Source organism: Actinotignum sp. usb-actsch-rep-73 (genome assembly GCF_059082735.1).
Map to the genome: position 1 here is coordinate 57,672 of NZ_JBHNPV010000064.1, position 57,671 is coordinate 115,342.

General features: G+C 57.5%; 52 protein-coding genes, 5 tRNA genes, 2 pseudogenes and 1 riboswitch (1 of these 60 only partly in view). Of the genes and pseudogenes, 38 read left to right on the plus strand and 21 right to left on the minus strand.

All coding sequences use genetic code 11. From position 1 onward, the window contains the following. Positions 1-103 precede the first annotated feature (103 nt). Complete coding sequence (locus AC5RE1_RS04735; RefSeq protein ID WP_006680815.1) at positions 104-607, minus strand: YajQ family cyclic di-GMP-binding protein; 504 nt, start codon at positions 605-607, stop codon at positions 104-106. A 122-nt stretch (positions 608-729) separates the two neighbouring features. Here AC5RE1_RS04735 and AC5RE1_RS04740 point away from each other — a divergent pair. The 4 genes from AC5RE1_RS04740 (at position 730) to rpmG (ending at position 1,302) form a co-directional block, all read left to right on the plus strand. Continuing rightward, positions 730-813: transfer RNA gene (locus tag AC5RE1_RS04740), tRNA-Tyr, on the plus strand. Positions 814-904: 91 nt separating this feature from the next. Next, a tRNA-Thr gene (locus tag AC5RE1_RS04745) sits at positions 905-977 on the plus strand. Between the two features lie 28 nt (positions 978-1,005). Then, positions 1,006-1,082: transfer RNA gene (locus AC5RE1_RS04750), tRNA-Met, on the plus strand. A 49-nt stretch (positions 1,083-1,131) separates the two neighbouring features. Then, positions 1,132-1,302, plus strand: coding sequence for a 50S ribosomal protein L33 (rpmG, locus tag AC5RE1_RS04755; RefSeq protein WP_006680816.1), 171 nt, complete (start codon positions 1,132-1,134; stop codon positions 1,300-1,302). Between the two features lie 112 nt (positions 1,303-1,414). Here rpmG and AC5RE1_RS04760 read toward each other — a convergent pair whose 3' ends face one another. The 8 genes from AC5RE1_RS04760 to AC5RE1_RS04795 form a co-directional block, all read right to left on the minus strand. Then, positions 1,415-3,094 carry a sensor histidine kinase gene (locus tag AC5RE1_RS04760; RefSeq protein ID WP_006680817.1) on the minus strand — a complete coding sequence of 560 codons (1,680 nt, stop codon included), beginning with the start codon at positions 3,092-3,094 and terminating at the stop codon, positions 1,415-1,417. Next, positions 3,076-3,750, minus strand: coding sequence for a response regulator transcription factor (locus AC5RE1_RS04765; RefSeq protein ID WP_006680818.1), 675 nt, complete (start codon positions 3,748-3,750; stop codon positions 3,076-3,078). Before AC5RE1_RS04765 ends, AC5RE1_RS04760 begins: the two co-directional genes overlap by 19 nt. Next, positions 3,751-4,398, minus strand: coding sequence for a phosphate signaling complex protein PhoU (phoU, locus tag AC5RE1_RS04770; protein WP_006680819.1), 648 nt, complete (start codon positions 4,396-4,398; stop codon positions 3,751-3,753). 9 nt (positions 4,399-4,407) lie between these two features. Beyond that, positions 4,408-5,163 carry a phosphate ABC transporter ATP-binding protein PstB gene (pstB, locus tag AC5RE1_RS04775; protein WP_006680820.1) on the minus strand — a complete coding sequence of 252 codons (756 nt, stop codon included), beginning with the start codon at positions 5,161-5,163 and terminating at the stop codon, positions 4,408-4,410. Then, entirely contained in the window at positions 5,160-6,017 is an 858-nt protein-coding gene (gene pstA / locus AC5RE1_RS04780; protein ID WP_006680821.1) for a phosphate ABC transporter permease PstA, read from the minus strand. The genes pstB and pstA overlap by 4 nt, the downstream gene beginning before the upstream one ends. 4 nt (positions 6,018-6,021) lie before the next feature. After that, entirely contained in the window at positions 6,022-6,888 is an 867-nt protein-coding gene (pstC, locus tag AC5RE1_RS04785; protein ID WP_006680822.1) for a phosphate ABC transporter permease subunit PstC, read from the minus strand. Further along, positions 6,885-7,691 carry a phosphate ABC transporter substrate-binding protein gene (locus AC5RE1_RS04790; protein WP_006680823.1) on the minus strand — a complete coding sequence of 269 codons (807 nt, stop codon included), beginning with the start codon at positions 7,689-7,691 and terminating at the stop codon, positions 6,885-6,887. The genes pstC and AC5RE1_RS04790 overlap by 4 nt, the downstream gene beginning before the upstream one ends. Positions 7,692-7,806: 115 nt before the next feature. Further along, a complete protein-coding gene (locus tag AC5RE1_RS04795; RefSeq protein ID WP_006680824.1) occupies positions 7,807-8,508 on the minus strand; it encodes a uracil-DNA glycosylase in 702 nt (233 codons plus the stop codon). Positions 8,509-8,625: 117 nt separating this feature from the next. On the opposite strand from AC5RE1_RS04795, the gene AC5RE1_RS04800 reads away from it, so the two are divergent. Further along, positions 8,626-9,228, plus strand: coding sequence for a LytR C-terminal domain-containing protein (locus AC5RE1_RS04800; RefSeq protein ID WP_006680825.1), 603 nt, complete (start codon positions 8,626-8,628; stop codon positions 9,226-9,228). A 278-nt stretch (positions 9,229-9,506) separates the two neighbouring features. After that, on the plus strand, positions 9,507-11,132 hold the full coding sequence (gene groL / locus AC5RE1_RS04805) for a chaperonin GroEL (protein WP_040318364.1): 1,626 nt from the start codon (positions 9,507-9,509) through the stop codon (positions 11,130-11,132). Between the two features lie 216 nt (positions 11,133-11,348). Here the strand turns inward: groL and AC5RE1_RS04810 are convergent, their stop codons facing one another. From AC5RE1_RS04810 to AC5RE1_RS04825, 4 genes are all read right to left on the minus strand, one after another. Next, a complete protein-coding gene (locus AC5RE1_RS04810) occupies positions 11,349-11,642 on the minus strand; it encodes a WXG100 family type VII secretion target (RefSeq protein WP_006680827.1) in 294 nt (97 codons plus the stop codon). A gap of 141 nt (positions 11,643-11,783) precedes the next feature. Beyond that, positions 11,784-12,740, minus strand: coding sequence for an HD domain-containing protein (locus tag AC5RE1_RS04815; protein WP_219585637.1), 957 nt, complete (start codon positions 12,738-12,740; stop codon positions 11,784-11,786). A gap of 167 nt (positions 12,741-12,907) precedes the next feature. Then, positions 12,908-14,440 carry a sensor histidine kinase gene (locus AC5RE1_RS04820; protein WP_285067999.1) on the minus strand — a complete coding sequence of 511 codons (1,533 nt, stop codon included), beginning with the start codon at positions 14,438-14,440 and terminating at the stop codon, positions 12,908-12,910. 7 nt (positions 14,441-14,447) lie between these two features. Continuing rightward, positions 14,448-15,158: a response regulator transcription factor gene (locus AC5RE1_RS04825; protein ID WP_040318511.1), complete on the minus strand. Its 711-nt coding sequence runs from the start codon at positions 15,156-15,158 to the stop codon at positions 14,448-14,450. A 176-nt stretch (positions 15,159-15,334) separates the two neighbouring features. Here AC5RE1_RS04825 and AC5RE1_RS04830 point away from each other — a divergent pair, with 176 nt between their 5' ends. The 6 genes from AC5RE1_RS04830 to AC5RE1_RS04855 all read left to right on the plus strand — a co-directional run bounded on the left by AC5RE1_RS04830 (position 15,335) and on the right by AC5RE1_RS04855 (position 21,804). Further along, positions 15,335-15,817: a PH domain-containing protein gene (locus AC5RE1_RS04830; RefSeq protein ID WP_006680831.1), complete on the plus strand. Its 483-nt coding sequence runs from the start codon at positions 15,335-15,337 to the stop codon at positions 15,815-15,817. After that, positions 15,814-17,565 carry a PH domain-containing protein gene (locus AC5RE1_RS04835; protein WP_257878473.1) on the plus strand — a complete coding sequence of 584 codons (1,752 nt, stop codon included), beginning with the start codon at positions 15,814-15,816 and terminating at the stop codon, positions 17,563-17,565. Before AC5RE1_RS04830 ends, AC5RE1_RS04835 begins: the two co-directional genes overlap by 4 nt. A gap of 69 nt (positions 17,566-17,634) precedes the next feature. Continuing rightward, positions 17,635-18,546: a Rossmann-like and DUF2520 domain-containing protein gene (locus tag AC5RE1_RS04840; RefSeq protein ID WP_103632694.1), complete on the plus strand. Its 912-nt coding sequence runs from the start codon at positions 17,635-17,637 to the stop codon at positions 18,544-18,546. 114 nt (positions 18,547-18,660) lie between these two features. Beyond that, a complete protein-coding gene (panC, locus tag AC5RE1_RS04845; protein ID WP_219585639.1) occupies positions 18,661-19,593 on the plus strand; it encodes a pantoate--beta-alanine ligase in 933 nt (310 codons plus the stop codon). Positions 19,594-19,597: 4 nt separating this feature from the next. Beyond that, on the plus strand, positions 19,598-20,020 hold the full coding sequence (panD, locus tag AC5RE1_RS04850) for an aspartate 1-decarboxylase (RefSeq protein WP_006680835.1): 423 nt from the start codon (positions 19,598-19,600) through the stop codon (positions 20,018-20,020). A gap of 191 nt (positions 20,021-20,211) precedes the next feature. Further along, the gene (locus tag AC5RE1_RS04855) at positions 20,212-21,804 is read left to right on the plus strand and encodes a lysine--tRNA ligase (RefSeq protein WP_219585640.1); all 1,593 of its coding nucleotides are present in this window, start codon (positions 20,212-20,214) and stop codon (positions 21,802-21,804) included. Positions 21,805-21,975: 171 nt separating this feature from the next. Here AC5RE1_RS04855 and AC5RE1_RS04860 read toward each other — a convergent pair whose 3' ends face one another. Further along, a complete protein-coding gene (locus tag AC5RE1_RS04860; protein WP_040318513.1) occupies positions 21,976-22,926 on the minus strand; it encodes a sugar-binding transcriptional regulator in 951 nt (316 codons plus the stop codon). A 433-nt stretch (positions 22,927-23,359) separates the two neighbouring features. Here AC5RE1_RS04860 and AC5RE1_RS04865 point away from each other — a divergent pair, with 433 nt between their 5' ends. From AC5RE1_RS04865 to AC5RE1_RS04875, 3 genes are all read left to right on the plus strand, one after another. Then, positions 23,360-24,142, plus strand: coding sequence for an MIP/aquaporin family protein (locus AC5RE1_RS04865; protein ID WP_006680838.1), 783 nt, complete (start codon positions 23,360-23,362; stop codon positions 24,140-24,142). A 107-nt stretch (positions 24,143-24,249) separates the two neighbouring features. After that, positions 24,250-25,776, plus strand: a complete 1,527-nt coding sequence (gene glpK / locus AC5RE1_RS04870; RefSeq protein WP_006680839.1) for a glycerol kinase GlpK — start codon at positions 24,250-24,252, stop codon at positions 25,774-25,776. A 107-nt stretch (positions 25,777-25,883) separates the two neighbouring features. Beyond that, positions 25,884-26,462, plus strand: coding sequence for an NYN domain-containing protein (locus tag AC5RE1_RS04875; protein WP_006680840.1), 579 nt, complete (start codon positions 25,884-25,886; stop codon positions 26,460-26,462). Positions 26,463-26,633: 171 nt separating this feature from the next. Here AC5RE1_RS04875 and AC5RE1_RS04880 read toward each other — a convergent pair whose 3' ends face one another. Together AC5RE1_RS04880 and AC5RE1_RS04885 are read right to left on the minus strand one after the other, a co-directional pair. Next, a complete protein-coding gene (locus tag AC5RE1_RS04880) occupies positions 26,634-27,350 on the minus strand; it encodes a PspA/IM30 family protein (protein ID WP_006680841.1) in 717 nt (238 codons plus the stop codon). A gap of 172 nt (positions 27,351-27,522) precedes the next feature. After that, the gene (locus AC5RE1_RS04885) at positions 27,523-29,580 is read right to left on the minus strand and encodes a TPM domain-containing protein (protein ID WP_006680842.1); all 2,058 of its coding nucleotides are present in this window, start codon (positions 29,578-29,580) and stop codon (positions 27,523-27,525) included. 164 nt (positions 29,581-29,744) lie between these two features. On the opposite strand from AC5RE1_RS04885, the gene AC5RE1_RS04890 reads away from it, so the two are divergent. From AC5RE1_RS04890 to AC5RE1_RS04900, 3 genes are all read left to right on the plus strand, one after another. After that, positions 29,745-30,122 carry a cold-shock protein gene (locus AC5RE1_RS04890; protein ID WP_006680843.1) on the plus strand — a complete coding sequence of 126 codons (378 nt, stop codon included), beginning with the start codon at positions 29,745-29,747 and terminating at the stop codon, positions 30,120-30,122. Next, positions 30,115-30,975: a DUF3027 domain-containing protein gene (locus AC5RE1_RS04895; protein WP_006680844.1), complete on the plus strand. Its 861-nt coding sequence runs from the start codon at positions 30,115-30,117 to the stop codon at positions 30,973-30,975. The genes AC5RE1_RS04890 and AC5RE1_RS04895 overlap by 8 nt, the downstream gene beginning before the upstream one ends. A 76-nt stretch (positions 30,976-31,051) precedes the next feature. Next, positions 31,052-32,500: an NCS2 family permease gene (locus tag AC5RE1_RS04900; RefSeq protein ID WP_493938418.1), complete on the plus strand. Its 1,449-nt coding sequence runs from the start codon at positions 31,052-31,054 to the stop codon at positions 32,498-32,500. A 253-nt stretch (positions 32,501-32,753) separates the two neighbouring features. Here the strand turns inward: AC5RE1_RS04900 and AC5RE1_RS04905 are convergent, their stop codons facing one another. Further along, entirely contained in the window at positions 32,754-33,542 is a 789-nt protein-coding gene (locus tag AC5RE1_RS04905; RefSeq protein WP_006680846.1) for a DUF4352 domain-containing protein, read from the minus strand. Positions 33,543-33,808: 266 nt separating this feature from the next. Here AC5RE1_RS04905 and AC5RE1_RS04910 point away from each other — a divergent pair. Both AC5RE1_RS04910 and AC5RE1_RS04915 read left to right on the plus strand, forming a co-directional pair. Beyond that, positions 33,809-34,186, plus strand: a pseudogene (locus AC5RE1_RS04910) (FGGY-family carbohydrate kinase); the annotation flags it as partial. Positions 34,187-34,218: 32 nt separating this feature from the next. After that, the gene (locus tag AC5RE1_RS04915) at positions 34,219-35,532 is read left to right on the plus strand and encodes an MFS transporter (RefSeq protein WP_006680847.1); all 1,314 of its coding nucleotides are present in this window, start codon (positions 34,219-34,221) and stop codon (positions 35,530-35,532) included. A 129-nt stretch (positions 35,533-35,661) separates the two neighbouring features. Here AC5RE1_RS04915 and serC read toward each other — a convergent pair whose 3' ends face one another. After that, a complete protein-coding gene (gene serC, locus AC5RE1_RS04920; protein WP_006680848.1) occupies positions 35,662-36,795 on the minus strand; it encodes a phosphoserine transaminase in 1,134 nt (377 codons plus the stop codon). A 231-nt stretch (positions 36,796-37,026) separates the two neighbouring features. Between serC and AC5RE1_RS04925 the strand changes: the two genes are divergently transcribed. From AC5RE1_RS04925 to AC5RE1_RS04975, 11 genes are all read left to right on the plus strand, one after another. Next, positions 37,027-37,704 carry a metal-dependent transcriptional regulator gene (locus AC5RE1_RS04925; protein ID WP_040318369.1) on the plus strand — a complete coding sequence of 226 codons (678 nt, stop codon included), beginning with the start codon at positions 37,027-37,029 and terminating at the stop codon, positions 37,702-37,704. A 77-nt stretch (positions 37,705-37,781) separates the two neighbouring features. Continuing rightward, positions 37,782-37,944, plus strand: a riboswitch (cyclic di-AMP (ydaO/yuaA leader). 2 nt (positions 37,945-37,946) lie between these two features. Then, positions 37,947-38,684: a C40 family peptidase gene (locus AC5RE1_RS04930; protein ID WP_480939406.1), complete on the plus strand. Its 738-nt coding sequence runs from the start codon at positions 37,947-37,949 to the stop codon at positions 38,682-38,684. Positions 38,685-38,854: 170 nt separating this feature from the next. Then, positions 38,855-39,787 (plus strand): universal stress protein, encoded by a 933-nt coding sequence (locus AC5RE1_RS04935; protein WP_493938419.1) that lies wholly within the window; start codon positions 38,855-38,857, stop codon positions 39,785-39,787. Between the two features lie 211 nt (positions 39,788-39,998). Continuing rightward, complete coding sequence (locus tag AC5RE1_RS04940; RefSeq protein ID WP_480939405.1) at positions 39,999-41,480, plus strand: purine-cytosine permease family protein; 1,482 nt, start codon at positions 39,999-40,001, stop codon at positions 41,478-41,480. Then, entirely contained in the window at positions 41,473-42,336 is an 864-nt protein-coding gene (locus tag AC5RE1_RS04945; RefSeq protein WP_493938420.1) for a purine-nucleoside phosphorylase, read from the plus strand. Before AC5RE1_RS04940 ends, AC5RE1_RS04945 begins: the two co-directional genes overlap by 8 nt. 299 nt (positions 42,337-42,635) lie before the next feature. After that, positions 42,636-42,708: transfer RNA gene (locus AC5RE1_RS04950), tRNA-Arg, on the plus strand. 402 nt (positions 42,709-43,110) lie between these two features. Continuing rightward, positions 43,111-43,305 (plus strand): hypothetical protein, encoded by a 195-nt coding sequence (locus AC5RE1_RS04955; protein ID WP_006680855.1) that lies wholly within the window; start codon positions 43,111-43,113, stop codon positions 43,303-43,305. Next, entirely contained in the window at positions 43,305-43,688 is a 384-nt protein-coding gene (locus tag AC5RE1_RS04960) for a hypothetical protein (protein ID WP_006680856.1), read from the plus strand. Before AC5RE1_RS04955 ends, AC5RE1_RS04960 begins: the two co-directional genes overlap by 1 nt. A gap of 314 nt (positions 43,689-44,002) precedes the next feature. Continuing rightward, complete coding sequence (locus AC5RE1_RS04965) at positions 44,003-45,418, plus strand: L,D-transpeptidase family protein (RefSeq protein WP_006680858.1); 1,416 nt, start codon at positions 44,003-44,005, stop codon at positions 45,416-45,418. Positions 45,419-45,512: 94 nt separating this feature from the next. Then, complete coding sequence (locus tag AC5RE1_RS04970; protein WP_493938421.1) at positions 45,513-49,757, plus strand: PDDEXK-like endonuclease domain-containing protein; 4,245 nt, start codon at positions 45,513-45,515, stop codon at positions 49,755-49,757. Positions 49,758-49,760: 3 nt separating this feature from the next. Next, positions 49,761-50,081 carry a toxin gene (locus tag AC5RE1_RS04975; protein WP_257878475.1) on the plus strand — a complete coding sequence of 107 codons (321 nt, stop codon included), beginning with the start codon at positions 49,761-49,763 and terminating at the stop codon, positions 50,079-50,081. 155 nt (positions 50,082-50,236) lie between these two features. Here the strand turns inward: AC5RE1_RS04975 and mscL are convergent, their stop codons facing one another. The 3 genes from mscL to AC5RE1_RS04990 form a co-directional block, all read right to left on the minus strand. Next, positions 50,237-50,632, minus strand: a complete 396-nt coding sequence (gene mscL, locus AC5RE1_RS04980; protein WP_006680861.1) for a large conductance mechanosensitive channel protein MscL — start codon at positions 50,630-50,632, stop codon at positions 50,237-50,239. 26 nt (positions 50,633-50,658) lie between these two features. Further along, positions 50,659-51,279 (minus strand): CpaB family protein, encoded by a 621-nt coding sequence (locus tag AC5RE1_RS04985; protein ID WP_103632092.1) that lies wholly within the window; start codon positions 51,277-51,279, stop codon positions 50,659-50,661. 68 nt (positions 51,280-51,347) lie between these two features. Next, on the minus strand, positions 51,348-52,070 hold the full coding sequence (locus tag AC5RE1_RS04990) for a 5-formyltetrahydrofolate cyclo-ligase (RefSeq protein WP_285069505.1): 723 nt from the start codon (positions 52,068-52,070) through the stop codon (positions 51,348-51,350). A 35-nt stretch (positions 52,071-52,105) separates the two neighbouring features. Between AC5RE1_RS04990 and AC5RE1_RS04995 the strand changes: the two genes are divergently transcribed. From AC5RE1_RS04995 to AC5RE1_RS05025, 7 genes and pseudogenes are all read left to right on the plus strand, one after another. Beyond that, complete coding sequence (locus AC5RE1_RS04995) at positions 52,106-52,510, plus strand: hypothetical protein (RefSeq protein WP_219585651.1); 405 nt, start codon at positions 52,106-52,108, stop codon at positions 52,508-52,510. Continuing rightward, complete coding sequence (locus AC5RE1_RS05000; protein WP_480939396.1) at positions 52,510-53,739, plus strand: molybdopterin molybdotransferase MoeA; 1,230 nt, start codon at positions 52,510-52,512, stop codon at positions 53,737-53,739. The genes AC5RE1_RS04995 and AC5RE1_RS05000 overlap by 1 nt, the downstream gene beginning before the upstream one ends. Before the next feature lie 106 nt (positions 53,740-53,845). Beyond that, positions 53,846-54,595, plus strand: a complete 750-nt coding sequence (locus tag AC5RE1_RS05005) for a GNAT family N-acetyltransferase (protein ID WP_480939395.1) — start codon at positions 53,846-53,848, stop codon at positions 54,593-54,595. A 210-nt stretch (positions 54,596-54,805) separates the two neighbouring features. After that, the gene (locus tag AC5RE1_RS05010) at positions 54,806-55,915 is read left to right on the plus strand and encodes a hypothetical protein (RefSeq protein ID WP_460257211.1); all 1,110 of its coding nucleotides are present in this window, start codon (positions 54,806-54,808) and stop codon (positions 55,913-55,915) included. A gap of 211 nt (positions 55,916-56,126) precedes the next feature. After that, positions 56,127-56,202 (plus strand) — tRNA-Ala (locus tag AC5RE1_RS05015). 422 nt (positions 56,203-56,624) lie between these two features. Further along, positions 56,625-56,893, plus strand: a pseudogene (locus AC5RE1_RS05020) (IS256 family transposase); the annotation flags it as partial. A gap of 278 nt (positions 56,894-57,171) precedes the next feature. After that, positions 57,172-57,671: part of a leucine-rich repeat domain-containing protein coding region (locus tag AC5RE1_RS05025; RefSeq protein ID WP_493938422.1), annotated on the plus strand (this coding region is incomplete at its 3' end). Its footprint extends 783 nt past the window's final position; the window shows 500 of its 1,283 annotated nt.

Below are 57,671 nucleotides of genomic sequence, written 5' to 3' on the forward strand. Positions count from 1 at the left end.
CCAACGTGCATCACACTTGGGTGAAAGTCGTCACATGGACTGTATAAGGCGGGCGGGGTGGGAGCATTCGCTTCCACCCCGCCCGGCCTCGTGAATCGAAAAATCAGCGGTAGTTCACGAACTGTAACGCGACATCAATGTTCTCGCCGGCCGGGCCCTTCAACAGTGCAATCACAGCTTGAAGGTCATCACGAGACTTCGAAGAAACGCGAAGTTCGTCACCCTGAATCTGGGCTTTCACACCCTTCGGGCCCTCATCACGGATGAGCTTCGCGATCTTCTTCGCAGCATCCTGAGCAATACCTTCACGCAGGGGAGTGACCAACTTGTAGATCTTGCCCGACGGCTTCGGCTCGCGATCCTTATAGTCCAGGCTCTTCAAAGAAATGCCGCGACGAATCAGCTTTGTCTGCAGAACATCAAGGATTGCAAGGACTCGATCGGCGGAATTCGCTTCCATTTCAATCGCGTCACCGCTCAACTTGATCGCTGCATTAACGTTACGGAAGTCGTAACGCGTCGAAATTTCCTTCGCAGCTTGGTTCACTGCGTTATCAACTTCCTGACGATCCAACTTGGAAACAATATCGAACGAGGAATCTGCCATGGGCTTTCCCTTCCTTGTAAATGCGCGGTTCGTGGGCAGGTGAGTCCGACCAGCGGTCCGCCGATTGGCGTTGAGGATAATTTATCTGTTATTCTTCCACGGCACCGAAAAAATTGGTGCACGGCGGGGTACCCGAGCGGCCAAAGGGAGCTGACTGTAAATCAGCCGCGTAAGCTACGGGGGTTCGAATCCCTCCCCCGCCACCATCTTGGATGTATCCAAGATCCATCGTGTGAGGTCATTCTCAGACTGACAGATTGCTAAAGCAATTGGAACTGAGATAGGCTCTTTCGCGTTGCCCCGATAGCTCAGTCGGCAGAGCGTCTCCATGGTAAGGAGAAGGTCAAGGGTTCGATTCCCTTTCGGGGCTCAGGTAGCGACGAGGGTCGCGCCATTGCGGCGGGGTAGCTCAGCTGGTCAGAGCGCACGACTCATAATCGTGAGGTCGCGGGTTCGAGCCCCGCCCCCGCTACCAGATATCAGGTCGCGCGCCGACAAACTACTGAAGCAAAAGAGGACACACCGTGGCAAGCAAGTCTCAGGATGTTCGCCCCAAGATCACTCTGGCCTGCTCGGAGTGCAAGGAGCGCAACTACATCACCAAGAAGAACCGTCGTAACACGCCGGATCGTCTGGAACTCGCGAAGTACTGCCCGCGTTGCCGCAAGTCCACTGCGCACCGCGAGACTCGCTGAGTAAGCAGTAAATAATCCCCGAAGCACGTGCTTCGGGGATTTTTGTTTGCCCAGATTCTGCTCAGATTCAGGTCGCGTTGAACCGGCCTCGAAGGTACGCCGGTGGGAATGGCTAGGGGAGTTGTGCTCGCTCGAACGTGACCGCGACGGTTGTTCCCTGACCGAGGTCGCTGTCCAACGCGATCTGAGCATTGTGGTAGTTGACCGCGTGCTTAACAATCGACAGGCCCAACCCGGTTCCACCAGACTCTTTCGAATGGCTCTTATCGACGCGGTAGAATCGCTCAAAAATACGCTCCTGCTCTTCGGGGGCAATGCCGATTCCCTCGTCGCGAACATTGAGCTCAACCGTTTGATCGGTCGTAGTAACACCGATGGTGACCGTCGATGACGGGTGTGAGTACTTCAGGGCGTTATCGGCAAGATTGAATACGATTTCGTAGATCAATCGACGAATTGCGAGGATCATGCCGTCGTTTCCTTCAAGTGCAAAGCGAATATTCTTCGCCTGCGCTGAAGGCTGAAGCGTATCAACGACTTCGCGACACACAGCTAGAAGTGACACCGGCTCCTTTGGAGCATCGACTCCTTCATCTAGGTGAGAAAGCTGGATGACGTCATCAATAAGATCAACAAGACGCGATGACTCATGGCGAATATGCCCAACAAAACGAGGCAAATCCTCCCCGTCAACAAAACCGCTCTCGATCAGTTCAGCTGAGCCAATAATGCCCTGCAAAGGCGTTTTCAATTCGTGCGACACATTCGCGGTAAATTCACGGCGAATTTTTTCGTGTGTTGCTTGAACCGTCACATCGAACGCCAGAATCACCACCCCAACGGGCTGACCATCAGAATCGATCCTGCTGCAATCAAACTGGAATTCTCGATCACCTATAGGCAAACGGAGTGAAGAGAAACCAATCTTTTTTCCGCGTTCGATGCCATCCCACAACGCATGCCCGTGATGAATGGTCCGCAAGTTGGTACCGACGCAGGTGGTATCCGTGTTAAACAATCGCTGAGCTGCTGGATTGATGGATAGTACGCGATAGTTTTCGTCCAGAAGGATGAGGCCCTCGCGAATATTGCTTGTGATCAACGTGAACTCATCGCTCCGCCTGCGAACGGTCGCAAGTTGAGTCTTCAACTCATTGTGCTGAGCGTCGATACGCTCTAGCGTCGGAGTCAGCTCAACGTAGGTATCGTTCAACAGTGGCTGATCCAGATCGATGCTGTTGAGTGGCTCAATAATTCGCCGGGATATTCGATGAGCAACAAAAGCTGAGATGAGCATGGCACTCAGGATTACTGCCAGTACCGGGACGATCGCTCCAATAGCAAGGGACACGACGGTTGCCCTGCTTATTGAAATGCGAAGAATGGTGCCGTCGGGAAGGCGTTCGGCTTCGTAGAGGGTTTGCTCAGTCAGCGTCGACGAATAACGAGAGCTTGAACCATGCCCATTCGCGCGTGCCTCAGCGATCTCTTCACGGTCAAAATGGTTCTTCAGCGTAGCCGGAGCCGCCTCGCTGTCGTAGATGACACTGCCGTCGGCATCGACCCACGTCAATCGGTAGACTCCCGGCTTAAAGTCTTGCAGGTAGTTTTCTCCAGATACCTGGACGCCATGGACCGCGCACTCTAATTCGTCGCGTAACTGGTGGTCTTGAATCGACGTGAAGTAGTGCCACAGGGTGGCTGAAATGACGCAGAAAGATACCAGGAGAACCGTCGCAGACGCTCCCAAAATCGAACGGAAAACACGAGTTGTCAGTCTTTGCTTACCCACCGATACCCTACGTTCCTCAAAGTTTCGATCTTTGATGCGTACGGTCCAAGTTTTCCTCTGAGTGTGCGAATGTGCATATCCAGGGTTCTGCTATCACCGATATAGTCGGTTTCCCACACGTCCCAGAAGATTTGCTCGCGTGTGAATGCCGTTCCCGGGCGTGAAAGAAGCAGTCGCAATAGAGCGAATTCTTTCGCAGTTAGGAAGATGCGTTCGTCGCCGATAAAGACTGTATACTCATCGAAGTTCACGACGAGATCACCGTGGGTGAAGACATCCGCAAGACGGTCTGGTTCTGTGCGACGTAAAACAGCTTTCACTCGTGAAACGAGTTCGAGCACGGAGAACGGCTTCACCAGATAATCGTCGGCTCCCATGTCAAGAGTCTTAATCTTGTCGAACTCTTGGCCCTTTGCGGTTGCCATGATGACGGGTAAATCTTTGAGCGTGGATGATGCGCGCATACGACGGAGTAACTCAATGCCATCGATGCCAGGAAGCATGACGTCAAGAACGACCAGCTGGGGACGTTCTTTCTGCAGGGCTTCCCAAAACGACGTGCCATCGTCGAAACTGCGAGCTTCGAAGCCGGTAGCGCGCAGAGTATGCACTTCGATATCTCGAGTGCTGGCATCGTCTTCGACACACCAAATCAATTAGATTTCATCCTCGTGTTGTCCCGTGACGGAGAAAACAATCCACTCCGCAATGTTCGTGGCGTGATCGCCGATACGTTCAAAATACTTTGCAATGATCAATAAATCGAGCGCAAGCTCTCCGTCGGTCGAACCGTTCGCAATCATGTGAATGATATTTGATTTCATCTGATTGAAATAGGAATCTACGATGTCGTCATCGGCCACAACACCCAGCGCTTTATCGACATCGCGGGCAACGAACGCCTGGATCGCGTTGGAGAGCATGGAACGTGTTGCTTCAGCCATCATGCTGGTCGTATCAATGTCAGGCAGGTGCCGTCCGTTAAAGAAGGCGACGATTTCGGTGATCTCTTGTGCTTGATCGCCAATTCGTTTCATGTCGGTGATCATCTTTAACGCGGCCGAGACAAGATGCAGGTCTTTCGCAACAGGTTGTTCGTGCAGAACAAGGGCAAGACACCTGCGTTCGATTGTGCGCTCTGTTTGCCGGATTTCTTCGGAGAGTTCTTGGACGTACTGGATCGACTCGATATTGCCCAACGCGAGAGCCTTTTCAGCTCCCAATATTGCTTCTTCACATAGTGACCCCATGGTGATGAGTTCGCTGGTCAGTGTGTTCAGGTGGCGTTCAAATTTGATTCTCATTGGGATTCCTTATCCGAAGCGGCCGGTGATGTAGGATTCTGTGCGTTCATGTTGAGGGCGATCAAAGACCTCGTGCGTTCTGCCAACTTCGATGAGCTCACCCAGGAGGAAGAATGCGGTGTAGTCGGAGATACGTGCGGCTTGCTGAAGGTTGTGCGTGACGATGACGATCGTGTAGTCCTCTTTCAGCTCGCCGACGAGGTCTTCGACGCGTGCCGTTGAGATCGGATCCAGTGCGCTGGTGGGTTCGTCCATGAGGACGATACGAGGCTCCACAGCGAGCGCTCGAGCAATGCAGAGGCGTTGCTGTTGGCCTCCCGACAATCCCAGAGCGTTTTTGTGAAGACGGTCCTTTACCTCTTCCCAGATTGCGGCTCTGGTGAGTGCTTGTTCGACGATTAGATCAAGGTCCTTCTTCTTACGGATGCCGTGTGTTCGCGGACCGTAAGCGACGTTGTCGTAGATGCTCATTGGAAACGGATTCGGTTTCTGGAAGACCATCCCGATTTCACGTCGTAGATCGTTGACGTCAACGTCCCTGTCAAAGATGTCGTTGCCGTCGTAGCGGACCTCTCCGTTGATACGCACGGTGGGAACAAGGTCGTTCATCCGATTGAGGGTCTTAAGGAATGTTGATTTTCCGCAACCGGATGGGCCGATGAGTGCGGTGACAGTGTTTTCGGGGATGTCGAGGCTAACGTTTTTCAAGGCTTGATGTTCGCCGTACCAGAGGCAGAGGTCGCTTGCACTCATAATCGGATTCATACAGCTCGTTTCCTTTCGAAATAGCGACCTGTTTGCGTCGCGATACCGTTGATAATCAGGGGGAGGATCAGTAATAGCGCTCCAAGTGCGAAAGCGACTGTGAAATCGCCGTTTTCTTTGGCGTAGACGTAGAGACTGACGGAAAGAGTCGCGCCGGGAGAATGGAGGGAGTCGAAGAACCCGTGCACTGTGTGAGCGAAACCCGCCGTGAAGAGCAGAGCCGCGGACTCGCCCAGAATTCTTCCGACAGATAGGATGCAACCGGTGATGACGCCGTCGATGGCCTGAGGAAGAACGACCGTGCGGATTGTCCGCCACTTTCCTGCTCCCAATCCGAATGCGCCTTCGCGATAGCTTTGTGGCACGGATTTCAGGGATTCTTGAGTGCTCCGGATGACGGTCGGAAGATTCATAATGACCAGGGTGAGAGCGCCTGCCAGGAGGGAGGTTCCGATCGTGTTTGAGAACAGGAGCATTCCGACAAGACCAAAGATGATCGACGGGATTCCGGCGAGAGTTTCTGTGGCGTATTCGATGGTCTGAACGATCCGCTTGTTCGTTGCGTACTCGTTCAAATAGATCGCGGCTCCGACTCCCAGCGGGATGACAAAAGCGAGGGTCGCAAGAACGATATACAGGGTGTTCAAAATGTCGGGAAGAATGCCGACTCGCTTGCCAATGTAACTGGGCGCGGTTGAGAGCATTTCCCATGTGATGTGGGGGATTCCTTGCGCAAGGACGTAGATCATCAGGCTGATGGCCAAGGTGACGGTGAGTGCGGTACTCAGGTACATCGCCGTTGAAACAGCGATGGCGTAGATGCGCCGGGACAGGCGTGGTCGTGTGTTCCGCATGCGTTTACTTCTTTTCTTTTTTCACCATGACGTTCAACGAGAGGTTGATTGCCAGAATGAACAGGAATAGAACCAGCGCGATCGAAAACAGAGCTTGGCGTTGGAGTCCGGCGGAATATGACATTTCAGAAGCGACTGCCGTTGTCAGGAACCGTACGGATTGGAACAGTGAATTCGGCATATTTGGCGCATTTCCGGCGACCATCATGACGGCCATGGCTTCCCCGATGGCTCGTCCGATACCAAGAACGATCGATGTTGCGATTCCGCTTTTTGCTGTCGGAACGGATACGCGGAAGATAGTTTCCAGAGGGGTGGCGCCTAGGGCCAGTGAGGCCTCTTCCAGTTCACGAGGCACTGCGTCGAGCGCGGTGATCGACATTTTGATGATCGAGGGCAGGATCATGACTGCCAGCACGATGATCGCTGCGAGGAGTGTCGCGCCGTCCGGCACGCTGAATGTCGCACGGATGAAGGGGACGAGCACGATCATGCCGACCAAGCCGAAGACAACGGATGGCACTCCGGCAAGCAGGTTGACGATTGTTTCTACGCTTCGTCGCAGTCGTAAGGGAGCGATCTTTGCAAGAAATACCGCGGTGAAGAATCCCAGCGGAACGCCCAGAAGGATGGCTCCGGCAGTGCCGTAAATGCTGGAGAGAATAAACGGCGCAATCCCGTAGAGGGGCGGAGTTGAGGTCGAGGCCCACTGGGTTCCGAAAAGGAAAGGAATGACGCCAATCGAGTGGATAGCTGGTAGGCCGGAGACAATGAGGAAGACGGTAATGAGGATGACCGAGAGAACACTGATTGTCCCTAATACGAGGAAAAGGCCGTGGAGGACCTTTTCAAGGTTGCGGGCGTATTTCATGAGTGTGCCGGAACCGCTCCGCTAGACAGGATCAGCTCGTAGGCGTTTTCCGACGTGGCGAAGTCAAAGAACTTTTGTGCGTTCTCAGAAAGAGCGCTTCCTTCCTTCGTGACAAGAACGAAGGGGCGCTGAATGACGTAGGTTCCGTTTTGGGTGTTTTCTTCGGTGGGCTGGACTCCGTCCACGCTCAGAGCGTGGACGGAGTCGTTGACGGAAGCTTCAGCTGCGTATCCGATTGCTGCAGGGTTTTGCGATACGGCGGTGATGACGTCGCCCGTCGAGGTGAGCTCTTGACGGTATTTGTTCTGATCTTCAGTTTGAGTGATGGATTCGAAGCCGTCTCGGGTTCCGGATCCGGCTTCACGGCCGATAAGAACGATCTCCTCATTGTTTCCACCGATCTCAGACCAGTTGGTGATGTTGCCGGTGTAGATGTCGGCAATTTGTTCGACGCTCAGGTCAGTGATGGGGTTGTTGGGATTGACAACAACGGCGATTGCTTCGCGTGCAAGAAGCGTTTCTTTCAGTCCAAGGGCTTTTTCTTCGTCCTTGAGGCTTCGCGATGACAAGCCAATGTCGGTTCGTCCGTCTTTGACCGCTTGGATTCCGGATCCAGAACCCGTCGGGTTGTAGGTGAATGCGATGCCGGTTTCGTTAGTGAATGATTCGCCGAGGCTCCCGATGAGCTTTTCCATGGATGTTGAGCCTTCGGTGGAAACGCCACTTCCTTGGTTGGGAGCGCATGCGGCGAGTGCAAGGGGCAGTAGGGTTCCGGCAGCGAGAGTTGTGATGATTTTCTTCATCAGGTCTTTCTCCTTCAACGTGATCGATGATGACCACGCTCAAGTCTGAAAGACGGATGTAAGGGGCAAAGATGAAGAATGTCAACTCTATGTAAATTTTTCCCGTGCCGATGTTTTAGGGGAGTTGCCAATTGATTGGCGTTGCTCCTTGAGCCCGAAGAAGGTCATTTGCCTTCGAGAAAGGCCTCGAACCAAAAAACCCGCGACGTGCTGACAAAGGGGATGGGTGCACCGACTTGATGATCGGGAAGCGGTTCAGTCGCGGTTCCAGCGTCTGTGCCGGTCGGCCCCAGAGGATTGCCACCAGCGGTTGTGGTGTGCCCTCGTCATCTGTGCGGGCAACAAGAGCATCGATCGCGCATTCGGTGACCTCCTCCCACCCGCGTTTCTGGTGTGAGCCTGGGGCACCCGGGCGAACCGTGAGCACTCTGTTGAGCAGACAGACTCCCTCGCGCGCCCACGGCGTCAAGTCACCGGATGTCGGTCGCGGGAGGCCTAGGTCCGACTCCAGTTCGGTGAAAATATTGACGAGGGACCGCGGAATCGGTGTCCCCGGAGTGACGGAGAAACTGAGCCCCATCGCGTGCCCGGGCGTGGGATATGGATCTTGACCGACGATCAGTACTTTCACGTCGTTAAATGGGTAGGTGAACGCTCGCAGTACATCCGTACCAGCGGGCAGATAGTTGTGCCCGGCTTTGATTTCTTTGCGGAGCATTACTCCCAACTCATGAATCTTGTCTTCAACGGGCGCCAAGGCTTCAGCCCATCCGGGATCGATGAGATTGATAAGCGGTTGAGGAGCAACGTCATTCATATGCTCAGATTAGTGCGATCGAAGCCGCGATGTTTATCTGATTGTGATACGTGGCGAGGCCTCGGCGCGCCGGCGTCTTCTTCGGCATCGAAACGTGCGTGACGTTAGGCTAAAAGGGTGAGTTCAGTTAACCCTCGTGATGAATTTGATGTTGCCGGCGAAGATATGCCTGTCGGTATGCACCGCCCTCAGCCGTCGAAGTGGAAGTCAGTCTGGCCATTCCTGGTCATTCTGATCGTTGTTCCTCTACTGGCTTGGGGAGCAAGTAGCCTTCTGACGAACAGGCCGACCTCGTCGAATACGACTGTCGCCTCTTCAGGGCAATCCGAAGCGCAGTCGGCTCAGTCGACACCTGAAACCACCCAGTCTGCTCCCGCTGAACAGGCTGAATCTGCTCGGTCGGAACCGGTAACCGAACCGGAATCAACGCCCGCCCCGGCGAACGAACCCATCGTTGACACCAACGTGAAGATTTCAGTGCTGAACGGTACCGGCCGAAACGGTTTGGCAGCTCAGACCGCCGAAGAGCTCACCGCAGCAGGCTTTGCCGGTGCCGCGACGGGCAACGCAACCGGTTGGAGAACCGACGTTTCAACCGTTTACTACCAGGATCCGAACTTGGAAGCCAGCGCGCGAGCAGTTGCCGAAGCTGTCGGCATCACGAACGTTCAGCAGTCGAATAACATCGGCGATTCAGATATTGTCGTTCTGTTGAGGTAGTCCCGCTTCGCGCTCTAGGCGCGAACGCGACACTAGCAGGAGTGGTCAGTCGAAAATCGACTGGCCACTTTGCTGTTTGCGCCCACAGCGAACCCCGTTTGCCTCGTCTTGCACTCGAAAGGGGAGAGTGCCAAACTTGAGTTAGCACTCGCCACGGCAGAGTGATAAAACCAGCGGGAAGGTGAGGGGCGTTCGGCATCTGGAAAGGCCAGATGAACAGCGTTCCGTCCGTCGCGGGCACCATCCCCAATCCGCACCGCGGAAGGAAATACACACCAATGGCAAAGATCATTCACTTCGACGAGGACGCACGTCGCGGCATGGAACGTGGCCTGAACCTCCTCGCTGATACTGTCAAGGTCACCCTCGGCCCCAAGGGTCGCAACGTTGTTCTCGACAAGAAGTGGGGCGCCCCCACCATCACCAAGGACGGCGTCTCTGTCGCAAAGGAAATCGACCTTGAGGATCCGTTCGAGCGCATTGGCGCCGAACTGGTGAAAGAAGTTGCTAAAAAGACCGACGACGTTGCGGGTGACGGCACGACCACCGCAACCGTTCTCGCTCAGGCGCTCGTCCGTGAAGGCCTCCGTAACGTTGCAGCCGGCTCGAACCCGATCGCTCTCAAGCGCGGTATCGACCAGGCTGTCTCCGCTATCGTCGAACAGCTCCACAACGACTCCAAGCCTGTCGAAACGAGCGAGCAGATCGCAGCAACCGCTTCGATCTCCGCTAACGATCTGGCCATCGGCCAGCTGATCGCTCAGGCATTCGAGAAGGTCGGCGCAGAAGGCGTCGTTACCGTCGAAGAAACCAACTCCTTCGATACCACCCTCGAAACCACCGAAGGTATGCGTTTCGACAAGGGCTTCCTGTCCGCCTACTTCGTCACTGACACCGAGCGCCAGGAAGCCGTCCTCGAGGACGCCTACGTACTCCTTATGGACTCGAAGATCTCGAACGTCAAGGACATCGTCCCCGTTCTCGAGAAGGTCATGCAGACCGGCAAGCCCCTGCTGATCGTCGCCGAAGATGTCGAGGGCGAAGCTCTGGCAACCCTCGTCGTCAACAAGATCCGTGGCACCTTCAAGTCCATCGCCGTCAAGGCACCGGGCTTCGGTGACCGTCGCAAGGCAATGCTCCAGGACATGGCAATCCTGACCGGTGGCCAGGTCATCTCCGAAACCGTTGGCCTTTCCCTTGAAAACGCGGATCTTGAACTGCTTGGTCGCGCACGCAAGGTCGTAGTCTCCAAGGACGAAACCACCATCGTCGAAGGCGCTGGCGAAAAGGAAATGATCGACGCTCGCGTCCGTCAGATCCGCCAGGAGATCGACAACACCGACTCCGACTACGACCGCGAGAAGCTCCAGGAACGCCTCGCCAAGCTCTCCGGTGGCGTTGCCGTCATCAAGTCCGGCGCTGCAACCGAGGTCGAACTCAAGGAACGTAAGCACCGCATCGAAGACGCAGTGCGTAATGCTCGCGCAGCCTCCGAAGAGGGCCTCGTCGCCGGTGGTGGTGTTGCTCTGATCCAGGCCGCTGACCGCGCACTGGCAACCCTCGAAGGCCTGCCTGGCGATGAAGCAACCGGCGTGAACATCGTCCGTGTCGCAATCTCCGCTCCGCTCAAGCAGATCGCTGAGAACGCTGGCTTCGAAGGTGGCGTTGTCGCAGATCGTGTCGCAGCAATGGAACCGGGTCACGGCCTGAACGCAGCAACCGGCGAATATGGCGACCTGATGGCAGCCGGCATCTCTGACCCGGTGAAGGTCACCCGCTCTGCTCTGCAGAACGCTGCTTCGATTGCAGGCATGTTCCTGACCACCGAAGCTGTCGTAGCCGACAAGCCTGAACCGCCGGCACCGGCCGGTGGCGAAGACGCCGGCATGGGTGGCATGTACTGAGCCACTGATGCTCGCGCGCGTCTCGCGTAGCTGAAAACAACCGGGGCCGACCCTGAGATGAGGGTCGGCCCCGACTGTCTCTTCAGACCAGTCGAGCAAGTGGTATCAGGCGTGTCTGTGGAACCATCGGCATTACTCAGGCGTCTGATGTTGGCACCTGGAGCAAACGCCAGTAGACAACCCCATCAGACGCTACGTGAGAGCGTGAAATATGGCTTATGCGCCCACAAAAAGGCCTGCGCTCGCGGCCTCGGCGTCTTCGTAGCTTTGGGCTGCAATTTGCATATGAGATCCGATCGTGTCCAAAGATGCTTCGACCTGCGCTTGTGTGGCTTGCCAGGAAGCGACGCATGTCTGAAAATTTGCTTGCGCAGCGCCTGTCCATGAGCCTTCCAAGGCCTGTAGGTCTGCGAGCATCGTCTGAATCTGCGAACGGATTTCGTTGCTGAGGACACTGACGCGCATAGCGCTCGCTGAGATTTGCGAAGAATCGACGGTGAAAACTGCCATGAGAATCCCTTTCCAATCGTGGTGACGCACATTGAAAAATGGTGCGTACGCCCACGCTAGGAAAGAAAGGACGAAGCAGAAACCGGGCGAGCGCTCAATTGTGGATAAGTCTCACCCGCACACAATGTGGATAAGTCTGGCTTATGCCGGGTTTGCCGGCAGATCCATTGCTTCGATCGCGCTTTCAAGGGACGACGTTGTTTCATCGTCTTCTGGAGCGATAGGCTCTGTAGGAATGACGACCTTCGGCAGGGTGCCGGTCATCGTGAGTTCATCTGCCGGAGTTTCGACCGTAGCAACGTTCTTCTTCAGATGGCGTCGCTTTAAGATGATGGTGCCGGTTGTGGTGAGATCCTCTTCGGGGGCGTCGTCGGAATCATCCGTGTCGTCGGCATCGTCATTGTTGTCACCGCACTGGCAGAGTGCGGAGTTGATTTTTGCTAGTTCGACTTCCAGGTTGAAACGGGCGGCGTCTTCCCACGCGCTTCCCAGTGGTGACTGGTAGAGCGGGTCGTAGGACAGGAGCTTGATAATCAGTGCGCGGCGTGCTTTGAGGAAGGGAGTTTCTTCCAGGTCGGCGAGTTCGTTGCGTAGCTTCTCGCGGTACTTCTTGTATTCCTGTGGGCTTCCGGCCAGCAGTGCGAGGTCGGCATCCACCAGTACCTGGGCGTCCACATCGTCACGCGGTGCGCGGTGCTTGGCGAGGTATCCGATGAGTTCACCGATACGGTTTGTCACGTCTTCGCTGACGCCGAGCGATTCCATGTGCTCGGCGGTGTTGGCGACGCACTCGTTGACGGTCGCCTGCGGGTCGATGCCCTTGAGTTTCACCGCGATGCAACGGTTGAGGGTTGCCCCTCTGTACCATGCGGCGACGCGGAGGACGTCTGGGTCGTGTGTGGTTGCAGAGAGCTCATCGATGCGCGTAAGAACGTTAATCAGATGATGCAGGTTATGCAGAGCCAGGCGCTCGTCGGACCATTCTTCGACAAGTGCGTGCGCTTCTTGAGTTAGTCGGTCAACCGAGGCGGTTGTGCCGAGTTCAATCATGGCGTCAGTAAACGAGCTGATAAGCCATTGTGGTGCTCCAGCACCCATACGCTCACTCCTGTTTTAGGGATATGCCGAAATCATACTCAGGGGATAGGAATAAGGCATTTCCGGTGGCCTACGTCTCATTGTGGATTGAGGAGGCCTGTGCGTTCTCGAAGTGAAAGAAGCGCGTGACAGGCGCGCTGGGTGCGTGGGGCCTACCGGTCTGGATGCTACTTTTCTACGTCGGTGGGGCTGATGGCGGGTGTGTCCGGGTTCGTGTCCGCGGGGGAGTAGAGGAGCGGGAGTTCGATGCGGGCGGTCAGTCCGCCTCCTTTAGTTTTGCTCAGTGTGGCGTTGCCGCGGTGGGCATTGATGATGCCGGCAATGATGGCAAGACCAAGGCCGGAGCCTCCCTGTGTGCGAGCACGTGACGTGTCGGCGCGGTAGAAGCGTTCGAAGACTCGCGATTGGTCTGCTTCTGCGATGCCGGGACCGTGGTCGCGGAATTCGACGATGGCCGTGTCTCCTGTTTTGCCGAGTGCGATTTCGACGGGTGAGCCCGCGGGGGTATAACGGACGATATTGCCAATGAGGTTGGTGAATACCTGCGATATGCGATCGCGGTCGGCTTGCGTCACCAGTGTCATGGGTGGTTTGTGTCCGCTGAGAGACGTCAGGGCAACGGAACGAGTGGGGTCCAGTGCCTGCAGGTCAAATACGGCGTTACCGGCAAGTTTCACCAAGTCGATATCGGTGATTTCAAGGGGGCGTCCCTCGTCCAAGCGAGCCAGGGTCAGCAGGTCTTCGACCAGTGAGGCCATGCGCGTTGATTCTGATTGGATGCGTCCCATGACTTCGTCGACGCGTTCATCGGGAACGCCACCCATGGAGTAGAGCTCGCAGTAGCCGGAGATCGCGGCTAGTGGCGTGCGTAGTTCGTGGGATGCATCAGACACGAAGCGACGGATCTTCTGTTCTGACACTTGTCGAGCGTGGAATGATTGCTCAACCTGGGTCAGCATCGCGTTGAGCGACAGGGACAGAGATCCGACTTCGGTGCTTCCCGGTTGGGAAGGAACGCGTTGTGTGAGGTCGCCGGCCGCAATCTTGCCCGCGGTCGATTCGATTTCTCTCAGGGGAAGCAGGGAACGGCGAACCAAAGTGTGGCCCAGGAATGCGCCGACGAAGACGATGACAACACCGGCGATCGAGAAGTAGGTGCCCGTGGTGCGCAGGGTGCGTTGAACGTCTGTCAGAGGAAGAGCGATCGTCATGGTGCCCAGGGGCGTGTTTGCCGTGGAGGACGCATAGAACGGGAAAGCGACCGCGCGCCAGTTGGAGCCCAGTTTAGTCGAGGGCACGGTAATGGGGTTAGTGATCTCGTCGGAGGTTTCCGAAATCTGCGCAGTTGCAAGCAGATCCGGGATCACGGGTGTTCCCGATGTTTCCAACGTTCCCGGGTAGTAGTAGGTCGTATCGTCGCCGCTTATGGAGCGTGCGTGAATGTAATACAGGGTTGGTAGACCCGAGGTGCCGTCTTTAATCGACGTGTTTTCGCCTCGAATGAAAGAGCTCGCCGTGACGCGCAACTGTTCGTCAATCTGAGACACCAGATGGCGTTGCAGGAGGCCTACCATGACCGTTCCAGACATGATCAGCCCCAGAGCCAACAGGGTTGTAATCAGGGTGACCAGCTGAGTAGAGAGGGGACGACGTTCCCAAAAAGTACGCAGGTGGCCAAGCGGTCCCGAGGAGCTACTCATGTATTCCTCAGTCGTCGGCGCGCAGGATGTATCCGACACCGCGCTTGGTGTGGATCAGTTCGCCGCCCGCACCTTCGACTGCCAACTTGCGACGCAGGTAGGAGATATACGATTCGACGATCGCAACTTCTCCACCCCAGTCGTATTCCCACACGTGATCCAAGATCTGCATCTTCGACACGACGCGTCCCTCATTGATCACCAGGTAGCGAAGAAGCTTGAACTCTGTGGGGGACAGGTCGATTTCGACGCCCGCACGGCTGACCTCGTGCGCATCCTCGTCAATGATCAGGTCGCCGACGCGGAGCTTGCCATCGTCTTCGTCGGAGCCGATGGTGCGTCGCAAGATGGCGCGGATACGGGCAACGACCTCTTCAAGGCCAAAGGGCTTAGTAACGTAGTCGTCGCCACCGACAGTCAGACCCTGGATCTTGTCGCGCATATCGTCGCGTGCGGTCAGGAATAGAACGGGGACTGTCGCTCCTGCTTCGCGCAGGCGACGGGTCACGGTGAATCCGTCCATGTCTGGCAACATGACGTCCAAAACGATCAGGTCAGGGGCCTCGTCCATGGCGATACGGTAGGCGGAGTGGCCATCTTCCGCGGTCAGGACATCGAATCCGGCAAAACGAAGTGATGATGCCAGAAGGTCGCGAATATTCGGCTCGTCGTCAACGACGAGCAGGCGAGCTTCTTCCTCAGTGCCTGTGCGTGTCATATCCATAGTGTGACTGATATTTCTGAATGTTTCCTGAATGGTTTGCGAGAGTCGCATGTGTGCGTGTAAAAGCCCGTTTCTGTGCCACACCATTTATTCAGCACTTATCAACGACCTGTGCATATGGCACGATAGAACTCCAAGAACACAAATGAGAGAACCCGAAAGGACCAGCGATGCTCGATCCGATGAGCCCACCCGATGTGGAGTTCCACTCCGTATCGCCCAAGCTTGCCCAGGTCCGCATCATCACGACGATTCTGACGTTCCTGCCTCTGCTCGCCGGCGGAGTCGCGCTCGCGGTTCTCGTTTCGAAGTGGTGGTGGATCGGATTCGCGGTTGTTGTCATCATGATGGTCTGGTCGCTGGCGATTATTCACCGTCAGGTTCGCGCGATGGCATTTGGCACGGGCGATGACGATTTTTTGATCCGCAAGGGCATTATGTTCCGTCGTCTGACGTTGATTCCTTACGGTCGTATTCAGTATGTGGAACTCTCTGAAGGTCCAATTGCTCGCCACTACGGCATCGCAGAGCTGAAGATTCATACGGCGTCCGCATCGACGGATGCGACGTTGAACGGTGTTCCGGTTGCTGAAGCCGCTCGCCTTCGCGACATGCTTGCCGAGCGTGGCACGGCGGAATTGGCTGGCCTGTGAAAAAATCGAATGAATCCGCCCCTTTGCGCGCCACGCAGGGCGGTGTCTCCGACGAGCAGTGGCGCAAACTGCACCCGGCATCTCCGATTATCCATGCGTGGAAGGCGATCGTGGCTCTGCTTGCGGTTGTCACCTATCAGAATTTCGACATGGTTGCCGATATTGCGAATTCTGATTTTGTTCGCCATCAGGCGCTCTCGCTGGTCGTTGGCGTCATTGTCGGTTCGGCCTTCTTGATTCTTCTTGCGATCGCGCTGTTTTCGTACTTCTCGTGGAAGTTCACGTCTTTCGCCGTTGTCGACGAAGGCGTGTATTACCGCGCTGGCATCTTCGTGAAAACGTTGAAGCACGCTCGCCTGGATCGCATTCAGGCGGTCGATATTCATCATCCGTTGCTGGGGCGTATTTTCGGCTTAGGCAAGATCAACATTGAGGTTGCCGGTGGCGGACAGTCGAATGTCGAATTCGGTTTCCTTAAAACACAGGAATTGGATGATGTGCGCGCTGAAATCTTGGCGCGCGCTGCCGGCGTCTACTCTTCGCCAACTTCCGCTTCTGTGGAGGATGTGCCTCAGTCTGATTCCGCCATCGGATCGGGGGACGAGGCCGGCTCCATCGCTCAGACACCGTCATCGGAACAGGACGGTGCCTCGGTTCCTCAGCGTCCGGTGGTCGCTCCCGAACGAGTCCTGTACACGGTTCCTGTGGGCAGGCTTGTTGCTTCGCTGGTGACGAATATGGGCATGATCATTGCGATCCTGGTTGTGCTTGCCATCTTGGTCATGTCGGTTGTTTTGCTGATCAAAGTCGGAATTGAGGGGACGGCGGGTATCTTCGCTGGTTTTGCAGGTATTATTCCTGTCGTCGCTGCAATCTGGAGTCGTTTCGCAGGCGAATTTAACTTCACTGCAGCCGTTTCCCCGGATGGTATTCGCACTCGTTCGGGTCTTCTGGAAACCCGTAATCAGACGATTCCGCCACGTCGTGTCCACGCTGTTCTTGTTCAGCAGCCGTGGCTTTGGCGTCGCTTCGGCTGGTATCGCGTGAAGATCACGCAGGCTGGCTACGGTGGCAAAACCGATAGTGACAAGTCTCAGCGTTCCGCTGACGTTCTTTTGCCGGTGGGCACTCGCGCTGACGCGGAGCTTGCTCTGTGGCTGGTGATCCGTGACTTGGGTGTGACTGACCCCGTTGCTTTCATCGAAGCTGCTTTGAATGGAACGCGCGAAGGGCAAGGATTCCTTCCCGTTCCGATACGTGCGCGCCTGTTTGATTGGTTCTCTTACAGGCGTCGCGCAGTCGCGCTGACAGATACGTGCTTTGTGATCCGCAAGGGCTGGCTGACCTGGCAGACCGGTTTCATCCCCGTGGAGCGGATTCAATCCCTGGCGATCATTCAAGGTCCGTGGGAGAAAAGGCGCCAGCTGGTTGGTGTGAATGCTTCCATCGTTCCAGGTAGTGCCCCAGAGTTGGCAGGCCACATTGATGAGGAAGCCGGCGTTGCCTTGCTTGAAGAGCTCCGCGCGAAGTCTCAGCTGAAGCGTGCCAGCGAGCCCGCGGAACACTGGATGCTGCGCGTCACGAAGGGTCTTGACGCCCGTCATCAGGATGATCAGAGCGTCTACGCGCCACAGGATGACCCCTCGTGTGAAAGCAGCGTGACCGTAGGTGAAGATAACTTCGATTGTGATCGCGCCGATGTTCAGCTGGAAGCCGATGAATCGAGCGCGGCCTCGTCGATCGAATAACGGCGGGCGAATATCGACTACCGTTGAAGACGCGCGCCCGCGCACACCATCTACTCAAGGCGGCACATTGTGAGTGAGCAACCAGGCAGGCTTGACGTCGGACTCATCGGCATGGGGACGGTCGGTCCTGTCATCGCTTCCGCTCTACGTTCCGTGGGGCATCGAATCGCCGGCGTCGTCGCGCACACGGACGCTGAGCGTGAGCGTGCGGAGATGATGCTCCCGGGCGTGGCGATCATGGATGAAACCGAGGTAATTGCCGCATCGGGCTTGGTGATTCTGGCCGTTCCCGACGGAGAAATCGAGCCTCTGGTCAAGGGCCTTGCCGACATGGGCGCGTGGAAAATGGGGCAGATCGTCTGCCATCTGGCCGGTCCGTTTGGAACCGGGATTCTGGCGCCCGCGCAGGCGAATGGCGCGATTCCGACCGCGATTTACCCCGTTATGACATTCACGGGTATGAGCCTTGATATTCCGCGTCTGTCGGGTACTCCGTTTGCTGTCAGCGCGCCCGCACCTTTCTTGCCGATCGCGCAGGCGCTGGTTGTGGAAATGGGTGGTGAACCCATTGTTGTCGACGAAGATGCTCGCCCGGCAGTCCACGCGGCGCTCACGCTTGGCACGCTTGGGATCGTGACGGCGGTCGTCCAGTCGTTGGCTGGTCTTGAACGTGCTGGGATTGAGGACCCCGCTCTCTTCGCTTCTTCGCTTCTGGCTGGAACGGCAGAAAAAGCGCTGTCTGAAATTGAGCGGGCTTTTGCGGCTCCGATTGCGAACGGCGATACGCAGGTCATTGCTGAACATGTGAAAGCGCTGGCTGGCCTGCTCGCATCCGACGGTGATCGTGATGCTGGGGGTGATTTCGCGGATATCTACCGCGCGCGTGCGCATCAGGCGACCGACATCCTCTATCGACGAGGCCACCTGAGTGATAGAGCGTGCGACTCGATTAAAACGGCGTTGATGGAAGGCGGGCTCTGACGCTGGTTGTCCGCGTCGTGTTGGCGCAGAATTGGCAGTGCATCAGTCAGAAACGTGGGGGAATACTCGCCCTTAGAGGTCGCATATGAGTCTGCCTACTACGACAATGGAAGTATGACGAAACGACCAGTGCTCACTCATACGCGTGAAGAACTTGCCACAGCGCTGAAGCCATTGACCGGCTCGCGAGCTCTGGTGATGACGATGGGCGCCCTGCATTCGGGGCATTTGGAGCTGGTCAAACAGGCGAAGGCGCACGGTGATCACGTCATCGTCACGATTTTCGTGAACCCCACGCAGTTTGCTCCGGGTGAGGACTATGATGCCTACCCGCGCACGCTCGAAGCGGACATGGACGCGCTTGAAACCGTGGGCGCGGATGTCGTGTGGGCACCGAGCCCCGAAGATGCCTACCCCGAGCCCGTCACCGTTTCGATTGATCCCGGTCCGATTGCTCGCGTCCTAGAAGGCAAGACTCGCCCGACCCACTTCGGTGGGGTTGCGCTGGTGTGCACGAAGGTCATGGGGCTCGTTTGCCCAGATGTTGCACTGTTCGGCGAAAAGGATGCTCAGCAACTTGCGATGTTGCGCCATGTGTTCCGCCAGCTCGACGTGCCGGTGACCGTGATCGGCGTTCCGATTGTGCGTGACACCGACGGCGTTGCCCTGTCCAGTCGCAACCGCTACCTGTCTGACGAAGAGCGTGTCCGCGCTCGTGCTCTCAACCAGAGCTTGACGCTGGGTGTTGAAGCGGGTCGTGCGGGCGCACCTGCCACCCAGATTATTGACGTCATACGAGGCCACCTCGAGGCGACCGGAGATATCGACATTGATTACATTGCGCTGGTCGATGATGGAACCTTCGATATCCTGGGCGCCTACGGATCGGCAGAACTGACGTCGGCTGATTCCTTGCATCCCGCGACCTTGAATCAGGCGGGGGAGCGCGAATATCGTCTGCTGCTCGCAGCCAAGGTTGGCACCACGCGCCTGATCGACAATATGTCGTTTGTGGCGCCCGTTGAACAGGGGAATGCTGGTGAGTGAAATCATGCGCTCGATGATCCAGGGCAAGATCCACCGCGCCACCGTCACGGGTGCTGACTTGCACTACGTCGGTTCGATCACCATCGATGAGGAGCTGCTGGACGCGGCGAACATTGCGCCCGGGCAACGAGTCGACGTTGCAGACGTGAACAATGGCAATCGCCTGTCCACCTACACGATCGCCGGTCCGCGAGGCTCCGGTGTCATCCAGCTCAACGGCGCCGCTGCGCACCTCGTGAACCTCGGCGATCTGGTCATCATCATGGCCTACTGCCAGGTTCCAGAGTCCATGGTGAAAGGCTGGGAGCCTGCCGTCGCATTCGTTGACGCTGACAACCATATTGTCGAGGTCGGGTCCTCAGCAGGGACGGTTCCAGAAGACTCTGATCGCGCTCGCGAACTCGGCCTGAAGTCGTCCGGCACGTAGTGCCTCTGGGCCCTCCCCGCGTCCCTTTTTAAAACGGGCAACGGTGGCATAGACATACGTTGAAGTGCCCGGCCTCGTCGATACGAGTGCCAAGGTGGAATAATCCGCGAACTGACGTTGTGCGATGTGGCACTGCACCCACTCGCGTTCCCTATGCGAAATGGGTGCGGTGATGCCGTTAAACTGGCAGGGTGACTGACGTGAATACAAACCCAGCTGCCCCGGAAAACGACGACGCCCCCGAACAGGTGCGTGTCCGCCAAGAAAAGCGCGAGCGCCTGCTTGCCGAAGGAGGCCAGGCCTACCCGGTCGTCCTGGCGATTACCACTTCGATCGCCGATGTTCGTGAAAAGTACGCTCACCTTGAAACCGGCGAAGAAACTCAGGACGAGGTCGGTATTGCCGGTCGCGTGATGCTTGCTCGCAACGGTGGCAAGCTCTGCTTCGCAACCCTGATGGATGGCGCCGGCAACCGTATTCAGGTCATGCTGTCGGCCGCAGAGGTCGGTTTGGATTCGCTGGCTCAGTACAAGACCGACGTGGACCTTGGTGACCACCTGTTCGTGCACGGTCGCGTCATTTCCTCGCGTCGTGGCGAACTGTCGATCATGGCATGCCCCGGCACCGCGCCCGCCGACCTGTTCACGCCCGGCATCAACGAAGGCGCCCCGGTCCCCGCATGGCAGATCGCTGCAAAGGCGATCCGCCCGCTACCGAAGACCTACACCGGAGAAGACGGCACCGAAATGTCCCTGTCTGAGGACCTGCGTGTTCGTCGCCGCTACCTCGACATGATTGTTCGCCCGGCCGCCCGCGACATGGTGCGTATGCGCGCCAATGTTGTGAAGTCGCTGCGCAACTACTTTGATGAAGCTGGCTTTATCGAGATCGAAACGCCGATGCTACAGAACCTGCACGGTGGCGCGGCCGCACGTCCGTTTTCGACTCACATGAACGCCTACGACACCGAGCTGTTCCTGCGCATTGCGCCCGAGCTCTTCCTCAAGCGTGCGGTTGTCGGCGGCGTCGACAAGGTCTTCGAAATCAACCGCAACTTCCGTAATGAGGGCGCGGACTCTTCGCACAGCCCCGAATTTACGATGCTCGAGGCCTACGAAGCCTACGGTTCCTACGACACGATGGCTCGTCGCACCCGTGAGTTCATCCAGAAGGCGGCACGCGACGCCCTGGGCACCGAGGTCGTCACCCTGCCTGACGGTTCGTCCTACGACCTTTCGGGTTCGTGGAAAGAAATCTCGATGTTCGAGGCCACGGCTGACGCTCTTGGTCGTGAGTTCACGGTGAATACTCCGCTGGACGAACTGGTGAAGATCGCCGAAGAACTCGGTGAAGACGTTGCTGACCACTGGGGTCCCGGTAAGGTCGCAGAGGTTATCTTCGAAGTCGCCGTAGGTGACAAGCTGTATGCGCCGACGTTCGTGCGCGACTACCCCGAAGACTCCAGCCCGCTGACCCGCGGACACCGTTCCAAGCCGGGCATCGTCGAGAAGTGGGACCTGTACGTCCGAGGCTTCGAACTGGCGACAGCCTACTCCGAACTCGTCGACCCGGTCATCCAGCGCGAGCGTTTCGAAGCGCAGGCGCTTGTTGCGGCAAAGGGTGACCCGGAAGCAATGGTCTTGGACGAAGACTTCCTGATGGCCATGGAGTACGGTATGCCACCGGCAGGTGGCATGGGTATGGGCCTTGACCGTCTGCTGATGGCTCTGACCGGTCAGGGTATCCGTGAGACCATCACGTTCCCGCTGGTCAAGAAGCTCTGAGCATTCCCGGACCGGCCTCTTGAACGTTGTCATTGATGGGCTTCGTGCGCAGATCGCCTAGAACACGTCCTTGTCAACCGGAGTGTGGTGTCTGCTTGGATAAAGAAAAGTGGAGTTCACGATTGTTGTGAGCTCCACTTTTCTTTGGTTTTTGGCTGGGTATGATCTGGCTTAGCGCCTAGGGGCGAGGCCACGCGCCTGCGCCGCGCGAGTGCGAACCAGATCAAGCAGTTCGCGTGCCACGCCATCGTCAAGGACGAGGTCGGTGGCGACGTGTGCGCGCAGCGCGCCAAGTAGCGGGAGCGCCTTCGAGGCACCAGCTACGACGCAGAGGCGACGCGGGATCTTGCGGAGAGTCTCTGGGCTGGGCCCGGAAGCTCGGCTGTTGAGTTCCATGTCTGTTGAGCCGTCTTCGCGCAGGAGGACGGTGCAGACGTCGCCGACAACGCCGTCCTTCTGGGCCATTGCGATTTCTTCAGTGTCCAGGAAGCCACCCGAATAAACGTGGGAGGGCAAGCGTGCCGAAAGTGAGCCGACGCCGAACAGAGCGATATCGCAGTCGTCAATCGTCTTCAACACGGTCTGAACCGAGCGCTCGCGCCAGAGCTGCTTCTTTGTCTCTGCGTAGTCGAAGAACGTGGGAACGGGGAAGTGGACCATGCGTCCGCCCATTGCGCGCGCTGCGCGGGAAATAATCGCGTCTGCGTACGGCATGCCGGACTCGGTAGCGGTCGCGGCCCCGTTGAGCTGGACGACGGTCGATCCGGGGAAGTTGACGCGTGGCATACAACGGGTGATCTCTGAGGTCGTGTTGCCCCATGCGATGCCAAGGGTGACACCGGGTTTGAGCATGTCGACCAGACGTTCCGCCGCGACAAGCGAGACGTTATGAAGTCGGTTGACTTCGGTGTGGACGTCATGGACCGGAACAACGGACGTCTGTACGCCGAAGATTTCAGAAATTTGACCGGCAAGGGTTCCTTTGTGTCCTGGAGCGGCGCTCACTGAGATGCGAACCAAGCCGGTGTCGCGCGCGTAGGACAGTAAACGAGAGACCGAGGAGCGTGATACGCCAAGGTGGCGTGCGATCGTCTCCATGGTCTGGCCTTGGAGGTAATACATTGATGCGGCTTCATGAGCCTGTTCGTCACGAATCGTCACGTGTCATAGTCTGCCATGCACAGGCGTGCAGGTCTAACTGTTGAATGTCCAATCCTTTGGGAGACTGTGCGATTTGGTGAGCGTGCACACATTGGAGAGGTAAGTGTCCCCTCAGATGCACGGTTGTGCACAGGGGCAGGTTCGATGTGCAAACGCTGTCATACTGTGTGGTGTCCAGGTGAAGACATCACAGGTCAGCGCGGGTTTGTTCTGCGACCGCAAAGTGCTCACGAGCGGTCCTGCGAAACAAGCGGAGTCTTGAAAAAGAATTCGTATGTGACGCGGTAGACTTTTCGCACTTGGCGTGATCAGTCCTGTCTCGCTAAAGGAACCCTGCGGGTGGGAAACCGCCCGACAATTCGATGCAACGAAGCATCGAAGAAAGATTGGAAAAATGCTCGCAACACTTCTTCCTCTTGCGCCGCATGAACTCACTGCCGGACATATCTTCATGTCTGAGTTCCTCGGTACAGCAGTCCTTCTCCTCCTCGGTGGTGGCGTCGTTGCTACCAACCTCCTGCCCAAGTCCAAGGGCAACGGCGGCGGTTGGCTCATGATTAACTGGGGATGGGGCCTCGCAGTTCTCGCAGGCGTCTACGTCGCATACGACTCGGGTGGCCACCTCAACCCTGCAGTCACCATTGCTAAGGCCGTCGGTCACATGATGGATTCGTCCGTCGAACTGGCCCCCGGCGTTGCCGTCACTGCAGCAAACGTTGGCATCTACTTAGCAGCTCAATTCCTCGGTGCATTCGTTGGTGCAATCCTCTGCTGGCTGACCTTCAAGCAGCACTTCGATGAAGATCTCGACCCGGCCCTCAAGCTCGGCGTCTTCTCGACCGCTCCCGAGATTCGCAACGGATTCTGGAACACCCTCACTGAGGCCATCGGCACCTTCGTCCTGATCCTCTGGGTCTTCGTCTCCGGCTACACCGAAACCGCGATTGGCCCGCTCGGCGTTGCACTGATCATCGTCGTCATCGGTAACTCGCTCGGTGGCCCCACCGGATACGCGATCAACCCGGCCCGTGACCTCGGCCCGCGTATTGCTCACGCAATTCTCCCGATCAAGGGTAAGGGTGGCTCCGACTGGGGCTACTCCTGGGTCCCGGTCGTCGGCCCGATCATCGGCGCCATCGTCGCAACACTCGTTGCATTCGGCTCCGGCTTGGCCTGAACCTAGAGCTTTGGCACTCTAACCTTGCGTGGGGTCCCAGGCGGACTCGTCTGGGACCCCACGTTTCTATCTGAAACACAAAGAAGTGAACAGAAGGGACATCAGTCATGTCTAATGAAAAATTCGTTCTCGCGATTGACCAGGGCACCACGTCCTCCCGTGCGATCGTCTTCAACCACTCCGGCGAAATCGTCTCGGTTGGTCAGAAGGAATTCACCCAGATCTTCCCGAACCCGGGCTGGGTTGAGCACGATCCCGTAGAGATTTGGGAATCGGTTCGCACCGTCGTCGCCGAGGCGCTTCAGAAGGCAGAAATCAACGCCACCCAACTTGCTGCTGTTGGCATCACTAACCAGCGTGAAACCACCATCGTGTGGGACAAGAACACCGGCGAGCCCGTCTACAACGCAATCGTCTGGCAGGACGCCCGTACTTCGGAAATCGTCCGTGGCGTCGCAGCAGGCGACCCGCTGGGTACCGAACGTTACCGCCAGATCACCGGCGAGAACATCTCAACCTACCCGTCCGCACCTCGCATTACCTGGATCCTCGACAACGTTGAGGGAGCACGTGAGAAGGCAGAGGCAGGCGACCTGCTTTTCGGCACCCCGGACACCTGGGTTCTCTGGAACCTGACCGGTGGCGTTAACGGTGGCGTCCACGCAACCGACGTGACCAACGCATCCCGTACCCTGCTGATGGACGTTCGTGAGCTCAAGTGGCGCGAAGACATCTGCGCCGACTTCCGCATCCCGCCGGCAATGCTCCCCGAGATCAAGGCATCCGCAGACACCTACGGCACCGGTCGCCCGAATGGTCTGCTCGCAGGCGTTCCGATCTCCGGCATCCTTGGTGACCAGCAGGCTGCAACCTTCGGTCAGGCCTGCTTCGAAAAGGGCACCGCGAAGAACACTTACGGCACCGGTTGCTTCACCCTGATGAACACGGGTGAAGAGCCCGTCTTCTCGACCAACGGTCTGCTGACGACCGTGCTGTACAAGCTTGGTGACGCCAAGCCGGTCTACGCGCTCGAAGGCTCCGTGGCAGTTGCAGGCTCGCTGGTTCAGTGGCTGCGTGACAACCTCGGGATGATCGAGAAGTCCTCCGAGATCGGAAAGCTCGCTCAGACCGTTGAAGACAATGGTGGCGTGTACTTCGTCCCGGCATTCTCCGGTCTGTTCGCACCGTACTGGAAGGACGACGCTCGCGGTGCGATCGTTGGCCTGACCCGCTACGTGAACAAGGGCCATATTGCCCGCGCAGTCGAAGAGTCGACCGCATTCCAGTCCGCAGAGCTCATTGATGCAATGAACGCCGATGCAGGCGTCCCGCTGAAGGAACTCAAGGTTGACGGTGGTATGACGGCTGACGATCTGCTCATGCAGTTCCAGGCTGACATCTCCGGCGTGGACGTCATCCGCCCGGTCGTTGCAGAGACGACCGCTCTGGGTGTTGCCTACGCAGCCGGTATCGCAGTCGGCTTCTGGAATGGCACAGACGATGTCATTGCCAACTGGCAGGAAGACAAGCGTTGGAAGCCGTCCATGGACACCGCAGAGCGCGATCGCACCTACCGCCTCTGGAAGAAGGCTGTTACCCGCACCTTCGACTGGGTTGACGAAGACGTGAAGTGATCTGCTCACGCACGTGAGTAGGTAGTTTCCACTCGATAGGGCGTTGCTCGGCACGATAGGTGTCGAGCAACGCCCTTTTCGCGTAATAATCTTTTACTCTTGACCCTATGGATAACTATTCATTTAACGAAGAAAAAACCTACTTGATCGTTGACGGCGAAAATATCGATGCCACTCTTGGTATGTCAGTGTTGGATCGTCGTCCGAATCAAGAAGAACGCCCGCGCTGGAATCGAGTCCTTGAACGCGCCGAAGAACACTGGGGAAGTGAAGCGAAGGGCCTCTTCTTCCTCAACGGTTCTTCCGGTTCGCTACCGATGGGATTCGTTCAAGCACTCATCGCCATGAACTACTCGGTGATCCCGCTTTCGGGTCCTGCCGACGTGAAGGTCGTTGACCTTGGTTTGCAGCGCACGATGGATGCGATCTCAGAGCTGGACTCGGGCTCGGTCATTCTTGCCAGCCATGACGCTGATTTCGCTCCTCAAGTTGAGCGTCTGCTGGATCAGGGACGTCGTGTCGCGATCCTCTGCTTCCGCGAATTCCTGTCGACCGCTTTCCATGAGCTGGAAGCCAAGGGCTTGGAGATCCTTGACCTCGAATACGATCTGCACGCATTCCAGGTAACTCTACCGCGACTGAGCATCATCGACGTCGACGACTTCAACCCGTTCGACTACCTGTAAAAACCGCCAGCCGGGCTGTTTGGGGCCTGTGCGTCAGTATGCCTGTGCCTGAGGCGATCAGGTGCCGGATAGTTCGTCAAACCTCAAACAGAAGTGGTGCGGGGCACTGCCCCACACCACTTCTGTTTGATTCAGCTACTCGCTGGTCGCAATGACGTTCGAGCTGAGCGATCAGTCCTTGTTCTTGAGCTCTGCCAGGCGCGCTTCGATTTCAATCTCGGAGGCGTCGGTTTCGAGTTCTTTAAACTGTGCGTCGAGGGACGAGGCCGCGACCTCTGCCTGACCCTGTGCCAGTGCTTCGGCGCGACGGACACGCTCTTCGTAGCGTGCGAGCTCTGACGTCGGATCGAGCACGTTGATAGATGCGACAGCGTCATTGACCTTGGTCTGTGCCTCTGCGGTCTTCTGCCGTGCCACCAGCTGATCGCGCTTGGACTTGAGTTCTTCGAGCTTGTCCTTCATCTGAGCAAGGCCGGTCTTGAGCTTCTCAACAACCTCGGTCTGTGAGGCGATGATTGGTTCTGCGTCCTTGGCTTCGCCTTCAAAGGTGATCTGCTTGCCGATCGCTGCCTTGGCGAGCTTGTCCCACTTGTCAGCGCCTGCAGCATCGCCGCCTGCACGCATTTCGTCTGCCTTCTGCGAAGCGGCCAGAGCCTTGCGACCCCAGTCAGCTGCTGCGGCAACGTCTTCTTCGTGGTCTTTTTCTGCCAGACGCAGGTTGCCGACAGTCTGGGCGACTGCGGTTTCGGCTTCTGCGATGGAGTTCGTGTAGTCACGGATCAGCTGGTCAAGCATCTTTGCCGGATCTTCAGCGCGATCCAAGAGGGCATTGATGTTTGCTTTTGCGAGCTGGGAAATGCGACCGATGATGGACTGCTTTTCTGCCATTGTTCCTGTCCTTCGCTGGATGGATTGCGCGATTATCGCGTCACCTCCATTTTAGAGTGTGACACCGAATACTTCCTGTGAACGGACTGCATATCCGTTCGGTGTGAAGGTGGAGCCGAGATGGCTGGTGCCCTGCAGGGCATTCCTGCAAGGCACCAGCCATATGTTCAGATCAGAAGGAGCCGGAGCTACCGCCACCGAATCCGCCACCGCTTCCGCCGAAGCCTCCGCCAGAGAATCCGCCACCGGAGCTTCCTCCTTGCCCGAGGCTACGACCGACATCCATCAGGACAGACCACAGCAGGGCATTGCCAAGGCCGGTGTTATCGGTGAAGATTCCACCGCTTCTATTCGTGTGGTGTTTGAACTGATCAGCCTGCCTGTATGAGGGATCGTTTATCGGGGTTGACAGCACGGTAAGGGCCGCGCTACGCGCGCTCTTCGCCAGGGTCGTTGCCTGATCGGGGTCAGTTTGGACAAGTGCAACAGCCTGATCGAGTTCAGCCTTAGCCTCAGCGAGTTTGGAACGGACGTCCAACGGGATGACGCCCCGGCGTCCCTGAATGTAAGAGTCAGCTCGCGCGTACTGGGCTTGAGCGTCGGACACGGCGTTCCGTGCTGCCTGGACCTTGCGTTCTCTTGCGTCAGCCTGAGAACGAAGTGGTTCAAGCGCGGCGTCCAGCTGAGATTCGGCCAAACGTAGGTTTTCCAGCGCAGCCAGCGGGTCACCACTTCCTGTGCGTGCGCTTTGAGCCTCGGCTACAGCCTTCTGTGCTTCGGCAACAAGCGGTGCGAACGCTGCTGAGTCTGCCTTCAGGGTCGTCACGTCGGAAAGATCCGAGGTGATCGAAGCAATTGCCTTCGTCAGAACCTCGTTCGCGGCAGCGAGATCGTGCTTGGCGCTCATGATTGCCTCGGTCTGGTGTCCCGCCATCGCGAGTGCTCGGCGAGCAATATCGAGTTGCACCAGTGCTGCTGACGGATCAGAGGTTGCGAGGGAGGTTGCTTGGTTCGCAGCGACCGACGCTGAATCAAGGAGAGCGCGTGCCTGCTGAGGATTGTCCGTCAACGAGGCAACGGTCGTGGACGAGTACAGCGTCTGAAGGGCGGTGAGTTCAGCTTCCACGCTGGGCAACGCTGCGATTGCCTCAGAAATGCGCGTCTTCACGTCCGTGGCCTGCGTGGGAACGCTTGCCTCTTCATCGCGAAGCTGGCTGAATGCCTTCTGTTGCTCAACCAAAGCTGGCATGACCTGGTTCAACTCATGTTGCAGCGTAAGCGCAGCCTCGGTACGCGAACGAGAATCGGGGGCCTCGTTCATCGTTTGCTGGGCAGTAAATGCCTTCGCGATGCCCGCTTGAGCGGCAGAAAGTGCCTTCGCATATGCGTCGGTCTTCGTTTCACCGAACTGAGCGCGCGCGAAATCAAGCTCATCGGCGGCCGAACGTACCAGTTCGTCTGCCTGAAGGAGCAGAGTCGAAGATTGGTTGGTCAGGGCCAGTACCTGATCCTCGGTCAATGACGGAAGCTGATCGCCGGGTGCCCAAGGGCGGTCAGCGGTTGCCTTCGGAGCGGGGGTTGAAGTGCCCTTCGCCTTGTTGCGCTTCACGAAGAACACAATCAGTCCACCGATAACGACAAGGATGACAACGGTGCGGATCCACCTGAATCCCGACTTCTCGGAGGAAGGAGCGTCGGTCGACGAAGAGTGTGAAGAAGAGGACGAGGTTTGACCTGTCACGGTTGATGTCAACGTTGAAATAAAGGTTGTTGCTGCATCCGTCGTCGTATCAGCGTCCAGAGGATTCGATGCGGCAAGAACTTTCTTTGCTGCCGACGTTGCGCGCGTGATATCCGAATCGGTGACAAGTTGCTGATCAGCGTTGCCACACGTTGCGAACATGCGCTCTTCATAGGCAATCACGTAGATGATCGACTGATGTGACAATCCGGAGTTCAAACCCGAAGTCTTGCACCATTCAATTGGCTCAGCACCCGAAAAATCGGGAACCGTCACGAAATAAACCTGCAAACCGGCAGACCCGGCCTCGTCCGCGGAAGAGGATATTTCCGAAACGTGAGAGTCACTGAGCCAACCCGAGGGGTCGGTCACCGACGTTGAAATAGTGACAGGGGATGTGGCAAGTGCTGGCGCGCCAAGGTCTGCAATCAGGGCGATACCGACAACGGCACTGGCGCACGCACGCGAAACAGCGGAACGGAACGACATGGGGATCTCCTGACCTTTGAGCCGACCTGCAAGCGTTCAATAACTCGATGTTACCCGCCCCGTATTCATTTGGCGTTGAAAGCATGTAGCGCATTAAGGTGGCGGGCGCATTAGAATGACAGGACGAACGAAAACGAATGATTCCTAAAGGAAAGGGGAGCAACATGCCTACTGGCAAGGTGAAGTTCTTCGATGCTGATCGTGGCTTCGGCTTCATCGGCGGTGACGACGGTATGGAAGTATTCCTGCACGTTTCGGCGCTCCCCGAAGGAATTGAAACGGTGAAGCCGGGGACGCGCGTCGAGTACGGTGTCGCTGACGGACGCAAGGGTCCACAAGCACTGACTGTTCGCATCCTGACCCCAAAGAAGTCGCTTGCGGCGGCGCGTCACCGCAAGCCTGAAGCCATGGTCCCCGTGATTGAGGACCTCATCAAACTGCTCGATGCTTCCTCGACCAGCTTGCGTCGCGGAAAGTACCCCGAGAACGCGCCTCAGATCGCGAAGGTTCTTAAAGCAGTAGCCGAGGATTTCGATGCCTGACACACACGCTGGCGATACTGCGCCTGCACCCCAGACGCCCGCCAATGACACAACGGTGAAAACTTCGTCGCGCTCGCCTTCAACGCATAAGGGAGCGGTGCGCACCCCGAAGAAGGACGCGGTTCTTGCCCAAGCAGTCGACGTTGCTCGTGAATCCGCGAAGGCTGTTGCCCACCCGCGTCCCATCGGTGAACACCTTGGGTTCGTCATGGACTCAGAGCGCATCGGAACCCACTATTTCGCTTCCGCCGACGACGGCTATGTCGGTTGGGCGTGGGCAGTGACGGTTGCGCGCGTTCCGCGTTCGCGTCACGCGACCGTGTGTGAGGTCGACATGCTTCCTCGCGATGGTGCGTTGCTTGCTCCGCAGTGGATCCCGTGGGAAGACCGCCTGCGTCCAGGCGATTTGTCGCGCGACGATATCCTCCCCTACCAGGCAGAAGATGCCCGCCTTGAGCAGTCATTCCAAGATGTCGGCGAGGACATTGACTACCCGGAGCTGAAGGAAATCGGCTTGGGTCGCAAGCGCGTCCTGTCCGAAGAAGGCCGTAGTGCTGCCGTTGATCGCTGGTACAAGTCTGAGCAGGGACCGAAGTCGTCTCGCCCGCCACGTAACTCGTGCTCAACCTGTGGTTTCTTGGTGAAACTGTCGGGTTCGATGCGCACGGTGTTCGGTGTATGCGCCAACGAATGGGCTCCCGATGATGGTCGCGTGGTCAGCCTCGATCACACCTGCGGCGCACACTCGGAAACTGATGTTGCCAAGCAGGGAACCCAGTGGTCGGTTCGCCCGTCGCGTATTGACGACGGTGCACTGGACACCGAGAAAATGCCTGTGAATGTGACCCCGTAGGCACGGTGTCCACATTGTGTTGTGGCGCCCGACACGATTCTTGCCTGTGAGTTTCGCACGTTGGCACGATGAGTTCGTGAGCACACAACAGACTGCCGCTTCATCCCAATCAGCGGCCAAAGGTTCAATTGATTCGTTCTTCAAGATCAGCGAACGCGGATCTTCGATCGGCCGGGAAATTCGTGGCGGTGTCGTCACGTTCTTCGCCATGGCCTACATTCTTGTCGTGAATCCAGCCATCCTCGGGGCAGCACTGCCGGAGGATGGCTCTATTACTGCTCAGGGTATTGCGGCAGGTACCGCGCTTGTTGCAGGCGTTATGACCATCCTCATGGGTGTTGTCGCCAACTATCCGCTGGCACTTGCTGCCGGTCTGGGCCTCAATGCTGTCGTTGCTTTCACCATGGTTATAGGCATGGGCCTGAGCTATGCAGAGGCCATGGGTCTTGTCGCATGGGAAGGCATCATCATCCTGATCCTGGTTCTCACCGGCTTCCGTGAGGCAGTGTTCAAGGCTGTTCCTCATCAGCTGAAGACCGCTCTGACCGTTGGTCTAGGCCTCTTCATCACTCTTATCGGTCTGGTTGACGCCGGTATCGTCCGCGCAGGCGCCACCCCGGTTCAGCTGGGCATCAACGGCTCCCTGCAGGGCTGGCCGACCCTGGTCTTCGTCTTCGGCCTGTTTCTGACCTTCGTCCTCTACATCCGTAAGGTCAAGGGTGCCGTCTTCATCTCGATCGTCTCTTCGACGATTCTGGCCGTCATCGTCGAAGCCGTTCTTCACCTTGGTATGAAATCGGATGAGAACGCTACCGGTTGGGGCCAGACCATTCCGGCTCTCGACGGTTCACCTGTTGCCGTCCCCGTGTTCAACACGCTCGGCAAGGTCGACATGTTCGGCGCATTCGGTAAGGTAGGCATTGTTTCCGTCGCCTTGCTGATCTTCTCGCTCATGCTGGCTGACTTCTTCGACACGATGGGTACCATGGTCGCCGTCGGCGCCCAAGGCAATCTGCTCGACGAACAGGGCAACCCACCGAAGACTCGCGAAATCCTGGTGATCGACTCCCTCGCCGCCGCCGTCGGTGGTTTCGGTGGCGTTTCCTCGAACACCTCCTACGTTGAGTCCGCAGCGGGTGTCGCTGAAGGCGCACGCACAGGTCTTGCGTCTGTCGTCACCGGTATCCTCTTCCTCCTCTCGACCTTCCTTGCACCGCTCATGGAGCTCGTCCCCACCGAAGCCGCTTCGACCGCTCTGGTCTTCGTTGGTTTCCTGATGATGACCCAGGTTACCGAGATCGATTGGCAGGCCCCGGAAATCGCTCTTCCGTCGTTCATGACCATCGCCTTCATGCCCTTCGGCTACTCCGTCTCTGTCGGTATCGGCGTTGGCTTCATTACTCACACCGTCATCCAGGTTGTTCTTGGCCGTGCGAAGAAGGTCCACCCGCTCATGTGGCTGGCTTCGATCCTCTTCGTCGTCTACTTCCTGCTTGGGCCGATCCAGGCTCTGCTGGGAGTCTGATCTCCTCGCAACAGATCGTGTGATGCGCAGAGGTGTGATGCTCTGCTTGACTGATCACCAATCGTCCGAATGGAAAGACCCCACGGTGCATTGAACTGCTCCCCATTAGTCGGTGTCTGATTTCTCAGTCCAACTAAAGGGGAGCAGTTCATTCCTCGAGGTCGCGAGGGCGTTCGTCGGTGCGTGATAAGCCAGCGGGGCCGTCGATGCAGTGATGCTCCAACGGCCCCGATGTACAGTGGAATCGACTCGACTACTTGACGGCGAAGAACTTCTTATCCGCAAGCAGTTCCGCCTGGACAGCGAGAGTGCCTTGCTCGATCCCATCGGTCGGGACCTCGATGACGATGTTTCCGGTCGTCGATGCGCCATTGAAAAGGGGAGACAATTGGTCGAACTCCTCCGGCGCGACAGTCAGCTTCTGAGAAGACGCCAGGTTGTACGTCTTGCCGTCCTTGCTGACGAAGTCGACCGTCGCCCAGGGCATCTGACCCTGGGAGTCATTGCCGAGGTAGGTGGCCGTTATGTTGATAAGAACATAGGAGAAGCCATCCGTGGCCGGCTCGTTGAAATCGCTTGCGGCGGCAACCTTCTCATCCGCATTGAGGTCGACGGAGTTGACGGTGACCTTCCAGTCCTTCGTCGTGATCTCCGAGCCGATGGGGAGAGGATTCTCCCTGGAGGAGCCGGCATCGCCCTCATTCGTAGCGGGGGCGTTCGATTCGGCGGGAGTGCTTTGAGGCGACGAGGCTGCGGGGGTCGAGGTCGTGGTCTCAGTGGTCAGCGCCTGATCTACGGCGTGGTCGATGACGGCGATGAAAGCAATGGCTGCGACGATGGTTCCAACGATGGAAATGATGATCGCTGCGAGGCCTTGACCATGGGCCTTGTCCTTCTGAAGCACGGCGACGAGTCCGAGGACGAAGGAGGCGGGCAGGAGGATCCACCCGAGGATTATGATGCCGGGTACACACGAGAGAATTGTTCCGGCGATGGCGAGGATGAGCGCGACGAGTCCGAGCGTATTGCGCGGCTTCTTCACAGGGATCTGGGGATTAACGGGGGGAGGGGGGAGGGAACTTCCTGAGGAGTTGCAGCTCCCCCTTCGAACGGGGTGCTCACTTCGGGCCTTTCGCATAGGTGGTGATGGAATGTCGACGCTGAAGACGAGCGAGTGAAGTGACTGCGCAGGAGGTCGGCGTGACGTTTCTCATCTTAACAAGTACCGGCTTCATCTGAGGCTGACGTTGGCGCGATTAGTGGAGTCCCGCATAGTGGTGTCCCGTCTTCGCCTTTCTCAAGCGCGGGGATTTCGTCAGAGAGGCGGCGGTCGCGACTGCAGGAGCCGCGCATCGGTGGTACGTGAAGAATGCTCTACCGCGTGGAACATACGACCGAAGTGATGAACTGGCGGCGCTGGAACTCGACGCGGGGGTGCCCTTCTTCTTCGCCCGTCTTTCCGATCAAAATCGCGGTAGGTGGTCGAAGGCGCCGAGCGGGGTCTTCTGGGGCCTGCAGCTCGGGACCACTGATGCGGACCTCGCCCGATGCGTGTATGAGGCCATCGCGTTCGAGGTCGCGTCATGGTGGGAGCTGATGGGTCTTGGGGCTTCAGCGCTTCGAGTCTTCGGGAGCAGTTCACATTGCCGTGGGGCTTTTCGTATGCTTGAAACAGCTATTTCTTAGGTCTCCGAAAAACTAGGGAGGCGCATCCGCGCGTGTCACGTACTTTCCATTCGTTGCGTTACTTCAACTTCCGATTGTGGTTCTTCGGAAACATTATTGCCTCGACGGGCATGTGGATGCAGAGGGTTGCGCAAGACTGGCTGGTTCTGACCGTTCTGACGAAGAACTCTGGCACGCAAGTGGGTGTTGTCACCGCTTTGCAGTTCCTGCCGATTCTGTTGTTGTCACCGTGGGCTGGTTTGCTTGCTGATCGTCTGAATCGTCGCGCTCTGCTACAGGCGATGCAGTTGGCGAACGCGCTCCTGGGCTTGATCTTGGGCGTGCTGATTCTGACGAATACAGCCCAGCTTTGGCATGTGTATGTGTTGGCGTTGTTGGGTGGCGTTGCTGGCGCGATTGATTCACCTGCGCGCCAGGCATTTGTGTCTGAACTGGTTCCGGCTCAGTCTTTGTCGAACGCTGTCGGTTTGAACTCGACGGCCTTTAATGCTGCGCGTCTGCTTGGCCCGGCTGTTTCCGGTTTGTTGATTGATGCGATCGGTACTGGCTGGGTGATGATCGTGACCGCTGTTGCGTTCTTTGCTCCAGTTTTGACGCTTGCGTTGATGCGTTCTGCAGATTTGGTTCCCCGCAAGGTTGTGAAGCGTTCGCCCGGCCAGATTCGCGAGGGCGTTTCCTATGTGAAGAATCGTCCCGACATTGTGCTGATCCTGGTGATTGTAGCGGTCGTGTCAGGTTTGGGCATGAACTTCCAGCTGACCAGTGCCCTGATGGCGACTGAGGTCTACGGCAAGGCTGCGGGCGAGTACGGCATTCTGGGTTCGTTTATGGCAGTGGGAGCTTTGACCGGTTCACTTCTTGCTGCGCGTCGCGCTCAGCCTCGACTGCGTCTGATCGTGTCGGGCGCGGCGATTTACGGTCTGCTTGAAATTGTGTTGGCTTTGGCTCCGACGTATGAGTCGTTCGCGGTTCTTGCAATCCCGACGGGCCTTGCAATGTTGACCATGGTGACGGCAGCGAATGCGACTATTCAGATCACCACGGAAGAGAGTGTTCGCGGTCGCGTGATGGCTCTCTATTCGATGATTTTCATGGGCGCGACGCCGATCGGCTCGCCCTTCATCGGTTGGGTGGGCGAGCAGTTTGGTGCCCGTTGGTCGATTCTTGTCGGCGGTGGAGCTTCCCTAGCGATCGGAGTTATCGCGGGCGTGTGGGGTCTGATTCATTGGAATTACCGGGTCAAGTTCCGTGTTTCGGCGCACCCGATCGAGGTCGAGGGCCCCGCGGAGCGCGCATACCTAGCTACTCTGCTCGCTGAAGCTGAACGGAACGCGACCGGAAAGTAGCGTGTCAAGTGCCTGCGCGCTGAGCGTCGTGCAGGTTGCGCCTAGTAGGACCTCGTTATGTTCCAGCTTGCGTCCACGTTCTCTGCGGTGGATTATCGCGATCGACGAGGCCTGGGCTGACCTTTGGGGTCACAGTGCTCGTTCGAGCGCCCAATCGATCGACTCCAGAAGTGCTTCGACGTCCGAAGTTGGAGTCGAGGGCCATGTCGCGATGCGGAGCTGGTTGCGACCAACCCCGCGGTAGGCATCGATGTCGACGATGCCCGATGCTCTCAGGCCGTCAGACAGGACCTTCACATCGACCACGTCGTCGAATTCAACGGTGACGACAACGGGGGAGCGCCAGTCCTTATTCTCAACGAAGGGGTGAGCAACTGACGAGGCGTCGGCCCAGGCGTAAATCAGGTCGGAAGCGGCGCGAGAGCGCGCTTCCATCGTTTTTAAGCCACCACCGGCATTCATCCACTGGATTTGTTGATCCATCATGATCAGCGTCGCCACAGCCGGCGTATTCAGCGTCTGATCCTTACGCGAGTGAGAAATCGCCACCGAAAGGTCGAAGAAGGTCGGCATCCAACGGTCGGTCGCCCCATGCAATTCTTGTGCGCGTTCGACGGCTGCAGGGGAGAGGATCGCCGCCCACAGGCCACCGTCAGAGGCGAAAGCCTTTTGGGGAGAGAAGTAATAGGCGTCGGTGTTGGCAATATCAACGTGCGCAGCGCCGGCGATCGAGGTCGCATCCACCAGCGTCAATGCGTCTTCACCACCGATACGGTTCACCCGGCTGATCGTGCCCGTCGAGGTCTCATGGTGCGGATAAGCAAAAGCATCGGGTTCTTCCCCAGCGGTCCCGGCCTCGTTCCCCGTGAGCGTGACAACGGTGCCCAGCTGACCTTCAACGCGAAGCGCGTCGGCGAGATGCGGGGCCTTGTCCACCTCTTTGGCGAATTTTGCGCCGAACTCCCCGAAGGTCGCGAACGCGGCCTGCTTGCGAATGAGCGAGGCCGCCGCCACGTCCCAAAACGCTGAGGCGCCACCGTTGCCAAGGGCGACTTCATAGTCATCGGGAAGATTGAACAAGGTCGTCAATCCCTCGCGGATTGAATGGACAACATTCTTCACTGGGGACTTGCGGTGCGAGGTCCCCATCAACCTAGGCGTCTTCAACGCATCAATCTGCTCCGGGCGCACACGCGACGGGCCGGAACCAAAGCGGCCGTCAGCAGGAAGGATAGAAACAGGAATCGGGGGGAATGTCTCCATAGGCTCAAACTTAGTCGCATTAGATGCGCTCGCGGAACATATTCCATGACACACATGGTGCTAAATACCGTGGGTGCTCACCGCGTATGCCTGTCCACCGTTTGGCGCAATATCAACGGAAATGACAATCGTCAGGTAAAAATACTCGATAACTCATATTCTCTTAAGTACCTGAAAACCTTTGAACGATGCACGATTCGTGCAGGGGTTCATCGTAGGAAAGGAACCGCCGTGGGAGACCTCATCGACACCACCGAGATGTACCTCAAGACCATTTTTGAAATGGAAGAGGATGGGGTGACGCCCCTGCGTGCACGCATCGTTGAACGACTTGATCACTCAGGTCCGACTGTTTCGCAGACCGTTGCTCGCATGGAACGCGACGGGCTTCTGCACGTTCTGGGTGATCGTCGATTGGAGCTGACTGAAGAAGGCCGTAAGCGGGCTGTAGAGGTCGTTCGTAAGCATCGCTTGGCTGAACGACTCCTGGTCGATGTCATCGGTTTGGATTGGGCGTGTGCCCACGATGAAGCATGCCGTTGGGAACACGTCATGTCCGACAAGGTTGAAGGTCGTCTGCTTGAGCTCTTGAAGGATCCGACAACGGATCCTTACGGTAACCCGATTCCTGGAATGGGCGTCGAGGTCAGTGGGCAGTCTGCGGAACTTGTGGCGCGTGCCCACGACGACCAAATTGTGAGACTCGTTCGTATCGGTGAACCTATCCAGGCTGAACATGACATCATCGCTGATTTTGCTGCGGCAAAGATTGGTCCTGGAGTCAGCATTATCCTGCGCGGAGAAGGCGATTATGTGCGGATTGCGCGCGCCGATCAGGATGCCTCTGACAGTGATTCCAGCTTCCGAATTCCTCTGGCGCTGGCGCCACATCTAGTAGTCGAAATGTGATTTGACTCCACTTCGTTACCTTTGCGTGACATTTGGGGGTCAAAGGTATAGAGTTCATAACGGTCGATAGGCCAGCCGTCCTTCATTTACCGAAGTTGGATCGTGAAGGGTCCGGTTCATTTGATCCAACTCGGGGGAACCAATTCGGCCCTTGTGGCCTTGGGGTGAAGCTTGGGAAACCAAGCCGGGCTCTCCTGCTCGAATCCGACAGCTGACCTCGAAGGTGCAAAAGGAGAACACTCTTGACGAACCTCAAACCTGCGCCACGTCACCGCAAGGCGCGTCGCCCAATGGTGCCGATCGTGGAACTGACCGACACGATCACGTCGCTCAGCCCGATCCGTCCGGTGGCAATTGCATCCGTGACCGGTCTTGCTCTGACTGCAGTTGTTGGTGGCGCCGCAAACGCTGTCACCGTTTCTGCTCCTAGTGGTGATCAAGAAGCTACTCCCACCACGACCACTGCTCCTCAAGCAACTGGTGTCACCGTTTCTGTTGCGGATATTGAATGGAAAGCAGAAGCTCCGACCGCGACCGCAGAAGCCCCTGCTGCCGCTACTCCGGTCGCTGAAGAAACTGTCGCCGCGGATCGTTCCGAGGCTCGTGAAGACCTCAGCCTTTCAACCGCTGCAACCGCTGCTGCGTACAACGCTGCCGGATCTTCTATTGTAGCCGCTGCTCTTGCTCTGACCGGTATTCCCTACGTCTACGGTGGCGCTTCCTACGGTGGTGTTGACTGCTCGGGTCTGACCATGCTGGCATATGCCGCTGCGGGAATCAGCCTTCCGCACTCCTCCGGCGCGCAGGCTGCCGGTGGTATCCAGGTTTCGGCCGGCGAAGCTCAGCCTGGCGACCTGGTTGCTTATTCGGGTCACGTTGCCATCTACATTGGTAACGGCCAGATGGTGGAAGCCACCGTCCCGGGTTCTCTCTCTAAGGTTTCGCCCGTTCGTGCAGGTGGCATGTTCGTTCGTTACTGAGCTCAACGTTCGTTAAGAGCGCATACTTCAACTAGAGCGAAAGAACTTCGGTTCTTTTGCTCTAGTTTTTTGTCTAAAACCCTCTTGAACAGGTAAAAGTTCTATTTTCGGTTTCGGAAAATCGCGATGTGGTGCACAATGGTAGGTGATGTAAGTCACGAGGGGGCATTATGGCATCCACCGAAGTCATCTTGGTCGGCGTTGATGGTTCAACGGAGTCCATCGCGGCCGTCAAATGGGCCACTGACCGCGCACTACGCACGGGCGGGCGTGTCCACGTTCTCTGTACCTACGCATTGGCATCCTATTCAGCGGCGGCGTTGGATGGTGGCTACGCGGTTCTTGACGATGAAGCTCTGAAGCGTGGCGCCCAGCAGGTCGTTGAAGAAGCGGTCGCAGCGGCGAAAGAGCGTGGCCTAGGAAAGGTCACTTCATCTATTGAGCCGGGTGACCCGGCGGGCGTTCTGGTTGAAATGTCACGCGAAGTTGATTTAGTTGTTGTCGGTTCGCGTGGAGGCGGTTCCTTTGCTGATCGTCTTCTCGGCACGGTCTCGTCCGCGTTGCCGGCACACGCGAAGTGTCCGGTTGTCATCGTTCCTCGCCATACGTCCGGCAAGTGCTTCATGCCGATCGAACGTGTCGTTGTCGGTGTGGATGGTACCGAGGTTCCCTCGTCGGCTTTGCGTCGCGCGATTGATGAAGCATCCACATGGGGTGCTCGACTGACCGCTGTTTCGGCTGTTCCGATTGCTTCGGGCACGTCCATGATGACGTGGGCGCCGACCGGTTTGGATCACTCCAACCTGTTGAAAGATGTCCGCACCGCAATGGGTGCCGCCATTGACCAGGCACTTGACGGTCGCGACATGGAGGTTGCGCGCCATGCGCTGGACGGGTCGCCCGCTTCGCTGTTGATTGAGTTCTTGACAGCAGTTGATCTGGTCGTTGTCGGTACACGAGGCCGCGGTGGTTTGGCAGGCGTCTTGCTCGGCTCGACCGCGCAGACGGTACTCAGTCACTCAACATGCCCCGTGATGATTGTTCCGTCTGATCACCTGGGCAAGGCTGAATCAGCGAAGGCTCCGACGTGGGAGCGTCGCTGACGCTTGACTCAGCCGATGGCTCGCGCGAAGAGCGCGTTGTCTTGATGGATGGTGTCTGGGCGGGTCCCCGCCCAGACACCATTGTGTTGCCACAAGGTTTTCTGGCGTGTGGCCGAGGGAACGTCACTCATAGTCAAGAATGGTCTAGTCTAATTCGGTGCGAACTACCGATCCTGCGGTTCGCCCTGATCTACACAGACAAGGAACGTCTATGAGCACGCCAGAAATGGCAGCGGACGCAACCCGCTCCGTTTCCCAGTCCGGCATCGAAACTGCCGGCATTGAAATCATCAGCGACGAAGAACGTACCGCTAAGCCCCATAACCTGTTCCTGCCCTGGTTCGCATCGAACATCTCCGTGTTCGGCATGAGCTACGGCGCCTGGGTTCTCGGCTTCGGAATTTCCTTCGCGCAGGCAGTCATCGTCACCATCATTGGTGTCGTTGTCTCCTTCATCATCTGTGGCGTCATCGCCCTTGGTGGTAAGCGTGGCTCCGTACCGACCATGGTCATGTCCCGCTCCGCCTTCGGCGTGAACGGCGCGAAGATCCCCGGTATCTTCTCGTGGCTGACCTCTATCGGCTGGGAAACCTCCCTCGCCATCACCGCCGTCCTAGCGACCTCCACCGTGTTCGTCCGCCTCGGCTGGTCAAGCGAAGACGGCAACGCCGTCAAGATCGTTGCCGCCGTTGTCGTCGCAGCGCTCATCGTTCTCGGCGCAGTTGCCGGCTACCACATCATCATGAAGATGCAGGCAGTCCTCACCTGGTTGACCGGTATCACCACGATCATCTACATCATCCTGGTCGTCCCGCACATCGACTGGTCCGCACTCGGCGCAATCGAATCTGGTTCACTGGCTGCAACGATCGGTGCTGCCACCATGGTCATGACCGGCATGGGTCTTGGCTGGGTCAACATTGCTGCTGACTGGGCGCGCTACCAGAGCCGCGACGCCGATGGTAAGTCCATCGTTTTTTGGAACACCTTCGGTGGCTCGCTCGGCCCGGTCGTCCTGATCACCTTCGGCCTCATGCTTGCCGGTTCTGACGCTGATCTGTCCGACGCCATCGGTGGCGATCCGGTTGGTGCACTGGCCAACCTGCTGCCGACCTGGTTCCTCATTCCGTTCCTGCTGACCGCAATCCTGTCCCTGCTGTCGGGTGCGATCAACGGTATTTACTCCTCCGGTCTGACCCTGCTGACGCTGGGCATCACGGTGCCTCGTCCGCTGGCTTCGCTGATCGACGGTATCATCCTGACCGCTGGCACGATCTTCGTCGTGTTCTTCTCCCCGGACTTTATCGGCCCGTTCCAGTCCTTCCTGATCACCCTGGGTGTTCCGCTCGCTGCATGGGCAGGCATCATGATGGCTGACATTACCCTGCGTAAGGCTGACTACGACGAGAAGGCCCTGTTCGATGCTTCCGGCATCTACGGTTCGATCAACTGGGTTTCCATCGTTATCATGGCCGTCTCTTGCGTGATCGGCTGGGGCTTCGTGATCAACTCGTTCGCTGAGGCTGCCGCATGGAACAACTGGCAGGGCTACCTGCTGTGGATGCTCGGTGGTAAGGAAGGCCCGTGGGCATACGGCAACATCGGTGTCATCCTTGCTCTGATCATCGGCTACGTTGTTTACCTGCTGGCTTCCATGAAGAAGATCGCTGCTCAGGAAAATCGCAGTGCCTGATTTATCGGTTGCCGTTGTGGATGCTGCGCGTAGTGAAGCGTTGGACTACTGCTTCCAGCGTGACCCGCTGGTAGCGGACGAGGTGCGTGAGGGCGCTCAGCTGATCGCAACGCGCACCGGCGTTGAACGCCACGACGCGCTTGTCGTTCTTGGCTCTGGTCTGCGTGATGCGCTGGACGAAATCGGGAAAATCGAGGCTCGCCTGCCCTTGGCAGACCTTCCCGGCGTTCCGGTTCCGGCGGTTGAAGGTCACGGCGCTGAATTGCTGAGCGTGCGCGTGAATGTGCACGGTGGTCGTGAGAAGCACCTTTTGGTTGCTACCGGTCGCGTCCACCTGTACGAGGGCTATACGCCGACACAGGTCTGCCAGCTGGTCCGCGTCTGCGCGATGACGGGCATCACGGTCGCGATTCTGACGAATGCTGGCGGATGCCTGCGTAACTGGACAGTGGGCGACGTGATGACGATTGAAGATCACTTCAATTTCTCTGGTGTTTCCCCGTTCGAGGGCCCGGTGTTTACCGACATCTGGCAGGTCTGGTCGCCACGCATTACGCGTATCCTGGCTCCGATTAGCGACCGCGTGGGCACGTACGGCCTGCTGCGCGGCCCGGAGTTCCAGACGGCAGCTGAATCGCGGATGCTCGCGAACAATGGTGTGGACACCGTTGGTATGAGCACGATCCTTGAAGCGATCTCGCTCCACCAGCTGGGCGTCGAGGTTGGCGGTCTGTCCGTCGTCTCCGACCTCAGTTTTGACGACACACCAACTGAACACGAGGATGTTCTGCGCGCCATGAGCGTCGCGTCTCCGAAGGTTGCTAGCGCGATTATCGAGTGCTTGGCTGCCCTCTGATTCGTAGTACTCGTTTTCTGGTGGGGTGAGGCTTCGGCCTTACCCCACCAGTGTGTTTCGGCGGGGTTTTGTGCGGTGGTGTTCTGCGCCGGCGATGGGGGAGTGGTGTGGCGGTGTACGCGGCCTCGTGGATGAGGGGCGGGCGTGTGCACTGCGCGCTAGCGGATGATTGACGAGGCCATACGTACAACTGGCGCCCGGTGCTGTGCGCTCGCGCGTGGAGCGAAAGTCGGCGAGGCTGGTAGAGTTGGAGGCGCTCAGACTGCCGGCGCGTTCGTGCGCAGGATATGGCTGGCTAAGCCCTCGTAGCTCAGGGGATAGAGCACCGCTCTCCTAAAGCGGGTGTCGGACGTTCGAATCGTCTCGGGGGCACAAGAAACGTTGGAATATCAACGAAAAGTGATCGGGGTTCTGAGCCAAAAAACCGCTCAGAACCCCGATCTACGTTCCTATCTACACTCTTTGCCCTCGATTAGAACTCGTAGGCGTCGTCGAGGTCGCGGGTCGCGGTCTCGATGGTCTCGCGGAGCCGTGCTTGAAGCGTCCTGGGTTTTGTTCCGCTTCTTAAATGGGTGCCAGTTCTCTGGCACGGACTGCACCTGACGCGACACTTTTGCCCTGAAACGCGTGGTTGTGTCGCGTTGGGTGTAGGTGGTGACGCGCGACGAGGTGCGGGTTAGGGGTGGGGTGAGGTCTGACGTGTTCACTTCGGACGTTTCAAGCGATACAGAGGCACCTCTTCCGTGAACGAGGTGCTGACTGTACGCTTGGACTATGGAAGAGCTCGAGCCCCTCGGGTCGACCGCCCCGTCGCCCGAACAGCAGATACCGACTCGCTTTGACCGGCACGCGCCCGCACCTTTCACTCCGAAAGCAGTCGTGGCGCTGATTGTCAGTGGCGTTGGAGTTCCCGTGCTCTTCTATGCGGGTATCGCGTTGCGGGGCTTCCTGATCTGGCAGGTGCAGTGATGCGTCGCGCCGAATGGATTTTGTTGCTCGTCGTATTCGTCGTGCAGGTGGGATATCAATTCCTGCTGTGCCACGTTGATGCCATGCGCACGATGATTGACGATGAAAAAGGGCTGTCGGGAATGTTTATTGTCCTGCCGCTTGTTGCCTACGTGTGCGCGATGGTGTCCGCGTATCGCTGGGGTTTTCGATTCTGGCGCCCGGTGCTCCTTGCCGTTGTGACGACTATTGCGTTCGTTGTCTCAGTTCCCGAGGCGTTTGGCCTGACCTCGCCCAGAGATTGGGGCGACCTTGCGGTGTTCACGCTGATGTACTTCGTGCCCGCCATTGTTGGTGAGTGCATCGGTGCTCTTATTCGCCGGTGGCGATCTGCGCTTGGTTGAAGTCGACGGAGACTTTCTGACCTCCAGTCGCGTGTACTACTTGGAATCAACTGTGGAGTCATTCAGCGTCACCGAGTCAACCGTGCCTTCGGTGTAGTCGGACTGTAGCGGATCCTCGAGGGTGACGAACTTAAAGTGTGTGCCAGAAGCGATTGGCGCAACCTTAGCGGTGACAGGCAGGTTAACCCGAGTGGAATGATTGTGAAAAAAGAAATGTCGACTGAGGCGACATTAACAGTGTTTGACAACTCAACGACTTTCCTCAGCAAGCATCAGCCCATTACGATTGTGAGCGGAATGAAAGGCAGTGACGCATGACCCGAATGAAATGGCTGATTGCAGCGATCATTGGAGTATTAGTTGTTGTCGGTGGTGCCGGCACGGCGTACGCCAGCTACTACTCTGATAAAGCTCTTCCGACCGCATCCGTTGGCGGACACAATGTCAACGCGATGAATCGTGACGAGCTTGTCGCATGGATCAACGATCAGGCCTCCCAGGTTTCAATTGACATAGATGTTGACGGTACCCCGTCAAAGGCATCGCTTGCAGATCTGGGCGTCACCGTTGATGCGCAAGCGTCAGCGGATCAAGTTCTGGCTTCTTCGGATTCCGTCTGGGAACGCTTCGTTGGCCTGTTCAAGCGTAGCGACTACCCCCTTGTTTCCTCTACTGATAAGAAAACCTTCAACGCCTACATGGCTTCCCTGGTGAAGTCCGTCGGCGAGGCCCCCAAGTCGGCGACCGTTTCAGTCGATGAGCAGGGTGCGTTCGTTGTGACCCCCGGGGTACCTGGTATCGCGATTGATGCCCAGCCGCTGAATGATGCTGTGGCCACGGCGTTGCAGACTCTGTCCTCACAGGCAATCTCCGTTTCGCCGTCCACGCAGGACCCGATTGTGTCTGACAAGCAAGCTCAAAAGGTTGCCGACGCAGCCACCGCTCTTGTTGCTCACTCGGTGACGATCAGTGACGGTATTAAGGACTACACTGCCGAAACCGTCGACCGCGCAGCGTGGGTTGCTCTGCCCGGCGTTGATGACGTAGAAGGAACCCCTTCCATCGATCCTGAAGCTGTCCAGGCATGGGTTGATAAGACTGCTGAAGCAACGAACGTTGCCCCAACCCCGGCAATCAACAACGTTGATGGCGCCGGTAATGTCCTGGCCGAATCGATGCCCGGCAAGGAAGGCGAAGCCGTCAACAACTCCGCTCAGGTGGGCGCCGATGTGGTTGCTGCCCTGAATGCTGGGACCGACTACTCGGGTAGCTTCGACTATGACAAGGTTCCGCCACCCACTGAAACGCGCCCCGTTATGGCGGGCTACGAAGCCTACCCATATGCCATGCATGAGGGTGAAAAGTGGATCGATATTAACCTGACCACGAACCGCCTGACCGCCTACGAAGGCCAGACCGTTGTCCACGACCCCATTGCGGTCAACCACGGCGCCCCCGGTCATGAGACCGTCACCGGTACCTACCACATCTACCTGAAGTACGAGAAGCAGGACATGGGTTGTACCCCCGAGTGGCCCTACTGCGCGAAGGATGTGCCGTGGGTTTCCTACTTCACCGGTTCCTACGCGATCCACGGTGCTCCGTGGGTTCGCCAGTTTGGACTAGGCTCCGTTGGTGGTTCGCACGGTTGTGTGAACCTGCCCGTCGCTGAAGCACACTACGTCTTCAGCTGGGCTGATTCCGGTACTGCCGTCGTCACTCACTACTGACATCAATTGTGAGACGCGTTGCCGCGTAGGGGAATCTGCCCCTACACGGCAACGCCTCCGTTGAAAACCGAGGCCACTCCACTACCGTGGAATCGTGGCCTCTAGTTTTTTCTCACGTCATTCACGAACGCCCTCGTCGCAGCAACAGACTTCTGTTGCGCCGACAGAGGAGTCAGCCCAGCCGAACACGCACCAGCGTCTTCGCGATCAACTGACTGTGTGGCAAGATGACCTGCTTCGCCGGACTCGCATTGATGGTGCGGATGCTCCTCGTCTGACTATCGGCGCTCCGCACCCAGGTGGGCTTGCGAAGCTCTACGCTGACCAGCCGACGCGTCTGTCCCTTCTCATCCGTGAGCCTTCCGCCTTGAAACGAGGCTTGGATCATGCGCGCGCAATCATGGCGCGTTCAAGTGAGCTCACTGCACGCCACGGTGTGGGAACTGTTCACATGTCTATCGGCTACGCCCGATGGATGAATGCTGGCGAATGGGCCAGCTCTGCTGTCCTGCTTCGCCCTGTTCTTCTTGAAGACCAACCTGATGACGTGACGATTCGTCTGGCTTCTGGCTACAAGCTGGACAATACGATCACGTCAGCTCTGTTGAAGAGCGGAGTCGCAGTCGATGCTGAGGCGTTGATTGATGAAGCGACATCTATCCACGGGTTCTCTTCGTCCAAGGCGTTGGCGAAGGTCCGCGAGTTGGGTCGTCATCTTGACCAGTTTGAGCTTCGTGACGAACTCATCATCGGCCTGTTCGAGCATCCGGCTTCTCAGTTGCACCGCGAGTATGACAATGCTGAGCATATTTTGAGCTCGGATATTGTGCGTGCTCTGGCTGGCGATCAGGAAGCTCGCCAGAACACTCATCGCGTACTGCCGGATTCTGTTCCAACTGATCGCGATCCGTGGAAAGAACGTGGCGCAGGCGATTTGACGCCTCAGCAACAGGATGTTGTTGAAGCTGTTGCTTCGGGTCGTTCTTTCGTTGTGGATGTGCCTCACGGTTCGGATGACACTGCGCTGGTGGGCGCGATTCTTGCTGATAGTGCGGCCTATGGTAGGCGCGTGATCCACTTGGGGGGTTCGCCGTCGCGTACGACGATGGCTGAAGAGCGTCTGCGTTCCTTGGGGTTGAGTGAAGCGGGGGTCCGTCTGGATGGCACTACCGCGGACGGGTCTGAAATCCGTGCGCGCATCCATCAGGTGATGACCGATACGTCCCCGGTTGCGGATATGGGTGAAGTGGACGAGATACGTACCAAGCTGCGCGATGTACGTTCGCGTTTGTCGTCGTACACAACGTACTTGCATCGTCCGTTCCGCGCATTTGGGGCAAGTGCGTACGAGGCTCTTCAGGTGCTGACAGACCTGACAAGCGAGCATCCGAGCCCTTCTACCCGCGTTCGTTTCCGCGAGGATGTTCTGTTAGATATTGCTCAGGATCAGGGCGCGAAGGCTAGGGAGCTTCTGCACGAGGCCTCGAACTTGGGTCTTTTTGCACGCGCAACGGCGCATACCGCATGGAAGGGCGTTGTTATTTCGTCGGACGAGCAGGTTCCTGACGTTTTGTTGCGCGTTCATCGTTTGGCAATGGAAAGCTTGCCTGAACTTCGTGTTCGTATCAGCACGATTGCGGGTGAAGCGGATATTCGAACTGCGACAACTCTGTCTCAGTGGCTCGCTCAACTGCATATGTTTGAGGGTGTTCGCGACGTTCTTGATATTTTCACTCCGCAGATCTTTGAGAACTCGGCTGCTGACATGGTGATTGCGACTGCGTCGAAGCAGTGGCGTGCCGCCCACGGCATCACGATGAAGCGTTCAGAACGGACGCGTCTGTTGAAACGAGCCCAGGACTTTGTTCGTCCTGGAACGCATGTTTCGGACCTGCACGCTGAACTCCTCAAGGTGCAGGAACGTCGCGATGTGTGGCGCGACCATACCGGTGGCGACGGTTGGCCGACTTTGCCGAACCGTATGAATGAAGCGATCGAATTGACGACAAGCATTCAGGATGATCTGAAGGCTCTGCGCCCGATGTTCTCGACGGGTCATAAGAACTTCGAAGAGATGACGATCGTTGATCTGGCGGCGTTGTTCGAGTCCTTGGATACTGATCCCGAAGGTGCACGTGAACTGCCACGTCGCGTCACAGTGCTGAAGAAGCTCAAGGGTGCAGGTTTGGCGTCGCTGGCTGAAGACTTGCGTGATCGTCACGTTGATGACGAGATGGTGGATTCAGAACTGGATCTGGCGTGGTGGGCATCAATTCTTGGCCTGATGCTGGCAAGCGATCCGCAACTGGGTGGTTTCGACCCCGCTCATCTTGAGGCCACGCTTGAGTCTGGTCGTGCCCTGGATCTTGCCCAGGTGAATACGTTGGCTCCGCAGGTTTTGGGTCAGCTTCGCAGGTTGCGTTTACAGGCGATGGCGACACGCCCGGACCAGCAAGAACAACTGGAAGCTCTATTGGCTTCGGGCACGCCCGTTGGCGCGCTTGATTTCTACAACGCTCTTCCCCTGGTCCGTTACCTGGTGCCAGTGGTGTTCACGGTTCCTACGTTGGTTCCCGCGATCGTCAAGGCCGGACATCATGTTGACCTGCTGATCCTGGACGATATTGATGATCTGCCACTGGTTGAACTGATCCCGATTATTGCTCGTGCTCGCCAAGTTGTTGTACTGGCAGACTTGTCTGGCGCTCACGAAGGTGGGGCGGCGCGTGTGCTGGCCAGTGTTCTACCAACGACGCGAATGGACGTTGCACCGACGCGTTTGAATGACCAGGTTGCATTGCTTCTTGCTCGCCATGGCATCGACCATACGGGTGTCCCGGTCCCGTGGACGGCTGCAGCCGCTCCGATTACGGCGTTCTGGTGCGAAAGCTCCGGTATGCCCGCTCCGGGTTCTCACGCAGTGGAATCAACCACCGCGGAAGTCGATGCTGTCGTTGAACAGGTCATCGAGCACGCCGTGTCTCAGCCGGAACGTTCGCTGGGTGTGATCGCCCTGTCAACTACGCACGCGAATCGCATTCAGCGCGCGATCGAGAAAGTCCGAGCCTCGGAACCCGGACTGGCATCCTTCTTCGACGAAGCAACCGCTCAGCCGTTCGCTGTCGTGGATCCTGGCGGCGCTCGTGGTTTTAGTCGCGATCGGATCATCATTTCCGTTGGTTTTGCAAAGACCCCGCACGGGCGTGTGATCCATGATTTCGGTGTCTTCTCCAGCCAGAACGGGCTGTCGGCAATGTCGGATGTTTTGCGTGCGGTGCGTGGTGATCTGACGTTGATTTCTTCGATTCACTCCGGCGATATCGATCCGTCGCGTCTTTCCGCTGAAGGCGCCCAGATGCTCTACAACCTGATTGAGATTGGCGAAGGTCAGTCCGGTGTGGGGAATGGAGGGTGGCCGGTTCTGGAAGCTGAACCGGATCGTCTGCTGATTGACTTGGCAGAACGCCTGTATTCGATGGGGCTTGAGGTAGTCCCGAACGTGGGTATCCCGGGTGGAATGCGTATTCCGCTTGCGATTGGCCACCCGGAGGTTCCCGGTCGACTGCTTGTCGCGGTTTTGACTGATGATGAAGCGTATGTGGCGGAGCCGTCCTTGCGTGTCCGTGACCGTATGTGGCCGGCGATGCTTGAAGCCCAGGGCTGGAAGGTCCATACGGCGTTATCGATGGCCGTTTTCATTGACCCGGCAAAGGAAGCAAACACGATTGTTCAGCTTGTTTTGGATGCGGTGGATGAAATCAACGGTGTGCCTGACCAACAGGTTGTCGAGGTCCCGATGGTTGTAGACGTGGATACCTCTGGCCCGGATACGTTGGTTGGCTTGAACGCTCCTGAAGTTGCATCTAGCGATGCGGGTCCTGCTGTGGCCCCCGCTCCGGTCTTGGCTCCCAGCGAGCAGGTAGTTCTTGAGCCTGAGGTACAGATCGTCCTGGAAGAACCGGCTGAATCCGGTGGCGTTGGGGCACAGACGGATGACGTAGTCACGGAGCCTGCGAAGTCGGATCATCAGATGGATGCCCGCGAGCGCGCTGACGAGGTGATTACGGGCATGCTCGAGATCATCGTTGCGAATCAGCCTGAGACGGCGCGTGGTCCGCGTCCGGCGATCGCCCCTGGCCTGCCACTGGCGGCCTACTCTGATGATCAGCTTGATGAGATGGCGATGTGGATCCGCTCTGACGGCGTCGATCGCTCGTTCAATGAGTTGATTGACGAGTTGCGTGACGCTTTGGGGATTACTCGTCGCGGTTTCCAGTCTGATGCGGTGCTGGGCAACGTCGTGCGCAGGACTCGTCCGGCTGCCCCTGACGAACAGTGATTCATGGTGTCTGAAAACCTGAGCGTCTCGACTGATTCGCCCGCGTTCACTCCCTCTGATCGGCGAGTTTCTGCTGAGCAGAGAGCGACTGTCGATCAGAGTGCGCCTGTTGAGCGTACGAAGAAGCGTCGTCGCGTGGCGACTTTCGTGTCTGACGTGGATCGTAAGTTGATTGCTCACGGGGTCGCGCCATCGTGGGAGGATCGCGTTCACCCCGACGATCGCAGGGCAGGTTCGTTCGCGGATTCACCGGATCGTGGGGATGGGGCGAATGATCGTCGTCTGCTGGACAACGTTCCGCCTCACGCCCAAGCGCGCGCTTAGGTGCTCTTCGTTTTCTCCTATTGAAAAGGCCTCTCCCGTCACTTCATCGCCTGTCCTTTAAACAAGCGGACTAGGGAGCTTATATCCGTGCATAGCAAAAGTGGCTCCGTCCCTGTAGGGATGGAGCCACTTGAACGCGTGTAAGGAACTGAGTCTCAGTTCTTGTTCGCCAACAGGTCGCGGATCTCGGTGAGGAGCTGTTCTTCGGTGGAGGGAGCTGCCGGTGCTTCTTCTACAGCTTCTTCCTTCTTAGCGGTTGCGGCCTTGATCTTGTTCATCGGAGCAACGATCGCGAAGTAAACAGCAATTGCGACGAGGAGGAAGTTCACAACAGCGGTGATGATGGTGCCCGGCCGAATCGGGTCAGAGCCGTTGATCGTGAACTGGAGGACGGAGTCGAAGTTCGGCTGACCGATGACGGCGCCGATGATGTCCATGATGACGTCTGTGATAGCGGTGACGATGGGGGTGAAGGCTGCGCCGATGATGACGGCGACTGCGAGGTCAAGAGCGTTGCCCTTGGAGATGAATTCCTTGAATCCCTGGATCATTGTGATCTCCTGATTGAAGTGTCCCGCTAGCCATGTGGTGTAGCCAAAGCGAGGCCGAGCGTATGTGTCCCGGCGTGGCCGAGAACGGTGTCGGTTACTGCTTCGTCAACGATGAGGTCGAGACGAGCAGTAGCAGACGATCCCCATTGGGATGCGTCGGTTACTGACACTGAGGATATAAGTGCTTGATTAGTCAATAAAGATGCTGAACAGGTGTTTACGTCACAGTTGTCAGGAAAACCCCATAAAACCACGGAATCTCCGGCCTCAAGTGGGGGGACTTGTGTCCTATCTAATATGACAGAAATCAGGTTTTGTCCGGGTTTTAAACTTCGCCCTAACGCTGATCCTGCCATGACGCTTTCCGAGAGGATTGTGCCTTTCGTGGCTGGCTCTCCTGTCCAAGTAGCGGGTAATACGTCGGTCGAGGTAATGGCGTCGGCGGGGACGAGCCGTTCTGGGACCTCGATTGGCGTGACCGCTGAAGAGTCGATGGCGTCCCCGCGTTCAATGTCGGTGGCGAGGATCAGCACTTGATGTCCGCCAGAATGAGGGAGCAAGGTCAAAGCGATTGCTCCGATGGTGAACACGAAGATGATGGCGAGTCCAAGCCTGCGGATCGCCGTGAACGAAATGCGTCTGGTCATACCTCAAGTAAAAGCACGCAGTCGCAGCCTCGCACCTGAGCGAAACGGAAACTGTGGATAAGTGGCACTTAGCGCGAATTGTGGATAAGTCGCGTGTAACCGCTGGGAGTCAGCACCCCGTTCACCCGCTGATCGTGAGGCTCAACGGGCAGATAATCGCGAGGATCGGAGAAAAACTCATTGTCGAAGACTACGGCGATAATCGGAACACCAGGCCGAGCGTGCTCGAGCGCCCGGTCGTACCATCCGCCACCCTGCCCAAGACGGACTCCTCGCGCATCCACAGCCAGTGCGGGTACAACGATCAGGTCGGCTTTCGCCAATTCGTCGGCGCTCTCTATACGCGTAGGAGTAAACCGCGGGCCAGTAGACACAATAGATTCCAGGTTCGCCTCCATTGGCTCTGCCGCCTGCGGGCGCGAATCCACGTACGTCCAGGCCACGCCAATAGCTGCCTTCCCATCTGGGTCGACGAGGCCGGGAATCAAACACCACTCACACGCTTGAAGTAGCCCGGCAGTGTCAGGTTCGCTGGGGCTTGAAATGAAGAGAGCGGGAAGAAAACTCGCGCCCTGAGCAGGGGGAGAGGACACAGAGGTAAGCGCGGTCTCGTCAACTGGCGCAGAGGATACAGAGGCGGAAGAAAACCCGAAATCTGCCAGCACCTCGGGCCACAACGCAGCCAACTGAGCGCGTTCACGCGCACGCTGATCGGCGGAAGTGCAGACCCGACGCTGACTCCGCTGTGTGCGGATTCTCGCGCGAATGAGGGCTTTGTCCTCGTGTATCACTCGGTTTTGCTCCTGCTCGAACTAGGGTGGAGAGCATGATCGAGCAGCATGAGACTGTCACCCACGCGGTTGTTCCCGCCGCGGGACGCGGTACCCGTTTCCTGCCGATCACACAGTCTGTTCCAAAAGAAATGCTACCGAACGTCGGGCGCCCAGCGATCGACGGACGATACATGTGTGACCCCATCGTTGTCGACGCACTCACACACATCACTCCAGGAGCCGGCGGCGAATACCAGCTGACCGACGCATGTGCCCAGCTCATCGCCACGCCGCGCGAAAACGGTGGCGGACTGTACGGTGTCAACATCGACGAACCCCGATACGACACCGGCGACAAACTCGGCTACCTTAGAGCCACCATCGCCTTTGCGCTCACCGACCCAGACATGGGGCCGGCACTGCGTGAATATCTGAACACCCAACCGAATGAGGCCTGATGCGAAGCGTTGCAGAGTTCTACCAAGACTGTCTTTCAGCCGTAGCCCAGCAGCCACCACTGGACGTGCAACTCGCGGACGCAGTGTCCTGCGTTCTTGCCGAGGACGTTGAAGCTCCCTTCGATCTTCCGGTCGCTGACCTTGCGGCCCGCGACGGCTACGCGGTGCGTTCCGAAGACCTTGCCGGCGCTCGCCCCGACAACGAACTCTCCCTGCGCGTCACCGAAGAAATCCGCGCGGGCGACGTGAACCCCGCAGCACTGGTGCCCGGAACCGCGATTCGTATCGCCTCTGGTGCCCCGATGCCGGCCGGTGCCGATTCGGTGATCGCCCTTGAATTCACTGACCACGGCATGGCGCAAGTCAACGTTCGAACCCAGCCAGCAGTCGGCGAAAATATTCGCCGAAAGGCAGAAGACGTTGAAGAAGGCGAAATTGTCCTGCGAAAGGGAACCCGCGTTGGTGCCCGCCAGGTCGCGTTGCTTGCAGGTGTGGGTCGCTCGCGCGTGTACGTTCACCCGCGTCCTCGCGTCGTCATCCTGTCCATCGGCGACGAAATTGTTGAACCCGGCGAAAAAGCGCGTCCTGGCACTGTCTTTGACGCAAACGGTCACGCCCTCTCAACGGCTATCGCCGATGCGGGGGCTCAGACCTTCCGCGTTGCCGCGGTCCCAGACGAACGCCACGTCCTGAGCGAAACCATCGAAGACCAGCTTGTTCGCGCAGACCTGATCCTGACCACCGGTGGTATCTCGCACGGTTCAGGCGACACGGTCCGCGAGGTCCTGTCCACGCTGGGCACCGTTCGTTTCGACAACATTGCCGCGTGGCCGGGACACATCCTCGGCGTCGGAACTGTCGGGGGCGACGACAACGGTGGGGGTGGAACCCCGATCTTCTGTCTTCCCGGCGACCCGGTCTCTGCCCAGGTCTGTTTCGAAGTCTTTGTTCGCCCAGCACTTCGTCATATGCAGGGCTGGACCCAGCTGACCCGACCGTCTGTGAAGGCTGCCGTCGACCGCTCTTGGTACTCACCGCGAGGCCGTCGCGAATTCGTTCGTGTCCGCCTAGTCGGCGACCCTAAGACCGGTTACCAAGCGAAGGTCATGGGTGCTCCCGCATCGCTCCTGCTCAGTGCGCTCGCGGAATCCAACGCGCTTGCCATTGTCCCTGAAAGCACAACTAACGTGCATACGGGTGACATGTTGCAGTGCTTGGTTCTTGAGTGATTCTTAGACCCGCTCGCTGCTACCTGCTAGTGATCAGCCGTCACCTACTGTCTTCCGGCCGCTAGCTTCAGCCCGACCAGTCGTCGACTACGTAGAGGACCAGATCATGTTTGGACACTTCATCCGGATCTGGGGCAGAACTCTTGGTGAACTGAGCCTTGAGGTCCGCGACCCAGTCGGTGAAGGGTTCATGCACGGGCGAGCGGCCTCGTCGATGACGAAATCGGTGGAGCACGAAGGTAGTGCGAAACCCAAGAAAGAGCAGGCGGAACTGCATCCGAAATTGCTACGAATTCGCCCTGCTTACGCCGGCGCTCACACGGCGATCGACCGAGTACGACGCGAGAACGCCGATTGGCTACAGCCCTGGGACGCAACCCTGCCACCGAACACGTACGGCAACGCAGGCCAGACGCTTGGCGAATATACGCGCACCATCGACAGAGCTCAACGCGCGGGGCGGGCGCTGGTGATGAAGCTTGAAATCGGCGGCGAGATTGCTGGACAGTTCTCGCTGACCAACGTGACGCACGGGGCGATGTCATCGGGGATGCTCGGCTACTGGCTGGCGGAAAAATGGGCTGGACGAGGGCTGGCAACATTCACCTGCGCGGCGATCATCGACCTGGTTATCGGCGAACTGGGACTCCACAGGATCGAGGTTGTGATCCGACCCGAGAACTGCGCATCGCTGGGAGTTGCTCGTAAGCTCGGTCTGCACCGTGAAGGCCTGCGACCGCGCTACATGTACATCGACGGCGCGTGGGCGGACCATGAAGCGTTTTCGATCGACACGGAGTCTCTGCCGGCCGGTGGATTAGTGAAGAAAATTTACGGTCACGCGATCAGCCGGTAGATGTCGCGTACGAGGTCCCGACCGGTGGTGTTGCCTAGTTTTCGTGTGGGCTGAACGCGCAGTCTTCAGGCGGGCTGAGGGTGCAGTCGTAGCGTGGCTGGTGGGGCTGATGTTGCGATTGTTGTATGTGTGAAAGTGGCTTTGATCAGGAAACACAACACGCGCCCACCCCACCATTCAAACGCATGTGAAAACCCATAGCGTTGTCTCGTGGAGTTTGGCGGAATCATCATCATTGCAACGGTAGTGACACTACTGGGGCTGATTCCCCTGCTCGCTGCCCGACAAAATGCGAAAACTTTCAGCCGTGAAAGTGACCGTTTCTCAACGGGCATGAAGCTCCTCAACAATAATGAAAGCAACCGCCAAACCTGCGGTCGATCTACCGGGCAGTTGCTCGGTGTTCATCGCACAATTACGCAAAGGGCAACGATCGCCATGGCAGATCAAGCTGCAATGAATGCGAAGATTCGTATCGAGCACCGCGCAAATAAAGCCGTGCGTGAGATTGCTAAGCTTCGTGCGCGTCGTGCTGCGCGCCTCGCCGCTGAAGCGGCTGCAGGTCGCCGTCGCCTTGGAGTCAGCGCCACCTGCGCTGGTCTGAGCGGACTGGTCGCCATCGTCTGTGCCGCGCTTTCGGCGTCTTTCCTCTGGACTCTGATCCCCGCAGCTCTGCTTGTCATGTCCCTAGTTGCCTCGCGTATGGCGGCAATTCGTTCCGACAAAGCAAACGAAGCTGAGCTCGAATTGCTCGAAAACCTGCGCAACGCAGCCTCGGCTCGAGGAGTCCGCAAGGAAGAATCCGCACCCGCCCCGAAGGCGCAAAAAGACGACCTCTTCGCCGGTATCACCGCAGATCGTTCCACGTCTCGCGCGACGGTCTCCCCTGCATCGCACGCACTTGAAAAAGTTGAGCTGGACGCATCCGCTTCTACCTCGCTCGCCGAATCTGGTGACACCAACGTGATCGAGATGTCCAATGTGCCCGCCGATGCGCTCAGCGGTGAAACTCAGACGGACCTCGTCAATGCTGAAGACGAAGCCGAAGAACTTGCACTGACCGGCACCACCGTTGAGCGTCGCACGTGGACCGTCAACCCGATCCCCGCGCCACGATACGCAACGCGCGGTCGCGTCAGCGGTCGTTCGGTCCACATTGACACCGACATCCGCGGAATCCCGAAGGTTGGCGTGGCCGTGCCGGCTCGCCCGATCGCAGCGACTGTCGCCGAGAACGCCATGACCACCGAACAGGTTGTCGCAGACCAGGCTGTTGCGCTTGACTTGGACGCCGTGCTGGATGCTCGTCGCGCGCAGTAACTGACACTCGTGCTGACGCTCTGACTTTTGGACAGGCTCACCTGAACCTTTTGGACAGGCTCACCCGAACGCCGGGTGAGCCTCTGTTCACTATGTGCGCTTCTCTACGCGCGTTCGAAGGTTGAAGCGTTTGAGTTCGGTGCCTCGTTCCTGAGTCTTCGTTTCCCGTTTTTCATCGCTGCCCGTTGGGTGTTATGCTAAACGGGCACCTGGGGCTATGGCGCAGTTGGTAGCGCGTCTCGTTCGCAATGAGAAGGTCAGGGGTTCGAATCCCCTTAGCTCCACCATCTGCACTCTACTTTGGATACAAAAGTGTGAGTGCGAACAGGACCCCTTGGGTTCCGGGTTTTACTAGGTAAAACAAGGAATTCGAGGGGTTTGTTGTGCTTCTGGCATGGTTCGGATCGGGCGTGGAAGAGGGTGTCCGAGCAGGTTTTAGGTGCTTCGATCGGGTCGCGAATAGTGCTCTCAGGGGGTAGCGCCAAAAAGTGTGCTTCGCGCCGAAAAGTATGAGTGCCGCCGAAAAGTATCGGATAGACAGAGAAGTGCGGGATCCATCGATATGCTCGTAGACAGCGAGTTGCCTTGGCACGCCACTCGCGCCGACCCACGAGGTCGTCACCCTCGATCTCCCGCAACACCCTGTAGCTGCGAGTTCGGGGTAATGCATGGTGGCGGCTCATGTCTTTGCGTCACGTACATACACGCTCAGTCACTGAATTACCAGCTACGTAAAATCATCAAAACCACAGGCCATTTCCCCCTCCGATGCAGCCGCTGTCACACTCATGTGGCTAGCGATAACAAATATCGAAGACGAACGAGCCAGGCAACGAGCTAAACAAGCCGGCCTACCCAAAGGGCAACCCCCGAAAAGCACCAGGCAAACTAATCGAAGGACTAGCAATCCAAAGATGGCAGAAAGTACTTGGCGAACTAGCCCTACACTACCCAGACCGATTCCCAACCACTATTTAATAAAAACCGTTTACACCAAAAACTTGACAAGCCCTTTCATTGGCACGGCGATTACTTTACTGATGGGCAGGTTATCGACACGATAACCCCCGCCCTGCAAGCCCAAAAAAATCCTAGACAAACTGGGTCACTAAAATTGCACGAGTCAGAAGGTTTTTGTTCTTGGATATTGATATGCACCTTGACGCCCCCCGGTATGAAACAATGTGTATGTCTTGTTTCTGGTGTTTTTGGTTCGCTGGGGGCACTTTTAGGTTAATTTTGATGAGGAGATGATGATGTCAGCTTTAGGACAACGATTTTTTGGGGGGATAGTGGCCGTTTTAGCCGGTCTGGCGCTGACGTTCCAGTTCCCTACCGCCACCTACGCCGCCGATACAGCTATCGACGAAACCAACTTCCCAGACACTAACTTCCGTAACTACGTTTCCACTAATGTTGACAGCAATAATGACGGTATCTTGCAGCAGTCGGAAGCAGACAAAGTCTTTACAATCAATATTAAGAACAAGTCAATCACGAGCTTGAAAGGTGTGGAGCATTTCACCAAGCTGGAAAAGCTTTACGCGATCCAAAATCGGTTGACAGATATTGATGTGTCGCACAACACTAACCTGACATGGCTTGATTTAAGCAATAACCAGTTGGCAGGTATTGATGTGTCGGCCAACACTAACCTGACAAAGCTTATTTTATTCAATAATCAGTTGACAGGTATTGATGTGTCAGCCAACACCAACCTGACATGGCTTAATTTAGACAGTAATAAGTTGNCAGG

Coding starts and splice junctions, on each gene's coding strand:
- AC5RE1_RS04975 (WP_257878475.1), top strand. CDS start 49,761: ATGGTGTCTGAAAACCTGAGCGTCTCGACTGATTCGCCCGCGTTCACT.
- AC5RE1_RS04735 (WP_006680815.1), bottom strand. CDS start 607: ATGGCAGATTCCTCGTTCGATATTGTTTCCAAGTTGGATCGTCAGGAA.
- mscL (WP_006680861.1), bottom strand. CDS start 50,632: ATGATCCAGGGATTCAAGGAATTCATCTCCAAGGGCAACGCTCTTGAC.
- AC5RE1_RS04810 (WP_006680827.1), bottom strand. CDS start 11,642: ATGGCAGTTTTCACCGTCGATTCTTCGCAAATCTCAGCGAGCGCTATG.
- phoU (WP_006680819.1), bottom strand. CDS start 4,398: ATGAGAATCAAATTTGAACGCCACCTGAACACACTGACCAGCGAACTC.
- AC5RE1_RS04885 (WP_006680842.1), bottom strand. CDS start 29,580: ATGTCGTTCCGTTCCGCTGTTTCGCGTGCGTGCGCCAGTGCCGTTGTC.
- AC5RE1_RS05000 (WP_480939396.1), top strand. CDS start 52,510: ATGCGAAGCGTTGCAGAGTTCTACCAAGACTGTCTTTCAGCCGTAGCC.
- AC5RE1_RS04865 (WP_006680838.1), top strand. CDS start 23,360: ATGCTCGCAACACTTCTTCCTCTTGCGCCGCATGAACTCACTGCCGGA.
- serC (WP_006680848.1), bottom strand. CDS start 36,795: ATGGAGACATTCCCCCCGATTCCTGTTTCTATCCTTCCTGCTGACGGC.
- pstB (WP_006680820.1), bottom strand. CDS start 5,163: ATGAATCCGATTATGAGTGCAAGCGACCTCTGCCTCTGGTACGGCGAA.
- groL (WP_040318364.1), top strand. CDS start 9,507: ATGGCAAAGATCATTCACTTCGACGAGGACGCACGTCGCGGCATGGAA.
- AC5RE1_RS04860 (WP_040318513.1), bottom strand. CDS start 22,926: ATGTATTACCTCCAAGGCCAGACCATGGAGACGATCGCACGCCACCTT.
- AC5RE1_RS04795 (WP_006680824.1), bottom strand. CDS start 8,508: ATGAATGACGTTGCTCCTCAACCGCTTATCAATCTCATCGATCCCGGA.
- AC5RE1_RS04985 (WP_103632092.1), bottom strand. CDS start 51,279: ATGACCAGACGCATTTCGTTCACGGCGATCCGCAGGCTTGGACTCGCC.
- AC5RE1_RS04940 (WP_480939405.1), top strand. CDS start 39,999: ATGAGCACGCCAGAAATGGCAGCGGACGCAACCCGCTCCGTTTCCCAG.
- AC5RE1_RS04895 (WP_006680844.1), top strand. CDS start 30,115: ATGCCTGACACACACGCTGGCGATACTGCGCCTGCACCCCAGACGCCC.
- AC5RE1_RS04880 (WP_006680841.1), bottom strand. CDS start 27,350: ATGGCAGAAAAGCAGTCCATCATCGGTCGCATTTCCCAGCTCGCAAAA.
- AC5RE1_RS04875 (WP_006680840.1), top strand. CDS start 25,884: ATGGATAACTATTCATTTAACGAAGAAAAAACCTACTTGATCGTTGAC.
- pstC (WP_006680822.1), bottom strand. CDS start 6,888: ATGAAATACGCCCGCAACCTTGAAAAGGTCCTCCACGGCCTTTTCCTC.
- AC5RE1_RS04825 (WP_040318511.1), bottom strand. CDS start 15,158: ATGACACGCACAGGCACTGAGGAAGAAGCTCGCCTGCTCGTCGTTGAC.
- AC5RE1_RS04890 (WP_006680843.1), top strand. CDS start 29,745: ATGCCTACTGGCAAGGTGAAGTTCTTCGATGCTGATCGTGGCTTCGGC.
- panD (WP_006680835.1), top strand. CDS start 19,598: ATGCGCTCGATGATCCAGGGCAAGATCCACCGCGCCACCGTCACGGGT.
- glpK (WP_006680839.1), top strand. CDS start 24,250: ATGTCTAATGAAAAATTCGTTCTCGCGATTGACCAGGGCACCACGTCC.
- AC5RE1_RS04935 (WP_493938419.1), top strand. CDS start 38,855: ATGGCATCCACCGAAGTCATCTTGGTCGGCGTTGATGGTTCAACGGAG.
- AC5RE1_RS04965 (WP_006680858.1), top strand. CDS start 44,003: ATGACCCGAATGAAATGGCTGATTGCAGCGATCATTGGAGTATTAGTT.
- AC5RE1_RS04960 (WP_006680856.1), top strand. CDS start 43,305: ATGCGTCGCGCCGAATGGATTTTGTTGCTCGTCGTATTCGTCGTGCAG.
- AC5RE1_RS05005 (WP_480939395.1), top strand. CDS start 53,846: ATGTTTGGACACTTCATCCGGATCTGGGGCAGAACTCTTGGTGAACTG.
- AC5RE1_RS04820 (WP_285067999.1), bottom strand. CDS start 14,440: ATGAGTAGCTCCTCGGGACCGCTTGGCCACCTGCGTACTTTTTGGGAA.
- AC5RE1_RS04815 (WP_219585637.1), bottom strand. CDS start 12,740: ATGGGTGCTGGAGCACCACAATGGCTTATCAGCTCGTTTACTGACGCC.
- AC5RE1_RS04955 (WP_006680855.1), top strand. CDS start 43,111: ATGGAAGAGCTCGAGCCCCTCGGGTCGACCGCCCCGTCGCCCGAACAG.
- AC5RE1_RS04830 (WP_006680831.1), top strand. CDS start 15,335: ATGCTCGATCCGATGAGCCCACCCGATGTGGAGTTCCACTCCGTATCG.
- panC (WP_219585639.1), top strand. CDS start 18,661: ATGACGAAACGACCAGTGCTCACTCATACGCGTGAAGAACTTGCCACA.
- AC5RE1_RS04995 (WP_219585651.1), top strand. CDS start 52,106: ATGATCGAGCAGCATGAGACTGTCACCCACGCGGTTGTTCCCGCCGCG.
- pstA (WP_006680821.1), bottom strand. CDS start 6,017: ATGCGGAACACACGACCACGCCTGTCCCGGCGCATCTACGCCATCGCT.
- AC5RE1_RS04790 (WP_006680823.1), bottom strand. CDS start 7,691: ATGAAGAAAATCATCACAACTCTCGCTGCCGGAACCCTACTGCCCCTT.